45 protein-coding genes (2 of these 45 only partly in view) are annotated in these 57,671 nt (G+C 72.8%); 32 read left to right on the top strand and 13 right to left on the bottom strand.

Annotation, left to right across the window (positions count from 1 at the left end):
* From OG251_RS15705 to OG251_RS15695, 3 genes are all read left to right on the top strand, one after another.
* On the top strand, positions 1-388 hold the end of the coding sequence (locus OG251_RS15705; RefSeq protein ID WP_326677767.1) for an SMI1/KNR4 family protein. The gene continues 590 nt to the left of window position 1, outside the view; only the last 388 of its 978 coding nucleotides appear in the window; its start codon lies off the left edge, out of view; it ends in the stop codon at positions 386-388.
* 5 nt (positions 389-393) lie between these two features.
* The gene (locus OG251_RS15700) at positions 394-2,991 is read left to right on the top strand and encodes an SUKH-4 family immunity protein (protein WP_326677766.1); all 2,598 of its coding nucleotides are present in this window, start codon (positions 394-396) and stop codon (positions 2,989-2,991) included.
* Between the two features lie 194 nt (positions 2,992-3,185).
* Entirely contained in the window at positions 3,186-4,100 is a 915-nt protein-coding gene (locus OG251_RS15695; RefSeq protein ID WP_326677765.1) for a cellulose-binding protein, read from the top strand.
* A gap of 13 nt (positions 4,101-4,113) precedes the next feature.
* Here the strand turns inward: OG251_RS15695 and OG251_RS15690 are convergent, their stop codons facing one another.
* From OG251_RS15690 to OG251_RS15675, 4 genes are all read right to left on the bottom strand, one after another.
* On the bottom strand, positions 4,114-5,208 hold the full coding sequence (locus OG251_RS15690) for a hypothetical protein (RefSeq protein WP_326677764.1): 1,095 nt from the start codon (positions 5,206-5,208) through the stop codon (positions 4,114-4,116).
* A 264-nt stretch (positions 5,209-5,472) separates the two neighbouring features.
* Positions 5,473-5,700, bottom strand: coding sequence for a DUF397 domain-containing protein (locus OG251_RS15685; RefSeq protein WP_326677763.1), 228 nt, complete (start codon positions 5,698-5,700; stop codon positions 5,473-5,475).
* A gap of 113 nt (positions 5,701-5,813) precedes the next feature.
* Positions 5,814-5,954 (bottom strand): DUF397 domain-containing protein, encoded by a 141-nt coding sequence (locus OG251_RS15680; RefSeq protein ID WP_326681278.1) that lies wholly within the window; start codon positions 5,952-5,954, stop codon positions 5,814-5,816.
* Positions 5,917-6,831, bottom strand: a complete 915-nt coding sequence (locus OG251_RS15675) for a helix-turn-helix domain-containing protein (RefSeq protein ID WP_326681277.1) — start codon at positions 6,829-6,831, stop codon at positions 5,917-5,919. The genes OG251_RS15680 and OG251_RS15675 overlap by 38 nt, the downstream gene beginning before the upstream one ends.
* 554 nt (positions 6,832-7,385) lie before the next feature.
* Between OG251_RS15675 and OG251_RS44990 the strand changes: the two genes are divergently transcribed.
* On the top strand, positions 7,386-7,532 hold the full coding sequence (locus tag OG251_RS44990; protein WP_442818337.1) for a hypothetical protein: 147 nt from the start codon (positions 7,386-7,388) through the stop codon (positions 7,530-7,532).
* Positions 7,533-7,651: 119 nt separating this feature from the next.
* Here OG251_RS44990 and OG251_RS15665 read toward each other — a convergent pair whose 3' ends face one another.
* From OG251_RS15665 to OG251_RS15655, 3 genes are all read right to left on the bottom strand, one after another.
* Complete coding sequence (locus tag OG251_RS15665) at positions 7,652-9,274, bottom strand: sodium/solute symporter (protein ID WP_326677762.1); 1,623 nt, start codon at positions 9,272-9,274, stop codon at positions 7,652-7,654.
* Positions 9,271-9,762 (bottom strand): DUF485 domain-containing protein, encoded by a 492-nt coding sequence (locus OG251_RS15660; RefSeq protein ID WP_326677761.1) that lies wholly within the window; start codon positions 9,760-9,762, stop codon positions 9,271-9,273. The genes OG251_RS15665 and OG251_RS15660 overlap by 4 nt, the downstream gene beginning before the upstream one ends.
* A gap of 172 nt (positions 9,763-9,934) precedes the next feature.
* On the bottom strand, positions 9,935-11,401 hold the full coding sequence (locus OG251_RS15655) for an MFS transporter (protein WP_326681276.1): 1,467 nt from the start codon (positions 11,399-11,401) through the stop codon (positions 9,935-9,937).
* A gap of 699 nt (positions 11,402-12,100) precedes the next feature.
* Between OG251_RS15655 and OG251_RS15650 the strand changes: the two genes are divergently transcribed.
* The 13 genes from OG251_RS15650 to OG251_RS15590 all read left to right on the top strand — a co-directional run bounded on the left by OG251_RS15650 (position 12,101) and on the right by OG251_RS15590 (position 32,798).
* Entirely contained in the window at positions 12,101-12,889 is a 789-nt protein-coding gene (locus OG251_RS15650) for an ABC transporter ATP-binding protein (RefSeq protein WP_326677760.1), read from the top strand.
* Positions 12,886-15,468: an ABC transporter permease gene (locus tag OG251_RS15645; protein ID WP_326677759.1), complete on the top strand. Its 2,583-nt coding sequence runs from the start codon at positions 12,886-12,888 to the stop codon at positions 15,466-15,468. Before OG251_RS15650 ends, OG251_RS15645 begins: the two co-directional genes overlap by 4 nt.
* Positions 15,469-15,845: 377 nt before the next feature.
* Positions 15,846-16,094: a hypothetical protein gene (locus tag OG251_RS15640; protein WP_326677758.1), complete on the top strand. Its 249-nt coding sequence runs from the start codon at positions 15,846-15,848 to the stop codon at positions 16,092-16,094.
* 15 nt (positions 16,095-16,109) lie between these two features.
* Positions 16,110-17,909 (top strand): AfsR/SARP family transcriptional regulator, encoded by a 1,800-nt coding sequence (locus OG251_RS15635; RefSeq protein ID WP_326677757.1) that lies wholly within the window; start codon positions 16,110-16,112, stop codon positions 17,907-17,909.
* Positions 17,910-17,913: 4 nt separating this feature from the next.
* Positions 17,914-20,232, top strand: a complete 2,319-nt coding sequence (locus OG251_RS15630) for a TOMM precursor leader peptide-binding protein (RefSeq protein WP_326677756.1) — start codon at positions 17,914-17,916, stop codon at positions 20,230-20,232.
* Complete coding sequence (locus OG251_RS15625; protein ID WP_326677755.1) at positions 20,222-22,333, top strand: TOMM precursor leader peptide-binding protein; 2,112 nt, start codon at positions 20,222-20,224, stop codon at positions 22,331-22,333. The genes OG251_RS15630 and OG251_RS15625 overlap by 11 nt, the downstream gene beginning before the upstream one ends.
* A 14-nt stretch (positions 22,334-22,347) precedes the next feature.
* The gene (locus tag OG251_RS15620) at positions 22,348-23,946 is read left to right on the top strand and encodes a nitroreductase family protein (protein WP_326677754.1); all 1,599 of its coding nucleotides are present in this window, start codon (positions 22,348-22,350) and stop codon (positions 23,944-23,946) included.
* A gap of 16 nt (positions 23,947-23,962) precedes the next feature.
* Positions 23,963-26,743, top strand: a complete 2,781-nt coding sequence (locus OG251_RS15615) for a lantibiotic dehydratase (protein WP_326677753.1) — start codon at positions 23,963-23,965, stop codon at positions 26,741-26,743.
* Positions 26,740-27,828 carry a lantibiotic dehydratase C-terminal domain-containing protein gene (locus OG251_RS15610; RefSeq protein ID WP_326677752.1) on the top strand — a complete coding sequence of 363 codons (1,089 nt, stop codon included), beginning with the start codon at positions 26,740-26,742 and terminating at the stop codon, positions 27,826-27,828. The genes OG251_RS15615 and OG251_RS15610 overlap by 4 nt, the downstream gene beginning before the upstream one ends.
* A complete protein-coding gene (locus OG251_RS15605) occupies positions 27,825-28,961 on the top strand; it encodes a site-2 protease family protein (RefSeq protein ID WP_326677751.1) in 1,137 nt (378 codons plus the stop codon). Before OG251_RS15610 ends, OG251_RS15605 begins: the two co-directional genes overlap by 4 nt.
* Positions 28,962-28,983: 22 nt before the next feature.
* Positions 28,984-29,955 (top strand): ABC transporter ATP-binding protein, encoded by a 972-nt coding sequence (locus OG251_RS15600; protein WP_326677750.1) that lies wholly within the window; start codon positions 28,984-28,986, stop codon positions 29,953-29,955.
* Positions 29,956-30,006: 51 nt separating this feature from the next.
* A complete protein-coding gene (locus OG251_RS15595; RefSeq protein ID WP_073726000.1) occupies positions 30,007-30,762 on the top strand; it encodes an ABC transporter permease in 756 nt (251 codons plus the stop codon).
* Positions 30,759-32,798: a TOMM precursor leader peptide-binding protein gene (locus OG251_RS15590; protein ID WP_326677749.1), complete on the top strand. Its 2,040-nt coding sequence runs from the start codon at positions 30,759-30,761 to the stop codon at positions 32,796-32,798. The genes OG251_RS15595 and OG251_RS15590 overlap by 4 nt, the downstream gene beginning before the upstream one ends.
* 119 nt (positions 32,799-32,917) lie before the next feature.
* Here the strand turns inward: OG251_RS15590 and OG251_RS15585 are convergent, their stop codons facing one another.
* A complete protein-coding gene (locus OG251_RS15585; protein WP_073726004.1) occupies positions 32,918-33,094 on the bottom strand; it encodes a thiazolylpeptide-type bacteriocin in 177 nt (58 codons plus the stop codon).
* 218 nt (positions 33,095-33,312) lie between these two features.
* Here OG251_RS15585 and OG251_RS15580 point away from each other — a divergent pair, with 218 nt between their 5' ends.
* Positions 33,313-34,572, top strand: coding sequence for an amidohydrolase (locus tag OG251_RS15580; protein ID WP_326677748.1), 1,260 nt, complete (start codon positions 33,313-33,315; stop codon positions 34,570-34,572).
* Entirely contained in the window at positions 34,569-34,820 is a 252-nt protein-coding gene (locus tag OG251_RS15575; RefSeq protein ID WP_326677747.1) for a hypothetical protein, read from the top strand. Before OG251_RS15580 ends, OG251_RS15575 begins: the two co-directional genes overlap by 4 nt.
* A 134-nt stretch (positions 34,821-34,954) precedes the next feature.
* On the opposite strand, the gene OG251_RS15570 is transcribed toward OG251_RS15575, so the two are convergent.
* Complete coding sequence (locus tag OG251_RS15570; protein WP_326677746.1) at positions 34,955-35,953, bottom strand: helix-turn-helix transcriptional regulator; 999 nt, start codon at positions 35,951-35,953, stop codon at positions 34,955-34,957.
* A gap of 481 nt (positions 35,954-36,434) precedes the next feature.
* On the opposite strand from OG251_RS15570, the gene mfd reads away from it, so the two are divergent.
* Positions 36,435-39,965, top strand: coding sequence for a transcription-repair coupling factor (gene mfd, locus OG251_RS15565; protein ID WP_326677745.1), 3,531 nt, complete (start codon positions 36,435-36,437; stop codon positions 39,963-39,965).
* Between the two features lie 22 nt (positions 39,966-39,987).
* Positions 39,988-40,530: a GntR family transcriptional regulator gene (locus tag OG251_RS15560; protein WP_326677744.1), complete on the top strand. Its 543-nt coding sequence runs from the start codon at positions 39,988-39,990 to the stop codon at positions 40,528-40,530.
* Positions 40,531-40,637: 107 nt separating this feature from the next.
* Here OG251_RS15560 and OG251_RS15555 read toward each other — a convergent pair whose 3' ends face one another.
* A complete protein-coding gene (locus OG251_RS15555) occupies positions 40,638-41,219 on the bottom strand; it encodes a TetR/AcrR family transcriptional regulator (protein WP_326677743.1) in 582 nt (193 codons plus the stop codon).
* Between the two features lie 145 nt (positions 41,220-41,364).
* On the opposite strand from OG251_RS15555, the gene OG251_RS15550 reads away from it, so the two are divergent.
* The 3 genes from OG251_RS15550 (at position 41,365) to OG251_RS15540 (ending at position 44,064) form a co-directional block, all read left to right on the top strand.
* Positions 41,365-42,231, top strand: coding sequence for an SCO6745 family protein (locus OG251_RS15550; protein WP_326677742.1), 867 nt, complete (start codon positions 41,365-41,367; stop codon positions 42,229-42,231).
* A 229-nt stretch (positions 42,232-42,460) separates the two neighbouring features.
* On the top strand, positions 42,461-43,240 hold the full coding sequence (locus tag OG251_RS15545; protein WP_326677741.1) for an HNH endonuclease family protein: 780 nt from the start codon (positions 42,461-42,463) through the stop codon (positions 43,238-43,240).
* Positions 43,241-43,317: 77 nt separating this feature from the next.
* A complete protein-coding gene (locus OG251_RS15540) occupies positions 43,318-44,064 on the top strand; it encodes an N-acetyltransferase (RefSeq protein WP_326677740.1) in 747 nt (248 codons plus the stop codon).
* 65 nt (positions 44,065-44,129) lie between these two features.
* Here the strand turns inward: OG251_RS15540 and OG251_RS15535 are convergent, their stop codons facing one another.
* Both OG251_RS15535 and OG251_RS15530 read right to left on the bottom strand, forming a co-directional pair.
* Positions 44,130-44,891, bottom strand: a complete 762-nt coding sequence (locus tag OG251_RS15535; protein WP_326677739.1) for a hypothetical protein — start codon at positions 44,889-44,891, stop codon at positions 44,130-44,132.
* A gap of 240 nt (positions 44,892-45,131) precedes the next feature.
* On the bottom strand, positions 45,132-45,542 hold the full coding sequence (locus OG251_RS15530; protein WP_326677738.1) for a hypothetical protein: 411 nt from the start codon (positions 45,540-45,542) through the stop codon (positions 45,132-45,134).
* 208 nt (positions 45,543-45,750) lie between these two features.
* Here OG251_RS15530 and OG251_RS15525 point away from each other — a divergent pair, with 208 nt between their 5' ends.
* The 3 genes from OG251_RS15525 to OG251_RS15515 all read left to right on the top strand — a co-directional run bounded on the left by OG251_RS15525 (position 45,751) and on the right by OG251_RS15515 (position 50,289).
* Complete coding sequence (locus OG251_RS15525; RefSeq protein ID WP_326677737.1) at positions 45,751-48,033, top strand: N-6 DNA methylase; 2,283 nt, start codon at positions 45,751-45,753, stop codon at positions 48,031-48,033.
* Positions 48,034-48,130: 97 nt separating this feature from the next.
* Positions 48,131-48,733, top strand: a complete 603-nt coding sequence (locus OG251_RS15520) for a hypothetical protein (RefSeq protein WP_326677736.1) — start codon at positions 48,131-48,133, stop codon at positions 48,731-48,733.
* Positions 48,730-50,289 carry a serine/threonine-protein kinase gene (locus OG251_RS15515; RefSeq protein WP_326677735.1) on the top strand — a complete coding sequence of 520 codons (1,560 nt, stop codon included), beginning with the start codon at positions 48,730-48,732 and terminating at the stop codon, positions 50,287-50,289. The genes OG251_RS15520 and OG251_RS15515 overlap by 4 nt, the downstream gene beginning before the upstream one ends.
* A gap of 56 nt (positions 50,290-50,345) precedes the next feature.
* Here the strand turns inward: OG251_RS15515 and OG251_RS15510 are convergent, their stop codons facing one another.
* On the bottom strand, positions 50,346-53,105 hold the full coding sequence (locus OG251_RS15510; protein ID WP_326677734.1) for a YfhO family protein: 2,760 nt from the start codon (positions 53,103-53,105) through the stop codon (positions 50,346-50,348).
* Positions 53,106-53,228: 123 nt separating this feature from the next.
* Here OG251_RS15510 and OG251_RS15505 point away from each other — a divergent pair, with 123 nt between their 5' ends.
* The 5 genes from OG251_RS15505 to OG251_RS15485 form a co-directional block, all read left to right on the top strand.
* On the top strand, positions 53,229-54,209 hold the full coding sequence (locus tag OG251_RS15505; RefSeq protein ID WP_326677733.1) for a glycosyltransferase family 2 protein: 981 nt from the start codon (positions 53,229-53,231) through the stop codon (positions 54,207-54,209).
* Between the two features lie 62 nt (positions 54,210-54,271).
* The gene (locus OG251_RS15500; RefSeq protein WP_326681275.1) at positions 54,272-54,655 is read left to right on the top strand and encodes a GtrA family protein; all 384 of its coding nucleotides are present in this window, start codon (positions 54,272-54,274) and stop codon (positions 54,653-54,655) included.
* A gap of 174 nt (positions 54,656-54,829) precedes the next feature.
* Positions 54,830-55,486, top strand: coding sequence for a SurA N-terminal domain-containing protein (locus tag OG251_RS15495; protein WP_326677732.1), 657 nt, complete (start codon positions 54,830-54,832; stop codon positions 55,484-55,486).
* Positions 55,487-55,516: 30 nt separating this feature from the next.
* Positions 55,517-56,491 carry a nucleoside triphosphate pyrophosphohydrolase gene (locus OG251_RS15490; protein WP_326677731.1) on the top strand — a complete coding sequence of 325 codons (975 nt, stop codon included), beginning with the start codon at positions 55,517-55,519 and terminating at the stop codon, positions 56,489-56,491.
* 41 nt (positions 56,492-56,532) lie between these two features.
* Positions 56,533-57,671 carry the 5' portion of a tetratricopeptide repeat protein gene (locus OG251_RS15485; RefSeq protein ID WP_326677730.1) on the top strand. 1,297 nt of this gene lie beyond the right edge of the window, so the window shows 1,139 of its 2,436 coding nt (coding positions 1-1,139); the start codon lies at positions 56,533-56,535; the stop codon falls past the right edge of the window.

The following is a 57,671-nucleotide window of genomic DNA, read 5'->3' as shown; positions in this document are numbered from 1 at the left end:
GCTGGACGCGGAACTCGGTCTGCTGGTGGACCAGCCGTTCTTCACCGTGCGGGAAGAGGCCGCGGTGAACGACCTGCTGTACATCAACAAGTGCCTGCGGGACCACTTCACCAAGGACTACCTGGGCGTCGGCTTCGTCCAGGGCGGCATCCTCGCCGTGAAGGTACGGGGCGACGGCATCGGTTCGGTGTGGTTCTGTCCGTACGACGACGCCAGGGACCAGGACGGCTGGAGCGTGCAGGAGCGTGCCGAACGGCTGCTGCTGCCCTGCGGTACGGACTTCGACGTCTTCCTCCAGCGGCTGGCGGGCAATCCGCCGGAGCTGGAGACCGTGGCGAACCTGATGGTGGACGGTGGCTTCGCGCAGGCCGTCCCGGTGGAGGGGTGAGCGCGATGGTGACCTTCGCTCAGGCACAGGAGCGGGCGGACGAGTGGGTCAACGGCGATGTGGCCGTGTACCAGCACCGGGAGGTGCGGGTCCGTGAGTTCGAGCTGGGCTTCGTGGTGTGGGCCGAGGACCGCGCGGAGGGCCCCGTCTCGGACGGCGGCTGCCAGCGGCTGGTGATCGCCCGCGACAGCGGTGAGGCCACACTGTGGCCCGGACTGCCGGTGGGCGAGGTGATCCGGCGGTACGAGGAGGAGTACGGTGCCCCGTCCGACGCGCCGCCCGCTCCGGCGCCGCCGCAGCGCATCGACCTGAACCAGACGTCGTTCCTGCTGACCCCGCCGGAGTGGCTCCAGGAGGCCGCGGACAAGCTGGGGATCCCGGACCGGCGCGCGGACAGGGACAGCGGCGCGCGTCCGGACGCGGACGCGAGTGCGGGTGCGGGGGCGACGCCGGTTCCGGGGACACCCGTGGCATCCGCCGCCCCGTCCGTTCCCTCTTCTCCTTCCCCCTCCTCTCCTTCCTCCGCGCCCTCTCCCGCTGCCCCCGCCGCTCCCGTCGGGGCTCCGTCCGGGGACTCGGCGGACGACTGGCCGGCCGCCGCCGGCCAGGGCGCTCCCGGCGACTACGAGCCGACGGCATCCGACGGTGTTCCCGCGTCCGCGTCGTCCGCCGCCGTGCCCGTGGGGTCCACCCCCTGGGCCGGTACCGACACCAACGGCGGGTCCGACGAGGGCGCCGTTCCGCTGCCCGCGACGGTGTTCGCGCCGCCGCTCTCCGGGGCCGACGACGAGGGGGCCCCGCCGCCGGTCGTGCCCGCCGACGCGCCCACGGCGCTGATGTCCGGCGGCAGCCATCTGCCGCGTACGAGCGTCGCTCCCGCACTGAACCCGCAGCAGGGCCCCGGTCCCGGCCCCGCCGACATCGCGGACGCGGCCACCAGCAAGGCCGTGGTGCAGCCGCGCGGCACCCGTGGGGGCGGTGCGGGCACTCCGCCGCCGCCCGGCGCCCCGGGAACTCCCGGCATGCGCCCCGGAGCGACGCCGCCGCCCTCGGGTCCGGGTGCGCCCGGTGCCCCGGCGGGCGGCTATCTGCCGACTCAGCTCGTCGCCCAGCAGGGCCCGCCCGGAGCGCCGCAGCCGCCCGGCCCGCCCGGTCCTCCGGGTGCGCCCACGCCCCCCGGCCCTCCCGCGCCACCCGGTCCGCCGGGTGCCACACCACCGCCCGGTGGCGGGATGCACCATGCGGCGACGATGTTCGCGGACCCGAGCAGCCCCGGCGGCCCGGCCGCTCCGCAGCCTCCGGGCCCGCCCGGCGTGCCCGGTGCCGGTGCGCCGCAGCCTCCCGGCCCGCCCGGTCCTCCGGGTGCACCGGGTGCACCGGGTGCGCCGCAGCCTCCCGGTCCTCCGGGTCCGCCCACGCCCCCCGCTCCTCCCGGCGGCGGCGGGGTGCACCATGCCGCGACGATGCTGGCGAGCCCCGGTCCGGTCGGCCCCCAGGCACCCCAGCCGCCCGGCCCGCCCGGCCCGCCCGGGATGCCGCTGGGCGGTGCCCCCGGCCCCGTACCGCCGAATCCCCACGCACCGCCGCCTCCGCCTCCGTCGTACGGCTATCCGCAGCAGCCCACCGGCCAGCCGACCGTCGGGCCCGGCTACCAGGCCGTCCTGCGGTTCCGGGCCCCGGACGGGAGCGAGCAGCAGCTGATCCGCCGCTCGGCGCCCGGCACCCCGCACCCGGAGTGGCAGATGCTGCACGAGCTGCGCGCGATGAACGTGCCGCCGCAGCAGGTGATCGAGCTGCACACCGAGCTGGAGTCCTGTGAGCTGCCGGGCGGATACTGCGCGCGGATGATCCGGGAGACCTGGCCGCAGGTGCGGATCACCAGCGTCGCCCCGTACGGCACCGATCACGCGAGCCGCCAGCAGGGCATGCAGCATCTGCTGACCCACCAGGGCGAGCTGCACCAGGTCGCCGACGGTCCGGCCCGCCCGGCACCGGTACGGGCTCCGCTGCCGCAGCTGCCGCCCGCCCCGGCGATTCCGCCGGAGGGGGTCGCGGAGGAGCTGGTGATGGCCTTCGGCCCGCAGGGCGTGCTCCGCTTCGACCAGCGGGCCGTGTCCCGCCAGGGAGTGCCCGAGATCGTGGCGCGGACCCTGGTGTGGGCGGGGCTGCCCGCCGATTTCGGGCCGTTCTTCTGGGCGCAGCCGGGTCAGCCGGTGGTGCCCACCCTGGCCGAGCTGGCCACGCAGCGCCAGGTGCAGCCGGCGTCCGACGCGGGCTCGTACCTCGTGATGGGGACCGACTTCGGCCGGGCGATCTGTGTGCAGTACGGCACGGCGAACATCGTGGCCGTGCCGGTGGAGGCCGGACCGGACGGCAGGCCGACGGCGCCGCAGTTCGTGAACACCGGGCTGCCGGAGTTCGTGCGCTCGATGGCGCTGCTCGGCCGGATGTGGCGGCTGCGCTTCGGGCTCAACCCGGAGCAGGCGGGCCGCTGGACCGTCGACTTCCAGGCGCAGCTGGTGGCGCTCGACCCGGCGGCGCTCGCGTCGCCGGAGAGCTGGTGGTCCGTGCTGCTGGAGCAGATGTGGGACGGGCTGCTCTGACCCGTACGGGCCTTCTTCGATGACGGCCATGAGGCGCCCGGACCCCTGAGGGGGACGGGCGCCTCACGCGTTTCCGCGCTGTGATGCCGGTCGCTTCCGCGCCGAATGGCGTTGATCGATTCCGACTTCTTTCACCAATTGCCGCATCCTTGACGTATTGATGGGTGTCGGAGAGTCGGAGAGAGGCTTCAAGGATGAGTGCTGCACCGGATTCCGCGTACGGCTTCGTCGGCGTACGGGGACGTGGCTACCGCCCTGAGCAGGTGGACGGCACCGTGGCAGCCCTGTCGGCGGAGCGGGACGCGGCACTGGCCGAGATCTCCCGGCTGTCGGACCTGGCCCAGGAGCTGGCCGCCGAGTCGGCCCGGCTGGGCGAGGCCGTGGCCACGCTCGCCCCGCAGACCTACGCGGAGCTGGGTGAGCGGGCCCAGCAGATCCTGGCGCTCGCCGAGAGCGAGGCCGAGACGATGCGCGACGCCGCGCAGGCGGAGGGCCAGGAGTGGCGGGACGCGGCCCAGGCGGCGGGCCGGGCGGCCGGGGACGCGGCCCGCGAGCACTCCGGGACGGTACGGGCCGCGGCCGAGGCGTACGCGGAGCAGGTGCTCGATGCCGCGCGGAACACCGCCGAGGACACCGTCTCCCGCGCCCGCCAGGAGGCCGCCGAGATCGCGGAGACGGCCGCGACGGCGATGCGCGAGACGCGGCGCCGCACGGCGAGCGTGCTGGCCCACCAGAAGCAGGAACACACCGAGCGCACAAAGGTGTCGGAGGCCGAACTGACAGCGGAGGAAGCCGCGTTGGCAGCCCGGCACGCGGAGCTGACCGCCCAGGCCGAGGCGCTGCTCGCCGACGCCAAGCGGGCGCTCGCGGAGACCGAGGAGGCCGCCCGGCACGGCCAGGAGGACGCGGAGGCGAGGGCGGCCGAGCTGCTCGCGGAGGCCGGGGTGCGCGAGGAGCGCGTGGTCCGGGAGACGGAGCGTGTGCTGCGCGAGCACGACGAGGGCCGCGAGGAGGTGCAGGCGCACATGACGCACGTACGCAACTCGCTCGCGGCGCTCACCGGGCGCGTCGCTCCGTCGGCGGACGACGACCGGGCGACGGAGGACTGAGGGCCGAGCGCGCTCAGGCGGCGCTGGACCTGCGGCCTCTGCCGCGTCGGTGCGCCCGGTCGGCTCTGTCGGTCAGCGCGGCGCGCACGCTCTTGATGGAGTCGCCGACGGCGGGCACGTCGCTCGTGGCCGGGGTGTCGCAGTCGAGGCAGTTGCCGGGACGGGCGGCCCGGAAGGCGCGCTCGCACCCGCCGTCGCAGGTCTGCCAGGGCAGGAGGTCCGGCGGGGCGCCGGTGAGGGGTACGGCGGCTGCGGCGGGCAGGGCGACGGGGGTCTCGCCGAGCCGGTAGGCCAGGATGCGGGCCGGGCGGGCCCGGAGCGGGGAGGGCAGCCCGACGGTGAGCGCCTCGGTGATCTGCTCGGCGCCGATGCCCCGGGCGAGCCAGTCGGCGACGGCGGGGGCGAGGGCGGCCACCTCGCGCCGGGACAGACCCAGCCGGGCATCGACGATGCGCAGTGAGGCCAGGATGGCGACGGCGTGCGGGTCGGCATCAGGAAGCGCGAGCGGGGGAGGGGGAGCAACTGGTCCGTCCGGAGCGGGAGCCGCGCCTCTGCCCGGGTCGGTCCCGGCAGCTGCATCCGCTTCCGGAGCATCCGGGACTCCCGGAGCTTCCGGCGCCGCATCCCGCACCTCCGGCGCATCTCGCAAGGCCACGTCGTCCGGCACCGGTTTCGTCTCCGGCACCGGCACCGGCACCGGCTCGGGCTCCGGCACCGCAGGCTTTCGCGGACGCGGCGGGGCGGCCCGGTCATCCCCTCGCTCGGGCACGTCGTGGAAGTACGTACGGGTGCCGATCAGGCCGCCGGACCCGCGCACACGGCGCCGTTCCAGATATCCGGCGTCCTCCAGCTCCCGCAGTGCGCGGGAGATCAGGATCTCGCCCTCGGTGAAGTGCGCGCACAGCGCTTCGATGCTCACCAGATCGCCGTCCGGCAAGGAGAGGATGTACGCGGCGACACCGACGGTGACGGCGCTTCCGGGGCGTTGTGCAAGGGAGTTGGCCATCACGGTGAAGTGGGCCGTGAGGCGCGTACGTACGTGGATCACGCCGGAAGTCCGAGTTCCGGATCCGGAACGAAGGCGCGCGTTAGACTGCGAATCAGCCATGGGGAAGGTCTCGACTTCCTGATTGGTCAGGCCCTCGTTCGGGATTGCCGTCCCGGCGGGGGCCGTCTTGGTGTGTGAGGTTGTTTCGCTGAACGTAACCGGCCTTTCCCTGTCCAGGCAAACAAGTCACCCTTGTGGGTGACGAGTTGGGAGGGGAGGGAGGGGGGTAGTTCTTTTCACCGGTTCTTTGGGGAGGTCCGTGGCCCACCGGGTGCGGGTGTGCGGGGGCCCGGTGGGTCGGGACTCGCGGCCGGGGTGGGGGTGCTATCGGCCGGGGTCGATGCGGTGTTCCGCTTTCACGCTGCCTATGAACGCGGTCCAGGGCGCAAGCGTGAAGGTCAGTGCCGGTCGGTCGGGGGCTTTGCTGTCACGGACGGGGACGACGCCGGGGTACGCGCACGCCACCTCCACGCAGTTGCCGCCCTCCTGGTTGCTGTAGCTGCTCTTGCGCCAGTCGGCGCCGGTCAGATCGAGGCGGGACGCTCGCTCCACGGTCGTTGGCCTCCATCACGGATCGGAATTACGCGCTTGGGGAGGTCCGTGGCCCACCGGGTACGGGTGTGCGGGGGCCCGGTGGGCCGGGACTCGCGGCCGGGGTGGGGGTGCTATCGGCCGGGGTCGATGCGGTGTTCTGCCTTCACGCTGCCTATGAACGCGGTCCAGGGCGCAAGCGTGAAGGTCAGTGCCGGTCGGTCGGGGGCTTTGCTGTCACGGACGGGGACGACGCCGGGATACGCGCACGCCACCTCCACGCAGTCGCCGCCCTCCTGGTTGCTGTAGCTGCTCTTGCGCCAGTCGGCGCCGGTCAGATCGAGACGGGACGCTCGCTCCACGGTCGTTGGCCTCCCTCACGGATCGGATCATGTCGAGCGACATGAGCGGGGGCAGGGCCACTGCCCGCAGCCGATCGTAGGTGACCGTGAAGCGCCCGACCTCTTCCGGTTCCTCGATCAGCTGACCGTAGTGGGCGCCCTCCGTGTACGCGGCTTCGGTGCCGTCCGGCAGCACGAGAACCGTGAGGGAGCCGCCCATCGCATCGTGCTCGCCCTGGTCGAACGGCAGCACCTGCACGGTGATGTGCGGTTCTTCGGCCAGCTCCAGCAGCCGGGCCAACTGGGTCCGCATGACGGCCTGTCCACCGACGGGGCGCCGGAGAACCGACTCGTCGAGCACGACCCACAGGTCGGGGCGGCCGGGTGCGGCGAGGCGCTCCTGACGCTCCATCCGCGCCCCGAGCCGTTCCTCCAGGTGCTCCTCGTCCCTCAATGAGCGGCCTACGCTCAGCAGCGCTCGCGCGTACGCCCGGGTCTGTAGCAGACCCGGCACCACATGTGCGGCGTACTGCTTGATCGAAACCGCACGCGCCGAGTGCGCCATGAACGCCCGCGACCAATCCGGGAACGCCTCGCGGTGCACATAGGGCCACAGGTCGATCAGCAGGCCGTCCGCCACCAGCGCGGCGTCCAGCGCCCGCGCCAGCTCCAGTGTCGGTCTCGCCCCGGACGAGCGCTCGATCTGGGTGATGCGGGTGCTGACCACATGGGTCATCTCGCCCAGTTCGGCCTGCGTCAGCCCGGCCGCGATGCGGAGTCTGCGCACCTGCGCACCGAAGAGCGCGGCCATGGAGGACTGGGGGTCAATGGGTTTGGCCAAGGCGTCACTTCCGTTCTTACGGCCTGGAAGGTAAGGCTTCGTCACCTTTCGAGCCTAGGTCCATCGGCCGACCCTTGAGTACGGAAAGTCACGGAACCCGCACACAGCGGGACGTGCGGAGGATCGAGTGACCGGGATGGGCCGCATCATGCAGAAGACAGTGACCGCACGGGGCGAGGGGCCGGAGCGGGGAACGGAACATGCCGGGCTTCCGCCCGGCGCGGACGTGGGAGCCCCCGGGCCCGAACAGCACGTGTTGTCCCGGCAGTTCACCTCGTCGCCCCGTGGGGCCCGGCTGGCCCGGCTGGCGGCCGTGCGGGCCGTGGGGGAGTGGGGGTTCTCGCCGGTGTCGGACGCGTCGTGCACCGTCGCCCTCCTCGTCGGGGAACTCGCCGCCAACGCCGCCTCCCACGGCCGGGTGCCCGGCCGCCACTTCCATCTGCGCCTTGCCCTCGACGTGCGGGCGCGCCTGTTCCGTATCGAGGTCTCGGACGCGTGCCCGGTCGGGCCCCCCCGGCGACCCCGTGGCTCCCGCGCCGGAGGAGGAATCGGGCCGTGGACTGTTCCTGGTCGACTTCCTCGCCGTCCGGTGGGGCTCGGTGCCCCGTCACCCGCTCGGGAAGACCGTATGGGCGGAGGCGGCGGCCGGTCCGCTCACCGGCCCCCTGTGAGCGCGCCTCCGGTGGGACCGCGAGGAATCCGCCGTACGCGAGACATCCGCCGTACGGGAGGCGGGGCCCGTACGGCGGATGAGGAGGTGGCGGGTCGGTGGAGGCGGTGGTGGGCCGTCTCACCGGTCCGCTGTCAGCGCGCCCTCCGGTGGGGCGCCCGCGAGGATCAGCGGCTCCACGGCCTCGTACTGCCGGCGCTCCTCGTCGACTCCCCGGCGGCTGAACCTGGTACCGAGCCAGCCCGCCAGGAATCCGGCCGGGACCGAGACGAGGCCGGTCGTGGTGAACGGGAACCAGTTGAAGGCGACGTCCGGGAAGACCGCGTCGGGCGAGCCGGAGACCAGGTTGGTGCCCGTGAAGAGGATCAGCACGCTGACCGTGCCGCCGATGAGCGTGCAGAGCAGGCCGACCCGGGTGAAGCGACGCCAGAACATGCTGTAGATCAGTGCCGGGGCCAGGGCGGAGGCGCCGACGCAGAAGGACAGCGTCACCAGGGACTGGAGGTTCCAGTGTCTGGCGAGGACGGCGAGGGCGATGGTGAGCAGGCCGATGCCGACCGCGGCGGCCTGTGCCGTACTCATCTCGGTGCGCTGCTTCAGCGGTGGCTTGCCCGGCTCGCGCAGTCCATGGGCGAACAGATCGTGGGCGAGGGAGTTCGCGCAGGCCAGGATCATTCCGGCGACCGAGGCGAGCAGCGTCAGGAAGATCGCCGTCGTCATGGTCGTGACGACCAGCGCCCCTGCCGCCCCGCCGCCCGCGACCGCGCCGCTGACCTGGAGGATCGCGCTGTTGCCCTGCGCCCCGGCCGCGGTGATGCCCTCGTAGCCGACGAGGGCCGCCGCGCCGAAGCCACTGAGGGTGAGCAGCAGACAGATCGCGGCGACGATGCAGACCGCCCAGGACAGCGAGCGGCGGACCGCACGGGCGCTGCCGACGCTCGTCATCCGCATGGTGATGTGCGGCAGACACGCGACACCGAGGACCAGGGTCAGTTCGGAGCTGATCATGTCCAGGTCGCTGCCGTGGAACTGCAGCCCCGAGCGGAGGTAGGCCGCCCCGGCTCCGCTGCCCGCCTGGGCGGCCGAGAGCAGGGCGCCCAGGCTCCAGTCGTAACGGTTCATCACGAGTACGGAGACGAGCAGTGCGGCGCCGAGGAGCACCACCGTCTTGACGATCTGGATCAGGGTGGTGCCCTTCATGCCGCCGATCGCCGCGTAGCCGATCATCATGACGCCGAGCGCGACGATGGATCCGGTGCGGAATCCGGAGCTGTCGAAGCCCAGCATGAAGGCGAGCAGATTGCCGCTGCCCGCGAGCTGGACGACCATCAGGGGCACGAGTGCGGCGAGCGTGACCGCGCAGGCCGTGATGCGGACGGCGCGGCCGGGGGCCCGGCGGGTGAGCATGTCGCCGATGGTGAACCGGCCCGCGTTGCGCAGGGGTTCGGCCAGCAGGAACATCAGCAGGAGAAGGGACAGGACGGTGCTCAGGGCGACCACGAGTCCGTCGTGGCCGGTGAGGGCGGTGAGCCCGGTGGCACCGAGGACGGTGGCCGCCGAGAGGTAGTCGCCGGCGATGGCGAGGCCGTTGCGCAGCGGGGAGAGCGTGCGGTAGCCCGTGTAGAAGGCGTCGAGGTCGTCGCGGTCCGGCACGGTCATCACGCAGAGCAGCAGGGCGACCGTGGCCACGGCGATGAACGCCACCAGGGACATGGTCTGCGCGGAGTCTTCGAATCCGGTCATCGTCCCGCCCGGTCGTCGTGTCTACGGGGGCGCCGGTGGGGGCGCGGATGGGCAGAGGTACGGCCGCCGTCGCGCAGGTCGGCCGCGAGCGGGTCCACCGTCCGCTCGGCTGTCCGCTCGTACACGGTGATGGCGAGTACGGCGACCGGGAGCTGGCACAGACCCAGCAGCAGGCCGACGTTGAGACCGCCACCGCCGACGGGGCGGGCCATCAGATCGGGGGCGTAGGCGGAAAGCAGCAGGAACAACGTGAAATAGCCGAGCGCGGTGAAAGTGGCGGCCCGGCGCAGGACGCGGTACGCGCCGCGCAGCCGGAGCAGATCGCCGTGGTGGTCGTGGGCGGGAGCGGAATCGTCCTCGCACGGGGCGGACCACCGGGGCGGGACCAGCGGCGGATACGGCGCCGGAGCGGCCTGCGGAGGCGAACTCTGCCAGGCGAGAAGGTAGTCGGGTTGGTAGGGGGGAGGGTGCGGGTCGTTGTTCGGCATCGGGTACTGCTCCCTTCCTTGCATGGCTGGGGGACCTGGGGGTGTGCAAGGCAGAAGCGGAGGCGCTGGTGCGCCCGGTCGATGCGCGTAGATTACTTATGGGTACGGCGGGTGGGGAGGGGTAACACGGAAATACCCTCCGCGGTACCGGAGTTGTCCTATTCCTGGACGCCTAACGGACGCTTTCCGTCCCCTCTTCGAGGATCGGGAAGCGGCGCGGGGCGAGGACGACGAGCACCAGCAGCGCGAGCCCGGCGGCCACGGCGGCGCCGAGGTAGACATGGTCGACCGCGGCGTCGACCGCCCGGCGCAGATGGTCCGTCGCGGCGGCGGAGAGCGAACCCGGGTCGTCCAGGGCGTGCGAGATCGCGTCCAGGTCGCCCGGCAGCCCGGGGACGGGGGCGTCGGTCAGCCGGGAGGCCAGCACCCCGTTGGCGACGGCACCGAACAGCGCGGCGCCGACGCTCTGGCCGACCTGGCGGCAGAAGAGGACGGACGCCGTGGTCGTACCGCGCTCCGACCAGCCGACGGTCGACTGGACGCCCACGATCAGCGGCAGTTGGAACAGCCCGAGCGCCGCGCCGAGCAGCAGCATGATCAGGGCGGGCTGCCAGGCCGCACCGGGGTAGGGCAGCAGCGGGAAGGCCAGCAGGATCAGCAGGGCGGCGCTCATGCCGATGATCGCGGTGAGCCGGAAGCCGATGCGGTTGTAGACCCGGTTGGACAGCGCCGCCGAGACCGGCCAGCTCAGCGTCATCACGGAGAGCACGAAACCGGCCGCGATCGGGCCGAGGCCCAGGACGGACTGGGCGTACGTCGGGAGGAAGACGGTCGGCGCGACCATCAGCAGCCCCATCGCGCCCAGGGCGAGATTGACCGAGGCGATGGTGCGCCGCCGCCAGACCCAGCCCGGGATGATCGGATCGGCTGCCCTGCGTTCGATGGCGACGGTCAGCGCGGCGAGTACGGCACTGGCCCCGAAAAGGCCCAGCGAGGGGGCGGAGAGCCAGGGCCAGGCGACGCCGCCTTGGACCAGCGCGGTGAGCAGGAGGACGCCCGTCGCGAAGACCGCCAGCGCGCCGGCCCAGTCGATCCGGGGGCGGACGGCGGGGCGCGGACGGGACGGTTCGTGGAGGTGGCGGACGACCAGCCAGAGGGCGATCGCGCCGACCGGCAGATTGATCAGGAAGATCCACCGCCAGTCGGCGTACGCGGCCAGCAGCCCGCCGATCGCCGGTCCCGCGACGGCCGAAGTGGCCCAGACGGTGGACAGCTTGGCCTGGATCTTGGGGCGTTCCTTGAGCGGGTAGAGGTCGGCGGCGATCGTCTGCACCGTGCCCTGGAGCGCACCGCCGCCGAGACCCTGCACGACCCGGAAGGCGATCAGCGCGGCCATGTTCCACGCGGCGGCGCAGAGCACCGAGCCGACCAGGAACAGGATGATCCCGGCGACCAGGACGGGCTTGCGGCCGAAGGTGTCGGAGAGCTTCCCGTACACGGGCAGGGTGACGGTCATGGCCAGCAGATAGCCGGAGAAGAGCCACGAGAAGACGGCGAACCCGCCGAGATCGCCGACGATCTGGGGGACGGCGGTGGAGACGATGGTGCCGTCGATGGCGGACAGCGCCATGCCGAGCATCAGAGCGGCCACCACGGGGCGACGGCCGCGCGGGGTGGTGGGGGAGGGGCCGGTCTCTGTGGTGGCGGTGGCGGGTGCGGCTGGGGTGACCGCTGCGGGTTCCGGGGCCGGGGTTGCGGCGGTGGCTTCCGGGGCTGTGGATACGGCAGTTGCTTCCGTGGGCTTCGTGACGTTCGCGGGCGGGCTGGGGTGCGCGGCTCCGGGTGGCGCGGCTCCGGCGGGCGCGGTTCCGGGTGGCGCGGCTCCGGCTGCGGAGGTCGCCGCGGCCGGCCCGGGTATCGCTTCGATGTCGCCGTCCGCGCCGCCCACAGATTTTCCTTCCCTATGCATGTATTTCCTGGGCCACTGTCTCACCGCGCGCCGCCCGGCGGGAGGGCCACGTAGGGAGGGACCCGGCCGGCCCGGTCCGCGCACGGCCGGTTCGCGACCCCTTACGCCGGTCTCCGCCGAGGGGTGGAGACCCCTAGGGGTTGGTCCTCAGTTCTGTCCAGGGAGCGTTCCTCCCGGCGGAGGACGTGGCGGCCGGTGGCCGTTCCTTAGCCTTTTCCTACGTCGCGAATGCGGCCGGCAACGGGGGCGGGGTGGGGATAACCCCACCGAAAGACTGCGCTGAGCACCAGCGCGCCGGACCCCCTCCTCACCCAAGACTCGGAACGTACACAAACGCGTCCAGTCATTGACCGACATAGGAGACTTACCGTGACAACGGCTGTAACCATTCCCAGGCACGGGGGCACTGGAGGGCGTACGGCCGTCGCTGCGCGAGCGAGGCAGGTCGTCAAGGCGTACGGGTCGGGGGAGACCCGGGTCGTCGCGCTCGACCACGTCGATGTGGACATCGCTCGCGGGCAGTTCACGGCGATCATGGGCCCGTCCGGCTCCGGCAAGTCGACCCTGATGCACTGCCTGGCCGGACTCGACACCGTGACCTCCGGCGAGATCTTCCTCGACGAGACCGAGATCACGAAGCTCAAGGACAAGAAGCTCACCCAGCTCAGACGGGACCGGATCGGCTTCATCTTCCAGGCGTTCAACCTGCTCCCGACGCTCAACGCGATCGAGAACATCACGCTGCCGATGGACATCGCGGGCCGCCGGCCCGACGCCGGGTGGCTCCGGCAGGTCGTGGAGACCGTCGGTCTCTCCGAGCGGCTGAAGCACCGGCCGACCGAGCTGTCCGGCGGTCAGCAGCAGCGCGTCGCGGTGGCCCGCGCCCTGGCCTCGCAGCCGGAGATCATCTTCGGTGACGAGCCCACCGGGAACCTGGACTCGCGGGCCGGTGCCGAGGTGCTGTCCTTCCTGCGCCGGTCGGTCGACGATCTGGGCCAGACCATCGTCATGGTCACCCACGACCCGGTGGCCGCCTCCTATGCGGACCGGGTCCTCTACCTCGCCGACGGCTCCATCGTCGACGAGATGTACAACCCGACGGCGGACCAGGTCCTGGACCGGATGAAGCACTTCGACGCACGCGGGCGGACGTCATGACTGTCTGGAAGACCTCGATGCGCAACTTCCTCGCGCACAAGGGACGGATGGCCCTGTCCGCCGTCGCGGTCATGCTGTCGGTGGCGTTCGTGTGCGGCACGCTCGTCTTCACCGACACGATGAACACCACCTTCGACAAGCTCTTCGCGGCGACCTCGGCCGATGTCACCGTCAGCCCGAAGTCGTCGAAGGGCGGCGACGACATGCCGGAGAACGGGAAGCCCGAGTCGCTGCCCGCCTCCGTCGTCCAGCTGGCCGCGAAGGCCGACGGGGTGGAGAAGGCGGAGGGCGCCGTCACCAGTGCGTCGGTCACCGTCGTCGACAGCCACAACAAGAACATGGGAACGGAGAGCGGCGCCCCGACCCTCGCGGGCAACTGGACGCAGAACGACCTCCGTTCCATGGAGATCACCTCCGGCCACGCCCCGCGCGGCCCCACCGAGGTGATGGTCGACGCCGACACCGCCGAGAAGCACCACCTCAAGCTCGGCGACGAACTGCGCACGATCGCCGTGACCGGCGACCTCACGGCACGGATCAGCGGTATCGCCTCGTTCAAGGTGACCAACCCGGGTGCCGCGATCGTCTACCTCGACACCGCGACCGCCCAGACCAAGCTGCTCGGCACTCCCGGTGCCTTCACCCACATCTCCATCACGGCCGAACCCGGCGTCAGCGACACGCAGTTGAAGAAGAACGTCGCCTCGGCGCTCGGCGACCCGGCCGCGTACAAGCTCCAGACCCAGCAGGAGGCCGCCGACGCCAACAAGGACTCCATGGGGTCCTTCCTCGACGTCATGAAGTACGCGATGCTCGGCTTCGCCGGAATCGCGCTCCTGGTCGGCATCTTCCTGATCGTCAACACCTTCTCCATGCTGGTCGCCCAGCGCACCCGTGAGATCGGCCTGATGCGGGCCATCGGCTCCAGCCGCAAGCAGGTCAACCGGTCCGTGCTGGTGGAGGCGGTCCTCCTCGGCATCGTCGGATCGGTCCTCGGCGTCGGCGCCGGAGTCGGCCTCGCCGTCGGACTGATGAAGGTGATGAGCTCCATCGGCATGGAGCTGTCCACCGACGACCTCACCCTGGCCTGGACGACCCCGGCGATCGGGCTCGTGCTGGGCATCGTCGTCACCGTCCTCGCCGCGTACATCCCGGCCCGCCGGGCGGGCAAGGTCTCCCCGATGGCCGCACTGCGCGACGCCGGAACCCCGGCCGACGCGAAGTCGGGCTGGATCAGGGCCGGTATCGGTCTGGTCCTCACCGGCTCCGGCGGAGCGGCCCTGTGGGCGACGACGCAGGCCGACAAGGCGAGCGACGGATCGCTCCTCCTCGGCCTCGGCGTGGTCCTCACCCTGATCGGCTTCATCGTGATCGGCCCGCTGCTGGCCGGCCTGGTGGTGCGGGTGCTCAGCGTGGCCGTGCTCCGGCTGTTCGGCCCGGTCGGGCGGCTGGCGGAGCGCAACGCGCTGCGCAACCCCCGGCGTACGGGAGCGACCGGCGCGGCCCTGATGATCGGCCTGGCCCTGGTGGCCTGCCTCTCGGTCGTCGGCTCCTCCATGGTGGCCTCGGCCACCGACGAGCTCGACAAGTCGGTCGGCGCGGACTTCATCGTCCAGTCGTCCACCGGCCAGCTGATCGTGCCCCAGGCAGCGAAGGCGCTGGAATCGGCCGCCGGCATCGAGCACATCACCGAATACAAGAGCATCAGCGCGAAGATCACCGCACCCGACGGCGTCACGGAGGACGAGGGAATCGTCGCCGCCGATCCGACGTACAAGGACGATCTGCGCCGCGAGACGGTCTCCGGCGACCTGGCAGCCGCCTACGGCAAGAACGCCATGTCGGTCGGCGACGGCTACGCCGAGCGCCACGGTGTCGAGGTCGGCGACGAGATCACGGTCGCGTTCAAGGCGGGCCGCACGGCGAAGCTGAAGGTCGCCGCGATCACCTCGGACGACACGAGCGTCGACACGGGCGTGATGTACACCAGCATCACGACCGCCGAACGGTACGTCCCCGCCGACCGGATGCCCAAGAACGTGATCATGTTCGCCAAGGCGCAGGACGGCAAGGAGAAGGAGGCGTACACCTCCCTCAAGTCCTCGCTCGCCGCGTACCCGCAGTACAAGGTGCAGAACCAGACCGACTTCAAGCAGGAGCTGAAGGACCAGATCGGCCAGCTGCTGAACATCGTGTACGGCCTGCTGGCCCTGGCGATCATCGTGGCGGTGCTCGGCGTGGTGAACACCCTCGCCCTGTCCGTGGTCGAACGGACCCGGGAGATCGGCCTGATGCGGGCGATCGGTCTCTCCCGCCGCCAGCTGCGCCGGATGATCCGCCTGGAGTCCGTGGTCATCGCCCTCTTCGGTGCCCTGCTCGGGCTCGGCCTGGGCATGGGCTGGGGCACCTCCGCCCAGAAGCTGCTGGCGCTGGAGGGCCTGGGAGTCCTGGAGATCCCGTGGCCGACCATCCTCACCGTCTTCGTCGGCTCGGCGTTCGTCGGACTCTTCGCCGCACTCGTCCCGGCCTTCAGGGCGGGCCGGATGAACGTCCTGAACGCCATTGCCACGGACGGATGATGGCTGAGAGCTGATGGCGGCGGTCGCTCCGGAAGGACGGCCGAAGGTGACCGTCACCGTAGAATGACCGTGTTGGCCCCGGGGCGTTCCTCCAAACGCCCCGGGGCCGTTCGCGTCCGTACGCCATCGCGCCCGGCCCGCATCCGTCCTGCGCGAGGCCGCCGTCCTGTACGAGGCCGCCGTCCTGTACGAGGTTGACCCTGTACGAAGCCGCCCCGCGCGAAGCCGTGCCGCACACAGCCGCCCCTGCACGAAGCTGCCGCGCCCCGTGCAGCAAGCTGTCACCGCCGCCCAGGCCCCGTTCCGCTCCCCGCTGGCATATTCATCCGTGCCGGGACCCCCCGGCAGGACGCCACCGCCGAAGGGGAAACGTGACCATGTCTTCGCTTTCGCAGCAGCCGCGCGGTCCGGTGCGCAGCGCCGTCGCCGTCACCACTCTCGCGCTCGTCTCGCTCGCCCTCTCCGCCGGTGCCGCGTCGGCGGCCCCCGCATCGGCGACCGCCCCGGAACACCTCCCCGAACACACCGCCCGGACGCTCTGTACGCAGGTGGAGGAGTTCCTCGGGCGACTGCCCCTTCCCTCCGGGCCTGTTCGGGTGTGCAAGCTGGTCAACGGCTGGGACTAGGGGCGGGAGGCCGTGATGCGCTTCCAGATCCTCGGGCCGCTGGCCCTCGCGGACGGCCCCGACACCGTCGTACTCCAGCCCTCGAAGCCCACGATCCTGCTCGCCGCCCTCCTGCTGCACGCCAACTCCGTGGTGTCCGCCGAGTACCTGCAACGGGCCGTCTGGGGCGAGGAGCAGCCCGCCACCGCCAAGGCGGCGCTCCAGACCTGTGTCCTGCGGCTGCGCCGGCTGTTCACCAAGCACGGGGTCACCGAGACCTCGATCGAGGCGGTGCCCGGCGGCTACCGGATCACCGCCGCACCGCACTCCCTGGACCTCCTCGGTTTCCGCGACCAGATCCGCCGGTCCGTGGCCCTCTCCGGCGACCCGGAGGCCGAGCTCTACACGCTCAAGGACGCGCTGTCGCTCTGGCAGGGCTCCCTCCTCGCCAACGTGCGCTCCGACGTCCTGCACCGGGACGAGGTGCCCCGGCTCGCGGAGGAGCGGCTGCGGAGTGTGGAGCGGGTCTGCGATCTGCTGCTGGGCCTGGGGCGCTGCGGGGAGGCGCTGGTCGAACTGTGGACCGCTACGCGCGTATATCCGGGGCACGAGCGCTTCCACGAGCAGCTGATCGAGGCGCTCTACCGGACCGGGCGGCAGTCCCAGGCCCTGGCCGAGTACCGCAGGGTCAAGGGCTTCCTCCTGGACGAACTGGGAGTGAACCCGTCGCCCGCCCTCCAGCAGCTGGAAATGGCGATCCTGCGCGGCGAGGACCTGGGCACCGGGGAGCCCGCGCCCCCGCTGCCGCCCGCTCCCGCCGTCCGGGTCATCGAAGGGGAGACCGTCCCCGTCCCGGGCGTCGGCCCGGTGCCCACCGTGCCCAACTTCACCGGGCGCGAGGCCGAGACGGCCGCGATGGTCGCCCGGCTCACCGCCGGTGCCGAGCCCGGCGCGAAGGACCGGCAGCCGCTCACGGTCCTGGTGTCGGGCGCACCCGGCATCGGCAAGTCGGCCCTCGCCCACCGGGTCGCCCACCTCGTGCGGGACGCCTTTCCGGCCGGCCGGCTGCTCGTGCCGATGACCCGGCCGGACGGCGAACCGCGCCGCGTCGCCGAGGTCGCGGCCGAGGTGTCGGCGGCCCTGCGCTCCGGGCGCGCGGGCGAACGCGCCCTGCTCGTCCTCGACGATGTGGTGGACGCCGATCAGGTGCGCCCGCTGCTGCTCCCGGCGGACGGCCCCGACATCGCCGTCGTCGTCACCAGCCGGATGGGTCTGGCCGGGCTCATCGCCACCCACGGCGGCTGGGTGCACCGGCTCTCCGCCTTCACGGAGGCGGAGTCGTACGCCCTGCTGCTGGCCGCACTCGGTGCCGAACGCGTCGAGGCGGAGCCGCAGGCCGCCCACCGGCTGGCCGCGCTGTGCGGGCACTTCCCCGTGGCCCTGCGCATCCTGACGGCCCGGCTGCTGACCCGGCCGGGGCTGGGGCTCGGCCACGCCGTCGACTGGCTGGGCGAGGACCCGCTCGCCCGGCTCACCCTGACCGATTCCCCCGGCCTGTCCGTCACCGGCCTGTTCGACCGGGCGCTGGGCCGGCTCGATCCCCGGCTGTCCGAGGCGTTCCTCCGGGTCGGGGCGGGTCCGCTCGACACCTTCGGGGCCGAGGACGTCGCACCGGGGAGCGGGACGGCGCCGGAGACCGAGGCCGTACTGGAGCAGCTGGCCGACGCCGGACTGCTGGAGGACGGCCCGCCGGGCCCGTACCGCATCCACGCACTGCTCCGCGCGCACATACGAAGAACCGCCCGGATCCGCATCCGCCGCACAGAGAAGGTGTGAACCCATGGCCGAGAGTGCCGAAGCCGTAGCCGACAACGCCGCCGAAACCGCCGCGGCCGCAGGGGCGGCCGGTCGCGCGGCCGCCACGACCGGGGCGTTCGACTCCCTGGCCGGGACCCGGCCGCGCATCCGCCAGGACGTGCTGTTCACCGAGACCCCCGGCGGCGTGCTGTTCCACAACGCCGACGGCGGCTTCCATCTGACCGGCCGCACCGCCTACCGCTTCGCCTCCCTCGTCGTCCCGCACCTGACCGGCCACCACCGGCTCGACGAACTCTGCGCGGGCTTCGGACCGGCCCAGCGGGCGATGGCCGCCGAACTCGTCAAGACCCTGTACGCACGGGGGTTCGCCCGCGACATACCGGTGGCGGACAGCACGGCGGAGCCCCTGCCGGACGCGGTCGCCGAGCGGTTCGCCGCCCAGATCGCCTATGTCGACCACTACGCCGACGGCGCCCCGGAGCGCTTCGCCCGCTTCCGTGCCACCCGGGTCGCGGTCCTCGGCGACGACGAGGTCGCCCGCTGGTGCGCGCTCAGCCTGGTGCGCAACGGGTGCGTCCGGATCGGTACGGCAACGGACTTCGACGACGTCACCGCCGAGGCGGCCGAGGCGGGCGCGTACGTCGAGCGCATCGGCTCGGGCGCGGACGCCGGGATCAACGCCTCGGGAGCGGGCACCGGGATCACGGCGCCGGGCACGGACGCCGGCTGGGCGGCGCTCGGCGGTTACGACGTCGTCGTGGTGACCGGCGCCGGGGCCGGGGCGCGTACCCAACGGCTGCTCGCCGCCGGGGTGCCCGAGGGCCGGACCCTGATCCCCGCCTGGTCGTTCGGCCGCCGCCTCGTCGTCGGACCGCTCGCCACCGCCACCTCCACCGGCTGCTGGTCCTGTGCCGTCCTGCGGCTCGGCGGCAACGTGGCCCCCGGGCCCGCCGCCGAACTCTGGGGCGAGGCCGCGGGCGCCGTCACCTCCTCGGCGGACACGCTGTCCGGCCCGGTCGCCGCGATGGTCGGCAACCTCCTCGGGTACGAGATCTTCCGCATCGCCACCGGCGCCCTGCCCGCGGAGACGGCCGGTCAGGTCCTCGTCCAGGACCTGGAGTCGCTCGATGTGATGGCCGAACCGGTCCAGCCCCACCCCCGGTGCCGCCGCTGCGCCGCCCTCGACGCCCGTGAACCCGCCGCCGCGCTGCCGGAGGACCTGGCGCTCCCCGTCACCCCGACCGTGGAGACCGCCCGCGACGCGGAGGCGCTGGTCGAGGACCTGAACCGGATCAGCACCGCCCTGGTACGCCCGTTCACCGGGATCTTCGGCCGGTACGACGACGAGGGGCTGACCCAGACCCCGCTGAAGATCAGCCGGGTCGAGGTGGCGCTCGGGGCCGGGGTGCGGCGCCGGATCGCCGCGTTCGACGTGCACCATCTGGCGGGCGCGCGGATGCGGGCGCTGTACGCGGCGGCGGAGGTGTACGTCGAGCACGTGGTGCCGGTGGCCGCCGAGGACACCGGGGCCGCGGTCGCCGGGGTCGACTCGGCGGTTCCCGTGCTCGCCCCGGACGCGCTGACCACCGGGGGCGGCACCGGGGCCCGCCCGCGGTCCTGGGTCACCGCCACGTCCCTGATCCGCAAGGAGCCGGTCCGGGTGCCCGCCGCCGCCGTGCGCACCTTCGGGGCCCACAACCGGGACCGGCCGCACCTGGCGACCTCGGCCGGCTCGGGCGCGGGAGGCAGCGCACGGGAGGCGGCGGGGCGCGGCCTGATGTCGGCGCTCGCCCACGACGCGCTGCTGCGGGCGGTCCGGGGCACCACCCGGGTGAGCCCCGTGGCCGTCGACGGCGCCGACCCGGAGCTGGTGTTCCTGCTGAAGTCCGCGGCCAACCTGGATGTCGCGGTGGAGCTCCTCGACCTCGGTGAGGGGGCCCGCACCTCGGCCCAGGTGGTGCTGGCCCGCGAGGCGAACACCGGCGCCACGGGCGGGCGGTGGGCGGTCGGCTCCGGTCTGTCGCGGCGTGCGGCGGCCTGCTCCGCCCTGCGGGATCTGCTCGGTCAGGTGCAGCTGGCCGCCGAGGACCCGGGTGCGGAGGTGGACCTGGGTGATCCGCTGCTCGGTGACTTCGCCGCCGGGACGGTCGCGGTGACCGGGGAATCCGTCACGGCGGACGCGGCGGCGACCACGTTCGACGCGGTGCTCGACCGGCTGCGGGAGGCCGGGCGCGACGCCCTGTACATACCGACGACCCCGGCGGACCTCCCGGCGGGCGGCATCAGCACCGCCCGGGTGCTCCTCACCGTGGACGGCGAGGTCGGCCCCGATGCCCGTTGAGACCGCCGACGCGGCCGCCACGGACGCGCGTGCGCCCGGCGCCGTACTCGCCGATTCCACCCGGCGCCTCGCGGGACTCCTCGCGGAACGGCTGGCCCGGCACACCGCCGAGCCGCCGCCGCTGGACGTGGCGCCCCTGGGCGTGCGCGACGCCTTCGCGGACCTCGCGCCGACGGACGAACCGCCGACGGCCGGCGCACCGGCGGACACCGGGCGCGCGGTGCCCGTCCGCGCCGTTCCCGTCCGCTACTACGGGCAGCACGCCGTCGTCGGCCCCTTTCCCGCCGCACCCCCGGCCACGGAGGGGGCGGAGGGCGGCGGCGCAACGGTCCAACAGCCCTGTGCGCGCTGCCTGGACCGGCGCTGGCAGGGGGTCCGCTCCGTCGCCCTGCGCGAGGCGCTGGAGCTCGGCTCCGGCACCCGGGCGGCCGGGGAGTCCCCCTATGTCACCCCGTTCGGGGCCGAGGCCCTCGCGGGTGTCATCGCCGCCCGGCTGAGCGGCAGCGGACCCCGGACCGGCGCCTTCCCCTACGTCCATCTCGTCGACCTCCAGACCCTGGCGGTCCGCGGCTATCCGCTCGTCCCCGATCCGGAGTGCCCGGTCTGCGGCCGGCCGGAGCCGGACACCGCCGAGGCCGCCGCACTCACCCTGCGGCCCGCCCCCAAGCGGAAGCCCGGCAGTTTCCGGGTCCGGGACATCGCCGACTACGAGCTGCCCGTCGAGCCGTACGCCAACCCGGTCTGCGGCTCGCTGGGCCCCTCCGTCGTCCAGGACGTCTCCTCCACGTCCACCTCCGCCACCATCGGCCGGTTCTCGATGCGCTCGGGCGAGTACCTCCGCGAGACGTTCTGGGGCGGCCACGCCGACACCTTCGCCGAGAGCGTGCGCATCGGGGTCCTCGAAGGGCTTGAGCGGTACGCGGGCATGCGCTCGCGGGCCAAGCGCGCCCAGGTGCGGGCCTCCCTGCTCGCCCTGCGCGGGCGCGGTGAGCACGCGCTCGACCCACGGGTCTGCGGGCTGTACTCGGACGCCTTCCACCGGGCCAATCCCCGGGTCACCCCGTTCACCCCGGACCGCGAGATCCCCTGGGTGCGCGGCTACTCCCTGCGCGACCACCGCACGGTCCTGGTCCCGGAAGTGCTCACGTACTACCACGCACCCGGTCTGGAGAACCGCTTCGTGCAGGAGAGCTCCAACGGCTGCGCGTCCGGCGGCTGTCCGGAGGAGGCCGTCTACTTCGGGCTGATGGAGGTCGTGGAGCGCGACGCGTTCCTGCTGGCCTGGTACGGGCGGGCCGCCCTGCCCGAGATCGACCCGCGCACCAGCCGCCGCCCGGCCACCCGGCAGATGGTGGACCGGCTGGAGATGTACGGCTACGAGGCCCGCTTCTTCGACACCCGGATCTCCTTTCCCGTTCCTGTGGTCACGGGAGTCGCCGTGCGCCCGGACGGCGGTCGGGGCCGCATGTGCTTCGGCGCGGGGGCCGGGCTCGATCCGGAAGCCGCCCTGGCCGGTGCGCTCTGCGAGATCGCGACCGACGCGGTGAACCTCCAGGGACGTACCGAACGCGACGAGACACGGCTGCGCGCCATGGCGTACGACTTCGACAAGGTCGAGGCGCTGCACGACCACCCGCTGGCCTACGGCATCCCGGAGATGGGCGACCACGCCCACTTCCTGCTGGGCGAACCGGGCGCGCCGCGTCCGCCCAAGCGGTCCTTCACCGAGCTGTACGGCGACGGGGGAGGGGGCGGGGACACGGTCGGCGACCCGCACGGCGACCGGAGCGGGGGCGCCGGGCGGCACCCGGCGATCCCCGTCTCCGACGACCTGCGGGAGGACCTGGACCGGTGTGTGGAGGCCGTCACCGGGGCGGGGTTCGATGTGATCGTCGTCGACCAGACCATGCCGGAACAGCGCGCCCTGGGCCTGACCACCGTCTCCGTCATCGTGCCGGGGCTGCTGCCCATCGACTTCGGCTGGAGCAGACAGCGGGCACTCGGCATGCCCCGGCTGCGCACCGCGCTGCGCGAGGCGGGACTGCGCGAGGGCGACCTCACCGACGCCGACCTCAACCCCGCACCCCACCCCTTCCCGTGACCAAGGAGCTCGCCATGGGGTACGCCCATGAATACGCGGCCGCGATCATGCAGCGCGGCCGGGTCCCGATGGACCCCGCCGATTTCGTACCGAACTGGTCGGACGGACCGCGCAAGGCCAAGTTCTACCCGGGTACCGACAGCCTGCCGCTGCCCGGCACGGACTACCCGGCCCACGCGACGCTGGACCGCGGACTGGCCCAGGAGGGGCTCCTGGAAGGGGAGTTCGACCTGCCGGCACTCTCCGGGATGCTCCGCGACTCCTACGGGCTCACCGGCCGCCGCCTCGGTGTCCAGGCCAACACCGACCTGAGCGCCCTGCCCCACTACCCGCTCGCCAACTGGTCCCGCGGCTCCGCGTCCGGCGGCGGCCTGTACCCCGTGAGCGTCTACTGGGTCTCGGGTCCCGGCGGCCCCGTACCGCCCGGAGCGCACTACTACTCCACCCGGCACCACACGATGCAGCGGCTGCTCACCGGCGATGTGTCCGGTGAGGTGCGCGCCGCGCTGGGGGACGGGGCACCGGGTCCCGCCACCGACCAGTACCTGGTACTCGGCGTCAAGTACTGGCAGAACTCCTTCAAGTACAACAACTTCTCCTTCCACGCCGTCTCCATGGACGTCGGCGCCTGTGTGCAGACCTGGCGGATGTGGGCCGGTGCGCGGGGCCTCGGTGTCGAGCCCGCGCTCTGGTTCGACGAGGAACGCCTCGCCGCGCTGCTCGGGGTGAGCACGAAGGAGGAGGGCATCTTCGCCGTCGTCCCGCTGAAGTGGACGGGTGCGGCGGGTACCTCGGGCGTTGCGGCAGCTTCCGGCGCGTCTTCCGGTCCCCTCTACCCGGTGCGGCGCAAGGACGTCGAGCGCTCCCGTACCGTCCTCGGCTTCGACGCGCTGGAGCGGATGCAGGCGGCCACCTCCGCCCGTGCCACCGCCCGGCCCGCCCCCGGCGCGCTGGCCCCCGCCGCCGCGCCTCCCGCCGACCCGGCGCTCCCCGAAGTGGCCCTGGCCCCCGCGCTGCCGCTGGACACCGACGTACGCACCGCCCTGCGCCGCCGCCGCAGCAGCTTCGGCCGCTTCGACGCACAACGCCCGGTGAGTGCGGCTCAGTTGGCGACCTGTCTCGCGGCGGCCGTCACCGGGTCCCGGATCGGCGGGGACACGGGCGGCACCCGGCTGGCGAAGCTGTACGCGTTCGTCAGCCATGTCGAGGGACTGGAGCCCGGCAGTTACGCCTACGACCCCGAGGCGCACAGTCTGCGGCTGGTCAAGGAGGGCCGGCCGGGGGAGTTCCTCCAGAAGAACTACTTCCTCTCCAACTACAACCTGGAGCAGGCGGGCGCCGTCCTGGTGCCCACGGTCCGTACGACCGCCGTCCTGGACGCGGTCGGCGACCGGGGATACCGCCTGGTCAACGCCACCATCGGCGCCGTCGCGCAGAGCGTGTACACCGCCGCGTCCGCCGTGGACCTCGGCTGCGGTGTGGCGCTCGGCTTCGACAACATCTCCTACATCGAGGAACTGGGCCTGGCGGCGACGGGCGAAGCGCCGCTGCTGATCATGATGATCGGCCATGAACGGCCCGCCCCCGCCGACTTCCGCTACGAGATCGCCTGAGCCGGGGGTACGGACGATGCCTCACGATTCCACGAACCCCGCCGTGATCCGGCCCGCGTTCATGCTGCGCGTCGCCGGGCTTCCGGTCGAGAGCGTGCGGGGCCTGCGCTGCCCCGAAAGCCGCCGCTGGGCCGACGACATCCTCGACGGGACCGAGCGGCTGGGCCTCGCCGCGGGGACGGTCGGCGATCAGCTGCACGAGCTGATCGGCGGCAGCGACGACGAGCCGCTGCGCCGGACGCTGCTGAAGCTGCGCCGGGACGTCTTCAACAACCGGCTGCCGCAGGCCGAGGCGGCCGACCGCGCACTCGCCCTGGTCCGCTCCCTCGACCCGGCCGCCGGTGACACGCTGGCCGCCTGGCTGGAGGCCCGGCGCGGGCTCGACGAGCGCCGGAACGCGGGCGCCGCCCTGCTCGCCGCCGAGACGGGCCGCAGCCGCACCGAGCTGCGCCGGCTGGCGGGGGAGGACCGGCTGCGCAAGGCGCTGCTGCTGGCCTCGCCCACCCTGGACGCCCAGACCGACGCCTTCGTCCACCGTACGGCGGACGGCCCGCCCGACAAGAAGCAGCGCAAGATCGAGCGTTCGCTCCTCTCCTACCTCTACCGGACGGTCTGCAAGACCAGCCCGTTCTCCACGTTCACCGGCGTCGCCCTCGGCTCGCTGGGCGGTGACGGCGGGCTGCGGGTCCGGGTCGGCGCGGACTGGCACGGCCGGGTGCGGCTCAATGTCGTCGCCCTCGGACGGCTCGCCGACGCCGTGATCGCCGACCCGGTGCGCCGGGCCGATCTGCCGGTCGCCCTCGCCTCCGGCTGGGGCCGTGACGACGACCGGGTGCGCTATGTGCGCCGCTGGGTCACGGCGGGCGACGACGACACCGCCGTCACGTTCGACGCGGTGAAGGACCGGCTGTTCTTCCTGCGGCGCAGCGGCACCCTGGAGCGTCTGCTCGGCCTGTTCGAGGAGCGCGGGACCCTGCGCTACGGGGAGCTGTCCGGCTGGCTCGCGAAGGACCGGGACGCCACCGAGGAGGAGTGCGCGCAGTACCTCCAGGCGCTCCTGGACCTCGGCATGGTCCAGGTGCCGTGTCTGCGGACCGAGGTGCACGACACCGACCCGCTGCGCGCGTTCCAGGGTTCGCTGCGGGGCCTCGGGCGGCCCTGGGCGGACCGGCTCGCGGACCGGCTGAACGGGCCCGCCTCCCGCGTCGAGCGGTTCGCGGACGCCTCCCCGGACGAACGCCGGGCGCTGCTGGCGGAGTTGCGGGACGAGCTGCGCGGCGTCCAGGAGGAGGAACTGGGCGCCGTACGCGCCAAGGTCCCGCAGACCCTGCTGTACGAGGACGTGGCGGCGGGGCGGGGCGTGGAGCTGGACCCGGCGGCCTGGCAGGAGCTGGCGGCCCGGCCGCTGGGCGCGGTGGAGCGGATCCTGCCCGCGTTCGATCTGACGCTGCCGCAGCGGATCACCTTCAAGGGCTTCTTCCTGGCCCGGTACGGGCAGGGCGGCCGCTGCGACGACCTGCTGAAGCTGGTGCACGACTTCCACGAGGACTTCTTCGACCAGTACATGTCGTTCACCGCCGGGCACACCACGTTCGACGCCGAGGGCACCTACGTACCGGAGGTGAACTGGCTCGGTCAGCCCCAGCTCAAGGCCCTGGACGCGGCCCGGCAGACGTTCGTGGAGCGGATGCGGGCCCTGTGGGAGACGACGGGGCCCGGCTGCGCCGAAGTGAGCGTCGACGAGGACTTCCTGGCCGCCGTGGCGGACCGGCTGGGCCCGATCGCGCCGGGCTTCGCGCCGATGAGCCACCACCTCCAGCTCGTGGACCGGCCCGAGGACCCGTTGGTCGTCCTCAACCGTTCCTACGGCGGGGTGTCCTTCCCGTTCAGCCGGTTCACCCACCTCTTCGACGGCGTTCGGGACGGTGAGGGACCCGGCGGAACACCCGGCGAAACACCCGGCGACGGCAGTCTCCACGAAGGTCTGCACGGCGGTCTCGACGGGCAGTTGCTGGCCGGCGCGGACGACATCGTGCCCGAGGGGGCCGTCCTCGCCGAGATCACCGGCGGCCCCGTCACCAGCAACCTCAATCTGCACGGGCGCCTCACCCGGTACGAGATCGTCTGCCCGGGGGAGAGGGGCACCCTGCCCGAGGAGTTCCGGATCGACCTCGAAGACCTCCACCTCGTCCACGACCCGGACGAGGACCGGCTGGTCCTGCGCTCCACCCGGCTCGGACGCGAGGTGATCCCCGTCTACCTCGGCTATCTCGTACCACTGGCCCTGCCCGAACTGCCCCGCACCCTGCTGCTGCTCTCCCCGACCTCGATGGCCCCGGTCAACGTGTGGGGAGGCGTCCCCGAGGGGGCACCGTCCGGCGGGGTGACCGGGCGCCCGAGGGTGCGCCACGGCAGTGTCGTACTGAGCCGGCGCAGCTGGAGCGCGCCCGCCGCCGTGCTGCCGCTGCGGAAGCCGGGGACGGCCGAGGACGGCTGGTTCCTCGGCTGGCACGGCTTCCGGCGTGCGCACGGCCTGCCCGACCGGGTCTTCGTGACCGTGTCGGACACCGGGGCACGGGGTGCGACCGGGGCCAAGCCCCAGTACCTCGACTTCGACAGCCCGCTGTCCCTGTCGGCGTTCGAGGCGCTGCTCAAGTCCCCCGAGGCGCGTGCGGTGTTCCGGGAGATGCTGCCCGACGAGGACGCCCTGCACGCCGTCTCCGCCCGTGGCCGCCATGTCGCCGAACTGGCCGTGGAGACGGCCGTACCCGTCCGAAGGAGGACCCAGACCCCATGAACGTCCCCACCGCCGCGACGCCCGCGACCCCGTCCCCGCAGACCGCCGACACGTCCCCCGGCCCCTGGCAGGCCATGCACATCTTCTACGCGGCCAACCCGCGCCCCCTGCTCCTGCACTGCGTCCGCCCGCTGATCGACGAACTGGAGGCGGACGGCCTCCTCGCGGGGTACTTCTTCATCAACTACTGGCTGGAGGGGCCGCACGTACGCCTGCGGCTCAGGCCCTCCTCACCAGCCGCCGGCGCGGAGGTGACGCGCCGCGCCGAACAGGCCGTGGACGCCTTCCTGGCCGAGCGGCCCGCGCTGTACGAGGTGGACTCCGGCTTCCTCAACGACTTCTACAACACGCTCTTCGAGATCGAGTTCCCCGGCAGCGAGCGCGGCCACTACATGGACGACCAGGGCCGGATGAACCTGCGCCCCAACAACTCGCGCCATGCGCAGCCGTACGAGCCGGAGTACGGGAAGTACGGCGGTCCGGCCGGGATCGAGCTGGCCGAATGGCACTTCCGGCACTCCAGCGACCTGGTCATCGACGCCTTCCGCTCCAAGAACCTCCACCTGCGCACCGTGCTGCTGGGCACGTCCGCCCAGCTGATGATGGTGATGTCGGCGACCTTCCTCCCGGACCGCGCGGAACTGGCGGACTACCTGGACAGCTACTACGAGTTCTGGCACCGGGCCTTCCCCGGAACCGGCTTCATCGGCACCGAGGAGTACGACCGCAACTACGCGGCGATGGCCGCCGGGCTCACCGCGCGCTTCGAGCGGATCATGGACGCCACCGCCGGGGCCGTCCGGGAGGAGGACCGCGGCCCGGCGGCCCTGCCCGGTTTCCTGGGCGGCTGGGCCGAGCACTGCGCCGAACTGCGCGACCGGGCCCGGAAGCTGACCGCCGACGGCGACCTGGTCTTCCGGTCCTGGGACGGTGAGCGCGACGAGCTGGTCACCGATCCGGCCGCCTCGCTGCCGCTGCTCCTGTCCCCGTACATGCATATGACCAACAACCGTCTCCACGTCACCATCAGGGACGAGGCCTACCTCAGCCATGTGCTGGGCCGCGCCCTGCGGGAGACCGGGTGAACGCCCCCGGGGCCCTGGCCGACTACCGCCCCGCGCTCCGGCCCCGGGTGCTGCTCAGCGACGCGCTGCTGTACGGCTCCGCGACCGTGCACCTGATCAAGGACACGGACAACGGCACCTCCTTCAAGGTCGGCGTCAAGGAGCACTTCCTGATCGCCCGGATGGACGGGGAGCGCAGCCTGAAGGAGATCGGGGAGGAGTACGCGGCGGAGTACGGGCGCAGGCTGGCGGACGCCAACTGGCAGCAGATCCTGCGGATGCTGGGCACCCGCGGTCTGCTCGCCGGATCGCCCGCGCCCGCGCCGGCTTCGGCCGAAGGTGCCACGTCCGGCCCCGCTCCTGCGTCCGGTGCGCAGCCCGCACGGGGAATTCTGCGCGGGAGCGTCCGGCTGGTCGCCGACGCGGACGCCACCACCGCCCGCCTGCACCGGGCGGTCGGCTTCCTTCTCGCTCCGGGCCTGCTGATACCGCTGCTGGCCCTCGTCGTGGCCATGGAGGTGGTCCTCGCCCGGCGGATCGGTGAACTGCTCATCGCCGTACGGGAGCTGTTCACCAACCCGGTGCTGCTGACCGGAGCCGCCACCCTGCTCTGGCTGAGCACGGCCCTGCACGAGCTGGCGCACGGGGTCGTCGCCCGGCACTACGGGGGCCGCGTCGCCGAGATCGGGCTGCGCTGGCGGCTGCCCGTCGTCATCATGTACTGCACGGTGGACAACTATCTCTACCTGGGCAGCCGTTGGCGGAGGATCGGCACGGCGGTCGCGGGCGCGGTGATGAACCTGGTCTTCCTGCTGCCCTTCTGTGCCCTGTGGCTGTTCGCCCCGCTCGACGACGCCACGCACGACGCGCTGGCCGGCCTGCTGCTGCTCGGCAGCGTCCAGGCGTTCGCGATGCTCGTGCCCTTCCCGCCGCTGGACGGCTACAAGATCGCGAGCCAGCTGGCCGGAGCGACCGGGCTCGCCGCCTCGGCCGGTACGTATCTGCGGCTCGTCACCCGCCGTGACCCGGCGGCGGCCGACTACCCGCGCCGGGCCCGGATCGCCTACACCGCCTACGGGCTCGGCTCGCTGCTCGTCCTCGCCGCGCTCGTCGCGGCGGTCGCGGCGGCCGCCCACCACCTGCTGACGGCCTGACGCATTCCCCAAGGAGAGTTCCATGAGCGCCACCGCCCCCCGCCCCCCGAAGGATTTCCCCGACGCCCCGGCCGCCCCCGCTCCCGACGCCCCGGTCACCCCGGCCGTCGCCCTGGACGGCGTACACAAGAGGTACGGCGACACCCGGGCCGTCGACGGGGTGTCCTTCACCGTGGCACGCGGGGAGTTCTTCGGTCTGCTCGGCCCCAACGGCGCGGGCAAGACGACACTCGTCGAGATCATGGAGGGCCAGCGCAGGGCCGACGCCGGAACGGTGACCGTCCTCGGCACGAGCCCCTGGCCGCGCAATGTCGCCCTGCTGCCCCGGCTCGGTGTGCAGACCCAGGCATCGGCGTTCTTCGTCCGGCTGACGGCCCGCGAGCACCTGTGCACCATGGCGGCCCTGTACCGCTGCGACGCGGCGGCGGCCGAACGGGCACTCGCCTCCGTCGGGCTCACCGAACAGGGCGACACCCGGGTGGACGACCTCTCCGGCGGCCAGCGCCAACGGCTCGCCATCGCCTCCGCCCTGGTCCACGGCCCCGAACTGATCTTCCTGGACGAGCCGACCGCCGCCCTCGACCCGCAGGCCCGCCGCGCCCTGTGGCAGGTGCTCCGCGACCTCAAGGGCGCGGGCCGCACCATCGTCTACACCACCCACCACCTCGATGAGGCGGAGGCGCTCTGCGACCGCGTCGCGATCATGGTCGACGGGAAGGTCGCCGCCCTCGACAGCCCCGCCAGCCTGATCGCGGCGGGCAGTCCCACCACCCGCCTGCTGGTCCCGGCGGGCCGGCTCACACTCGCCGCGGCGCGGGCCATCCCCGGCGTCGACCGGGCGGAGGAGGAGGCCGACTCGATCGTGCTGGAGACCCTCGAATCGGGCCGGGTGCTGGCCGCCGTCGACGCGATCGCCGGACTCCAGGGCGTACAGACGCGCACCGCGAGCCTCGAAGACGTCTACCTGGCCCTGACCGGTGCCCCGCAGCCGTAGAGCCGCCCCGGCCGCCCCTCCCACCTCCCAGAGCGATACGGAGCACCCCCGATGAGCGCATACGCCGCGCTGAGCCAGGCCGGATACCGGGCCTGCACGCGTGACCGGACGACCCTCTTCTTCACCTTCGCCTTCCCGCTGATCTTCCTGGTGGTCTTCGGGCTGATCTTCCACGGCCAGACGGTCGAGGAGAGCGGCAAGCCCTACATCAACTACATCGCCCCCGGCGTGCTGTCCTGGGGCGTCGGCAACGCCGCCGTCTTCGGCGTCGGCTTCACCCTCATGCAGTGGCGCCGCGACGACATCCTGCGGCTCATCCGGATGACCCCCACCCCGGTCTCCTCGGTGCTCGCCTCCCGTTACGTCCTGGCGCTCGGTATCGGAGCCGTACAGGCCGTGCTGTTCGTCGCCGTGGCCCTGCTCCCCTCGTTCGGTCTCGAACTGGACGGCCGCTGGCCGCTCGCGCTGCCGGTTCTGGTGCTCGGCATCACCGCGTTCCTCGCGATGGGCGTCATCGTCGGCAGCTACGCCAGGACACCGGAGGCGGTCGCCGCCGTCGCCAACTGCCTGATGATCCCGATGGCCTTCCTGTCCGGCTCGTTCTTCCCGCTGGACGCCATGCCGGGCTGGATGCAGAGCCTCTCCAGGGTCCTGCCGCTGCGCTACCTCAACGACGGGATCTCCGGCGCCGTCACCGGCCGCGGCTCCCTCGCCGACATCGGCGTCGCCTGCGCGGTGCTCGCCGGATTCGCGCTCGTCCTCGGCGCGGTCGCGCTGAAGACCTTCCGCTGGAGCGACAAGTCATGACGACCACGACGGTGGCCGCTGCGGCCACCCCGCTCGACGCGGCACGCACCCGCCTCCAGTCCGAACTGGCCGCGCGCCACGCCGCGTTGCCCGCACCGCTGTCCGGCCCGCCCGCGCTTCCCGCCCCGCGCGTCGTCCCGCTCGGCGCCGCCGACACCCTCGGCTTCGGTCACCCGGACCCGTACGCCGCCACCCGCCCCGCGGCGAACGTCCAGCTCACCGCCCGCGCCGTGCTGATCGGCCCCTGGGGCGGCGGGCCCGGCGCCACCGCCTGCGGCCAGTGCCTCGCCATGCGCTGGCAGCGGCTGCGCAGCCGCTCCGAGCGCGAGGCGCTCGAACTCGGCCACGAGCCGCACGGCGCCACCCACTGGCCGGTGCTCACCGGCTACGCGGTGGACGCCGTCTGGGCCACGTACCGCGCCGTCCTGACCACCGACCGCGCCCCGCGCGGTGCCGTTCCGCCCGGCGACCGCACCACCGCCCACCTCGCCGCTCCGCACGCCGACCGTGCCGTCACCGAAGCCACCGCGGCGGACCGCGCACTGCCCCAGGTCACCCGGATCGACCTCGGCACCCTCGCGACGGCCACCTTCCCGCTGCTGCCCGAACCGCTCTGCCCCGCCTGTGTGCACGAGGTGCCCGACACCGAGGCCGCCGCCCGGATGGAACTGGCCCCCGCCCCCAAGCCCGACCCGGACGGCTACCGGCTGCGCTCCCTCGACTCCTACCCGCTGCCGACCGCCGCCCTCGCCAACCCGGTCTGCGGCGCGCTCGGCTCCGACACCTGGATCAACCCGGCGTCCACCACCACCGCACCGGTCGCCGGAACCCACTTCGTCCGCGGTTACGCCGGACTCAACGACGTCACCTGGAGCGGCCAGGCCAACCGGTACGCGACCAGCCGCACCCTCGCCTACCTGGAGGGCCTGGAGCGGTACGCGGGCACCCACCGCAGACGCGGCACCTCACCCGTCGTCGACTCCTACACCAACCTCGCGGACCGGGCGCTGAACCCGGCGGACTGCGGTTTCTACGCCCCCGAGACCTACGCACGGGACCATCTGGTCAGCCCGTTCGACCCGGACCGGGCGATCCCCTGGGTCTGGGGCCACTCGCTGCGGGACGACCGCCCCGTCCTCGTGCCCTCCCGGCTCGCGCACTACAGCGCCGGGGTCGAGGCCGACAACTTCGTCTTCGAGTGCTCCAACGGCTGTGCCACCGGCGGAAGTCTGGAGGAGGCCATCCTCTTCGGGCTCCTGGAACTCGTCGAGCGGGACGCCTTCCTGCTGGCCTGGTACGGGCGCGCCCGGCTGGCGGAGATCGACCTCGGCTCCTGCCGCTCCCCGGCCGTCCGCTCCATGCTCGACCGCGCCGCGCTGCACGGCTACGACGTGCACGCCTTCGATACGCGGATGGATCTGGCGGTACCGGTCGTCACCGCGCTCGCGGTGCGCCGGGACGGCGGAACCGGCACCCTCTCGTTCAGCGCGGCGGCCGGCTTCGACCCGGAGGGCACCGTCGAGGCGGCCCTGTCCGAAGTCCTCACCTACATCCCGCACCTGCCCTACCAGGTGGCCGAGCGCCTGCCCGAACTGGAGCTGATGGCGCGGGACTTCACCAAGGTGCTGCATCTCAAGGACCACGCCCAGCTCTACGGTCTGCCCTCGATGACCGGGCACGCCCGCGAGTATCTGGAGCCCACCGCCGTCGCCCCGCTGGACGAGACGTTCGCCGACTGGCAGGAGCTGCGGCCCCGCACGGGTGACCTGCTGGACGACCTGCGGCTGCTGCGCGACCGGCTGACCGCGGCGGGGTACGACGTGATCGCCGTCGACCAGACCACGCCCGAGCAGCACCGGATGGGCCTGCACACGGTCTCCACCACCGTCCCCGGGCTGCTGCCGCTGGACTTCGGCTGGACCAGGCAGCGGGCGTTGCGCATGCCCCGGCTGCGTACCGCGCTGCGGGCGGCGGGCCGCCGCCCCGACGACCTGCCGGAGGAAGAGATCAAGGCCGTCCCGCACCCGTTCCCGTGACGGCACCCGTTCCCGTTTCCGCGCCTGTTCCCGGTCCCGCTTCCGCACGACCGGCAGCCCCCTCCGCCGACGGAGGGGGCTGCCGGAACGGCATCGCAGGCGCCGGTCCCGGTGTGGGATCAGGCGCAGCAGGAGGTGGTGCTGGTGGTGCTGGAACAGGTGGACGTCGACGAGGACGACGTCGAACCGGCGAGGACGACCTCGACCGCGTCCGAGTAGTCCGAGATCTCGAAGGTCTCCGACTCCAGCTCCAGGATCTCGTCGGCGAGGGTCGCGAGCTCAGTCTTCGGGGCCATGGTGTTCTCCCTGGGGTCACGGGGACCGGCCGGCCGATCCGGCACTGTTCCCCTGCGGTGGGTCCATTGCAGGGGCAGCCGCTGTCAGATCGGCCCGGCTTTCGCTGTCACCCCGCTGGCATCCGGTGACAGCGGAACGCCGAGGTGCTGAAGGACGGTCGGCGCAGGCTCGTACGGCGCGTACCGCTCGCACGTCCGAAGGAGAGAGGACCGACTCCATGTCCACACCCCTGCCGGTGCGGCGCCCGGTGCAGCACGCGGTGCTGCGCTCCGCGGTCGAGCTCTACCTCGACCTGCACGCCCACCCCGAACTCTCCGGAGCCGAGCACCGCACGGCCGGCCGCCTCGCGGACCGGCTGACGGAACACGGCTGCACGGTCACCCGTTCCGTGGGCGGCGGCCACGGTCTCGTCGGCGTCCTGCGCAACGGGCCGGGGCCCACTGTGATGCTCCGCACCGAGCTCGACGCGCTGCCCGTGACCGAGCGCACCGGCCTGGCGTACGCGAGCACCGTCCCCGGGGTCATGCACGCCTGCGGCCACGATCTGCACATGGCGGCGGTGGCCGGTGCGGTGGCCGAACTCGCCGCCGCCCGGACCGCCTGGCGCGGCACGGTCCTCGTGGTGGGCCAGCCCGCCGAGGAGACCCTGACCGGGGCGCGGGCCATGCTGGACGACGGCCTGTACGAGCGTTTCGGCACCCCGGACGCGGTCCTCGCCCAGCACGCCGCACCGCTCCCGGCGGGCACGCTGGGCCACCCGGCCCCCGGCCCCGCCCCCCTGATGGCGGGAAGCGTCAGCGTCGATGTCACCGTGCACGGCCGGGGCGGTCACGCGGCCACCCCGCACCTCGCCGTCGACCCGGTCCTGACGGCCGCCGCGATCGTGCTGCGGCTCCAGTCCGTCGTCGCCCGGGAGACCTCCCCGGCCGAACAGGCCGTGCTGACCGTCGGCTCGATGCGGGCGGGGGAGCGGGGCAACATCATCCCGGACACGGCCGAACTGTCGCTGTGCATGCGGGCGTTCTCCGGCCCCGTGCTCGACCGGATGACGGCCGCCGCCGAACGCATCGTCCGGGCCGAGTGCGTGGCGTCGGGCTGTCCCCGGGAACCGGACGTCACGGTGACCGCGCGCTCGCCCGTGCTCGTCCCCGATCCGGTGCTGACGGCCACCGTGCGCGGGACCCACGAGAGCCTGCTGGGACCGGACCGGGTCCTGGACTTCGGGACCACCACCGCCACGGAGGACTTCCCCTGGTTCGCGGAAGGGGGCGTGCCGGCCGCGTACTGGATGCTCGGTGTGACCGGGGCCCGGCAGTGGCGCACGGCCCGCGCCGGGGGCGAACCCGTCCCGCCCAACCACGCGCCCGGGTTCGCCCCCGATGTCCGCACGGCCCTGCCCGCCGGGATCGGGGCGATGGTGTCGGCGGCCCGGCAGGTGCTGGGAGCCGGGCCGGGCGGCGGCGGGGAGGCGCGGTGACGCGGCCCGGCTGGACCGATGTGGCCGTCGTGCGCCGCGACCGTACCGCCCCGACCGGGGAGACCACCGTCGTACGGCTGCTGGGCATGCTCCCGGCGCACTGGACCTGCTCGCCCGGGGCGGTCGGCCAGGACCGGGTGGTGCTGCGGGTTGAGCTGGGCGGGGGGACGGACGAGGCCGCGGTGCGGCTGGCGTTCTCCCGGGTCCTGTCCGACGCGGCGCTGCACGGCTGGAGCCGGGAAGCCTGACCTCGGTGCCGGTGCCGGTGCCGGTGCCGGTGCTGGGCGCTGGGTCCTGCCGGGGTCGACCGGGCTCGGCTCGGGCGGGAGAGGTTCCCCGGCGCCGCGCCCCGCCGCGCCCCCTCTTCCCCTTCCTCCCCTCCTCAGATCCAGCCGCGCTCCCGTGCCCGCAGGGCGGCCTGGGCCCGGCTCGTCGCGCCGAGTGTCTGCATCAGGTCGGCGACATGCCGCCGGTAGGTCCGTACCGACACGCCCAGCTCACGCGCGCCCGACTCGTCCTTGCCCGCCGTGCACATCGACACCAGCACCCGCTGCTCGATGCCGGAGAGCCCGGTGCCCGCCGCGGTGTCGTGGGTGGAGCCCGCCGGTGCGAGCTCCTCGGCCGCGTCCCAGATCTTCTCGAACAGGGCGATGATGTTGGAGACGAGACCGCTGCGGTGGGCGAGCAGGGCGCCCCGTGCGGTGTTGCGCGGGTCCAGCGGGACGAGCGCGGCTCTGCGGTCGTAGACGAGGAGCCGTTCCGCGGTCTCCGACGTCACCCGGATCGCCGCCCCGTGCGCGGCCAGCTCCCGCAGATACGCGGCCGTGGGCGGATCGTCGAGCGCGGTCCTGGCGACGACGTTGCGGATCCGGACCCCGCGGCGCAGACAGCGCAGGTCCAGTGGCCGGGAGCGGGCGATGTTCTCGGGCGACAGCTTGGTGTACGGCTCCACGGAGAGGATCTCGTCCCGGGCGAAGAAGGCGAGATCGTCGATCCGGTTACGTATCTGCGCGAGCCCCTCCAGTTGCTCGATGCCCTGCGGCGGGGGCGTCCGGGCCCCCTGCTCCGCGCGTAGACCGTCGATGACGTGCCGGGACCGGGTGACGCGCTGGAGTTCCTGGTGCAGGGCGTGCAGCCGTAAGTCGACCAGCCGGGTCAGCGCGACCTCGGGGTCGGTCGGGAAGATCCGCAGGTCGGCGCCGTCCGGATGGAGCAGCCCCAGCTCCTGGAGCCGGTCGATGCAGGCGCGGGCCACCTCGGGCCCGGAGTGCAGCAGCAGATGAAGATCGTCGGTGGCGGTGCCGGGATTGCGCAGGAAGTGCCGGTAGATCTCTTCCTCGGCCTCGGAAACCCCGAATACGGACATCTCGTTCTCGCCCACGTACGCCCCCGCTACCTGGTGCTGTGTGGCCGCGCGCCGCCGGGGATCGCCCTGCGGTGCTGGTCGACGACTGCTTCCCGTTGCCCTACTGCTACGCGTCCTGCCGGCCGTGCCGCGCTGTCCGTGGTGCTGCCCGGACAGCTGTTTGTGCAATGGTCGGGCAAAGACTAGACGGTGGGATCACTCCTGTGAGGATCCCGGACACAACTGTGTGCGGATGGGAGACGAACGGTGTGCGACCGGCGATGAGCGGCACGGATGGCGCGACGGGCGGCTTCCGGCCGGTGGCGGCGCCCCGGCGTTTCGCCGGGCACGCGGCTGTCACCGTCGGGTCGTAGTCTGGAACCCCCGGCCCGCTGGGGGGCGTGGCCCGGATCGGCTGATCCGGCGGGCGCCCCAGGACGCGTGTCGGGCCCTTCGCGTTGCCCCTGGCAGCAGCCGGCTGTCAGCGAACCCTCATTACCCCGGACGGAAGCCCTTCATGAGCCTGCACGGTCTGCTGGATGTCGTCGTACGTGACCCGGCTCTCGCCGAAGCGGTGAAGGCCGCCGCGGACGGCCACCGTATGCATGTCGACCTGGTGGGGCCGCCCGCCTCCCGCCCCTTCGCCGTGGCGGCCCTGGCCCGGCAGACCGGCCGGACCGTGCTGGCCGTCACCGCGACCGGCCGCGAGGCCGAGGACCTGGCGGCCGCGCTGCGCACCCTGCTGCCGCCGGACACCGTCGCGGAGTTCCCGTCCTGGGAGACCCTGCCCCACGAGCGGCTCTCGCCGCGCTCGGACACCGTGGGCCGCCGCCTCGCCGTGCTGCGCCGCCTCGCCCACCCGCGGGCGGACGACCCGGAGACGGGGCCCGTCAGCGTGGTCGTCGCCCCGGTCCGTTCCGTACTGCAACCGCAGGTCAAGGGGCTCGGCGACCTGGAGCCGGTGTCACTGACCAGCGGGCAGAACGCCGATCTGGGCGAGATCGTCGAGGCCCTCGCGGCAGCCGCGTACTCCCGGGTCGAACTGGTCGAGAAGCGTGGTGAGTTCGCCGTACGAGGGGGAATTCTGGACGTTTTCCCGCCGACCGAGGAGCACCCCCTCCGGGTGGAGTTCTGGGGCGACGACGTCGAGGAGATCCGTTACTTCAAGATCGCCGACCAGCGTTCGCTGGAGGTCGCCGAACACGGCCTGTGGGCGGCGCCCTGCCGGGAGCTGCTGCTCACCGACGAGGTGCGGGAGCGGGCCGCGGTCCTCGCCGAGGCCCACCCCGAGCTGGGCGAACTGCTGGGGAAGATCGCCGAGGGGATCGCCGTCGAGGGCATGGAGTCCCTCGCCCCGGTGCTGGTGGACGACATGGAGCTGCTGCTCGACGTCCTGCCGAAGGACTCCATGGCGCTGGTCTGCGACCCGGAGCGGGTCCGTACCCGGGCCGCCGACCTGGTCGCCACCAGCCAGGAGTTCCTCCAGGCGTCGTGGGCGGCGACGGCGGGCGGCGGCGAGGCCCCGATCGACGTGGGCGCGGCCTCGCTGTGGGGCATCGCGGACGTCCGGGACCGGGCCCGCGAGCTCTCGATGATGTGGTGGTCCCTCTCCCCGTTCGCGGCCGACGACGAGCTGGACGAGGACACCCTCAAGCTCGGGATGCACGCCCCGGAGTCGTACCGCGGCGACACCGCGCGGGCGCTGGCCGACACCAAGGGCTGGCTGGCCGACGGCTGGAGGACGGTGTACGTCACCGAGGGCCAGGGCCTCGCCAGCCGTACCGTCGAGGTGCTGGGCGGCGAGGGCATCCCGGCCCGTCTGGACCCGGACCTGGCGGAGATCTCTCCCTCGGTCGTCCATGTCTCCTGCGGGGCCATCGACCACGGCTTCGTGGACCCGGCGCTCCGGCTCGCCGTGCTGACCGAGACGGACCTGACCGGCCAGCGCACCGCCACCAAGGACCTGGGCCGGATGCCGGCCCGCCGCAGGAAGACCATCGACCCGCTGACGCTGGAGGCGGGCGACTACATCGTCCACGAGCAGCACGGCGTCGGCCGGTACGTGGAGATGGTGCAGCGCACCGTCCAGGGCGCCACCCGCGAATACCTCCTGGTCGAGTACGCCCCCGCCAAGCGCGGGCAGCCGGGGGACCGCCTCTACATCCCGACGGACCAGCTGGAGCAGGTCACCAAGTACGTCGGCGGCGAGGCGCCCACCCTGCACCGGCTCGGCGGCGCCGACTGGACCAAGACCAAGCAGCGCGCCAAGAAGGCGGTGAAGGAGATCGCCGCCGACCTGATCAAGCTGTACTCGGCCCGGATGGCGGCCCCCGGCCACGCGTTCGGCGCGGACACCCCCTGGCAGCGCGAGCTGGAGGACGCCTTCCCGTACGCGGAGACGCCCGACCAGCTGTCCACGATCGCCGAGGTCAAGGAGGACATGGAGAAGACGGTTCCGATGGACCGTCTGATCTGCGGCGACGTGGGTTACGGCAAGACGGAGATCGCGGTCCGGGCGGCCTTCAAGGCGGTCCAGGACGGCAAGCAGGTGGCCGTCCTCGTGCCCACCACGCTCCTCGTCCAGCAGCACTACGGCACCTTCACCGAGCGCTACTCCCAGTTCCCGGTCAATGTACGGGCGTTGAGCCGGTTCCAGTCGGAGACCGAGTCGAGGGCGACCCTGGAGGGGCTGAAGGACGGAGCCGTCGACCTCGTCATCGGGACGCACCGGCTGTTCTCCGCCGACACGAAGTTCAAGGACCTCGGGCTGGTCATCGTCGACGAGGAGCAGCGCTTCGGCGTCGAGCACAAGGAGCAGCTGAAGAAGCTCCGCGCCAACGTCGACGTGCTGACGATGTCCGCGACCCCCATCCCCCGTACGCTCGAAATGGCCGTGACGGGCATCCGCGAGATGTCCACGATCACCACCCCGCCGGAGGAGCGGCACCCGGTGCTGACCTTCGTCGGCCCGTACGAGGAGAAGCAGATCGGCGCCGCCATCCGGCGCGAACTGCTGCGCGAGGGCCAGGTCTTCTACATCCACAACCGCGTCGAGTCCATCGACCGGGCGGCCGCCAGGCTCCGCGAGATCGTTCCCGAGGCCCGGATCGCCACGGCGCACGGCCAGATGTCGGAACAGGCCCTGGAGCAGGTGGTGGTGGACTTCTGGGAGAAGAAGTTCGACGTCCTGGTCTCCACGACGATCGTCGAGTCGGGCATCGACATCTCCAACGCCAACACCCTGATCGTGGAGCGCGGCGACAACTTCGGCCTCTCCCAGCTCCACCAGCTGCGCGGCCGGGTGGGCCGGGGCCGCGACCGCGGCTACGCCTACTTCCTGTACCCCCCGGAGAAGCCCCTCACCGAAACGGCCCACGAGCGACTCGCCACGATCGCCCAGCACACCGAGATGGGCGCGGGCATGTACGTGGCGATGAAGGACCTCGAAATCCGCGGCGCGGGCAACCTCCTGGGCGGCGAACAGTCCGGCCACATCGCGGGCGTCGGCTTCGACCTGTACGTCCGCATGGTCGGCGAGGCGGTCGCCGACTACCGGGCCCAGATGGAGGGCGGCGAGCAGGAGGAGCCGCCGCTGGAGGTCAAGATCGAGCTCCCGGTCGACGCCCACGTCCCGCACGACTACGCCCCCGGCGAGCGGCTGCGCCTCCAGGCGTACCGCGCCATCGCCTCCGCCAACACGGAGGAAGACATCAGGGCGGTCCGCGAGGAACTCACCGACCGCTACGGCAAGCTCCCCGAACCGGTCGAGAACCTCCTCCTGGTCGCCGGCCTGCGCATGCTGGCCCGCGCCTGCGGAGTCGGCGAGATCGTCCTCCAGGGCTCGAACATCCGCTTCGCCCCGGTGGAACTGCGCGAGTCGCAGGAGCTGCGCCTGAAGCGGCTCCACCCGAAGACGGTCATCAAACCGGCCGCCCACCAGATCCTGGTCCCCCGCCCCACGGCGGGCAGGATCGGCGGCAAGCCGGTGGTGGGCCGCGAACTGCTCTCGTGGACCGGGGAGTTCCTGACGACGATCCTGGGGTCGTAGGGCCGGCCGCGGGGGAGGGAACATGGGTGACAGTGGGCGAGTGAGCACCTCGGCGCGGTATCTGGACCCGTCCGGCGCAGGCGGTGGTGACGCCTGGGGTGCCGAGGCGGCGGCCGCGGGGCGCCGTGGCAGCCAGCGCGTTGTCGAGGCGGGGGAGGTGGTCGCACCGGAGCCCGTGGCGGATCTCTTCGGGATCGCTCACGGGCAACGCGTCATCGCGCGCCGCCGGGTCATGTACCTCGACGGCGAGCCCTGTGAGTTGACGGATACGTACTACCCCTTGGAGATCGCCAGGGGGACGGGTCTGGCCGGGGTGAGCAGGATCCGGGGCGGTGCCGTCCGTCTCCTCGCCGAGCTGGGGCACGTCGGCGTGCGGGCCCGGGAGGACGTGACCGCCCGTATGCCGACCGGGAGCGAGCGGGCCGGCCTCGCGCTGGAAGCGGGGCAGCCCGTGCTGGAGCTGACGCGACTCACCCTGGACGACGGCGACCGGGCGATTCAGGTCGATGTGATGGTCATGGTGCCGCGACGCGGGCAGTTGCGCTACGAGATCGGGATCGGATGACTGCGCCCGGAACGGAGGCGGATGCCGTCGCCCCCGTCCGCCGCGCCGGCGGACGGGGGCGACGGTCGCCGAGCCCGTTCGTATCCGGGTGAGGGTGCTCGGGGCGGCTATTCGTCCACGGTCGACGCGGGAACGAACAGCAGCTCCGTCAGGGCGCGGAAGACCTCCTCCGGGTGCTGGTTGCCCGTCGGGCCGGTCAGGTTGCCGCTGAGCAGCAACGTCGCGAAGCCGTGGGCCAGGGACCAGGCGGCCACGCCCGCGAGCCGGGGGTCCTCGCCCCGGCCCGACGAGGGGAGCCCGGCGATGCCTTCGGTCAGTGCCTCGGTGGCGCGGGCCTTTGCCGCGAGCAGGTCCGGGGCGTCGGTGCGGTAGAGGTCCGGCTGGAACATCACCTGGAAGTGCGCGGGGTGCTCCGTCGCGAACCGCACGTACCGCACACCCCGCTCCTGGAGGTCCGGCGCGGCGGCCAGGGCGTCCGCGAACAGGCCGTACCCCTCCGTGGCGATCGCGGTGAGCAGGCCGGTGCGGTCCTTGAAGTGGTGGGCCGGGGCGGCGTGCGAGACGCCCGCCCGGCGGGCCAGGTCGCGCAGGCTCAGGGCGGCGGGGCCGTCGGTGGCGATGACGTCCAGGGCTGCGGTCAGGATGGCGCGCCGCAGGTCGCCGTGGTGATAGGTGCGTTCGCTGCTCATGCCAGCACCGTACGCGGAATCTAGGCATTGACAAGTTCATCGGCGAGGCGCACTCTGGGGGTGTCGCTTGATCTAGTCACTGACTAGATGCGGGACTGGATGCCTGGCCGGTGGCCGGGTGCCGAGAACTACGGAAGGTGCGGACATGTCCGAGGACCTGGGACCCGTACGTCAGATGTGGCATCTGCTGGAACCGTTGCACGCCGTCCTCTACTACGCGCCGGAGGCCTTCGAGGAGGCCGCCGCCCTCGGATACGGCACCGAGGACCGCTGGCCGAGCTACTTCGCCTGGCGTGCGGCACCGCTCGGGGCGGCCGGTGCGGACAGGGTCACCGAAACCTTCTACAGCTACAGCCCGGACATGGTGCGCGACTTCGTACCCGCCGTCTGGTCCGTCGCGGAGCCCGGTGCGGTGCTCGCGGCCCGGCTGCGGGCGGTCGACCGTGCGTACCGGACGCTGTTCGGGGATCGGCTCGACGGGCCGGAGTTCGCGGCGGCGGCCGAGTCGGCCCGGCGGGCCGCGCTGTCCGCCGAGGTGGACGGGCGCCCGCTGGCGGCGGCCAACGCGGCCCTGCCCTGGCCGGACGCCCCGCATCTCGCGCTCTGGCACGCCGCGACGATCCTGCGCGAGCACCGGGGTGACGGGCACCTCCGGGCGCTGGTGGAGGCGGGTCTCGACCCGGTCGAGTGCCTGGTGTCCTTCGCCGCCGTGGGCGCGGCGAGCCCGGAGACGTTCGAGAGCCGGGGATGGAGTGCGGGGGAGTGGACGGCGGCCCGTCAGCGGCTCGAAGCCCGCGGTCTGTTGGAGCCGGACGGGACGGCCACCGAGGCCGGCCGGGCGCTGCGGGCGCGAGTCGAGCGGCGTACCGACGAACTGGCCGCCGAGCCCTGGAGGGCCCTCGGTGGGGAGGTGCGGGTCCGTCTCGTCGCGCTGCTGGAGCCGCTGTGGGTGACGACGCTCGGCAGCGGGCTGCTCCCGGCCGAGAACACCCTGGGCATCGGCAAGGTGTGAGCGGGCGGGGAGAGGGGCGCGGCAGGGAGAGGGGGGCGGCAGGGAGATGCGAGCGGCCGGGGAGATGCGAGCACGCTGGGGATGTGAGCGCGCGGGGAAGGTGTGAGCGCACGGGGGAGATGTGATTCGGGACGCATCCTGACCGAACCGTCGTCATGAGTGCGCGTCGGCGGGGAAGAGGTCCATAGGATTCCCGGGTTCGGCTTTCTCCCCGTCAGGATGGCTACGCGTGATATCTCCCCGTACATACCGAGTGGTGTTGCCCGTACTGAGCGCGGTGGCCGTGCTGGCCCTGGCCGGGTGCGACCCCGACGACCTTGCGGCCGATGGCGGTTCGGGCGGCGGTTCGGGTGGGAGCGGGCAGTCGGCGGGCGGCTTCGGGGCCAGCCCGCTCGACAACCCCGACGGTACGAAGCCGGGTCTTGCACCCCTCACCACCGACGCGGACCGGGCGGCCGCCCGCAAGGTCATCGAGCAGGTGGCCACCAAGGGGCGCGGCCCCAGGACCGGGTACGAGCGCGACAAGTTCGGCTATGCGTGGAAGGACTCGGTCGACGGCATTCCGCTCTCCCGCAACGGCTGCGACACCCGCAACGACCTGCTCGCCCGCGACGGCAAGGACATAGAGCACCGCTCGGGCTCCGACTGCGTGGTCATCTCCATGACCCTCAAGGACCCGTACACCGGGTCGACCATCGCCTGGCGCAAGCAGCAGGCCACCAAGGTGCAGATAGACCATGTGATGCCGCTGTCCTACGACTGGCAGATGGGCGCCGCCCGCTGGGACGAGGCGAAGAGGCAGCGGATCGCCAACGATCCGCTCAACCTCATCCCGGTGGACGGCCCCGCCAACAACGCCAAGCGCGACTCGGGCCCCGCCTCCTGGCTGCCGCCGTACAAGCCGGTCCGCTGTTCGTACGCGGTGCGGTTCGCGCAGGTCTCGCTGAAGTACGAACTGCCGGTCACCACCGCAGACAAACAGGCCATGCTCACCCAGTGCGGCGGCTGACGACAGCCGGTCCCGGGACTGCCGGGGCGCCGAAAACGGGTGGTTGTGCCGCAGGTGTACCGCTTACTGTCGGCGATATGGAGTTGATCATCACCACCCTCGCCGCGCGCCCCGAGCTCGCCGGCCCCATGAACGCGATGCCCGACACCTGGCCCGAGTTCGTCCTGGAGGACCTGGTCGGCTGGGCGAACTTCCCGCGCATCGCGGTCGAGTTCCCGGAGTACGTGCTCGTGGCCACCGACCCCGACGGTGCCGTGGTCGCCCGTGCGTACAGCGTTCCGTTCGAACTGGGCGGCCCCGGGCGCGGTGAACTGCCCGCCGGCGGTTGGGACCAGGTGCTGCTGTGGGCGTTCTCCGACCTGCGGCGCGGGCGCGTGCCCGACACCGTGAGTGCCATTGAGATCACCGTGGCCACGGGGCACCAGGGGCAGGGGATCTCGGGCCGGATGGTGGCGGCGCTGCGGGACAACGCCCGGCGGCTCGGCTTCGGGGAGGTCGTCGCCCCGGTCCGTCCGAGCGCCAAGCACCTGTCCGCTTCGGTCCCGATGGAGGACTACGCGCGCCGGACCAGGGAAGAGGACGGGCTGCCGTACGACCCCTGGCTGCGGGTTCATGCGCGGGCGGGCGGGGTCGTCGAAGCGGTGGCGCCGGTGTCGATGACGGTGAGCGGTTCGCTCGCGCAGTGGCGGGCGTGGACCGGGCTGCCGTTCGATACGGACGGTCCGGTGGAGGTGCCGGGGGCGCTCGTACCGGTGCACTGTTCGCTCGCGCACGGGTACGCGGTCTACGTCGAGCCGAACGTGTGGGTACGGCACAAGGTCTGAGGAAAGGGGCTTCGGCGGCGGGTGGGTACTCCCCGCTGCCGAAGCCCTTCCCCCGTACGGGGCGGTCAGCCGGCCGGCCGGTCCAGGTCGACGATGTCCTTGGCGGCGGGCTTCTTCGCCACGACCGGCTCGTCGAACGCGGAGAGGTTCATCGTCATCGGCTCCTCGCCACCCTTTGACGTGACCCGGAGCAGGTACGGGGCGCCCTCGGCGGCCACCAGGACCGTGTAGGTCTCCTTGCCGTCCTTCTCGGTGAGCCGCAGCGCGGGCTTGCCCGCGACCGTGGCCTCGCCGGCCTTGCGGGCGGCCGTGTCGTTCGCCTCGAAGCCCTTCAGGATTCCGTCGAGGTCGCAGAACTCGATGCTGTCCTTGGTGTCCGCGTCGGTCGCCTTCGACTCCATCCAGCGGCCCGCGAGCAGTTTCACCGCGGCGTCGACATCGGCCTTGGGCTCCCCCTTCGACTGCTCGCGCAGCATCGCCTCGTCGAACTTCGTGTAGACGGTGTCACCGGTCTTGATGATCTCCATGGTTCCCGCGGGGCCGATGGACATGGTCCCGATGCACTCGCCGGTGCGGCTCGTGGCGAAGTCGGCCTTGACCGGGCCGTCGGTCGACCGGATGTCGACGGATATCCGCAGGGACTTCGCCTTCTTCGTGGTCGACAGCGCCTTGTTGGTGACCTCGGGACCCGACAGGTCCGCGAACGGACCGGTGGCCTTCGGAGCGGCCGGATCGGCCGAATCGGCCGCCCCCGTGCCGCAGGCGGCGAGGCTGAGCACGGACAGGGCGCAGAGGGTGTTGACGGCGGTGCGGGCGAGAAGACGCATGGGAAATGACTCCGGGAGATGAGGTGGGCGGAGCGAAGGGTGAAGGGGCTCGCGGGGCGGGTGAGGTGGATGGGGCGAGCGAAGCGGGCGAGGCGGGCGAGGCGGGCGAGGCGGACGAGGCGGGCGAGGCGGACGGAGCGAGCGAGCTGAACGGAGCGCGTGGCGGGGGAGCCGGTCGCCTCGGCGCGGTGGACCGGGCGCCGGTCGGGGCGTCTGCGCGGGTGCCTGTGCGGGCGCCGGTCAGGCCACTGCTGTCGGCGCCGCCACGCGCCCCGGGCTCCCGGCCGCACTGAGCACCGGGGGCGTCGCCGTGCCGTCGGGCGGAGTGCCGCCGCCCCCGGCCCTGACCGCGAGCACCGCGCCGACGAGCGAGAGTGTCAGCGCGACCACGCCCAGCAGGGCTCCGAAACTGGTCATGCCGGGGTCGGCGCCCTCGCCCCGGGCGATGCGGCGGCGGCCCGCCAGACCGAGGAGGAGGGCGAGCAGGCCCAGGCCCCCCGCGAGCCAGAAGAGGGGCCGGATCAGCCCCAGGAGGCTGCCGGTGATGCCGAGGACGAACGCCGTCGTGCCGAACCCGCGGCGCCCCGGACGCTCGCCCGGCGCATGGGCGGGGGCGTACACCTGCTGCGGTGGGCGCGGGTACTCGGACATGGCTGTGCCCTTCGGTCGGTGAACACGGGAAACGGTGAACGGACGCGCCCCGTCCGGCAGGTACGGGAACGGGTCACATCACAACAGAGCTTGTGAACCGAGTCAACACGGTTCACGCTGAATGGGTCGGGTCACGCTGTGAATCGGTGGCGGGTGGTCAGGTCGGTATGCTCGCCGACACAGCGCGGACGGATCAGGGAGACAGTCAGTGCCGGAGAACTCGACAGAGGTGACCGCGGCCGGGATCGCGCGGCTCGCAGGAGTGGGGCGGGCCGCCGTCAGCAACTGGCGCCGCCGTCACGCCGACTTCCCCAAGCCGGTCGGCGGCACCGAGACCAGCCCGTCCTTCGCCCTGCCCCAGGTGGAACAGTGGCTGCGCGACCAGGGAAAACTCGCCGAGGTGCCCCTTCGGGAGCGGGTCTGGCAGCAGGTGACCGGACATCCCGCAGGTGCGGTCGCCGCCCTGGTCCACGCCGGCTGCGGCCTGCTGCTCGTCCGGGACCGCCCCACCGCCTGGCTGGAACTCGCCGCCGTCTCGGACGCGCGCATGGCCGGTGTGCTGCCGCACGCGCTGGACGACGTCCTCACCGCCCGCTTCGGACCGGATGCCGGATCGCCGCCCGGTACCGGATCGCCGCCCGGTACCGGATCACCGTCCCGATCGGGTGAACCGTCCGCCCCCGGTCAACCGTCCGCCCCCGGTCAACCGTCTGCCCCCGGTGAACCGTCCGCCGCCGGTGAACCGTCCGCCCCCGGGGTACGGGTTGTTCACACCCCGGACGCCGCCGAACTGCTGCCGTCCGTCCCGCTCCTGCGCTCCGTCGCCGCGCTCGCCGCCGAAACCGGCACCCGGCAGGCATTCGAGTTCCTCTTCGGCCGTCAGCTCGACGCCAACCCGCGCCAGTACACCCTCACTCCGCCCGATCTCGCCGAGCTGATGGCAGCCCTGGCCGAACCGGCGAAGGACACGGACCGGTCCGCCGGAAAGCAGTCCGCCCGCACCTTCCTCGACCCCGCCGCCGGAACAGGCGCCCTGCTCCGAGCGGCCGACAGGCCCACGGCCCTGTACGCACAGGAGGCCGACCCCGACCTCGCCGCGCTCACCGCACTCCGGCTCGCACTCCACCGCGAGGGGGCCGGACCCGATGCGACGACCCTCGCCGTGCGCACCGGCGACACCCTGCGCGCCGACGCCTTCCCGCAGCTCGCCGTCGACGCCGTGCTCTGCCACCCGCCCTTCAACGAGCGCAACTGGGGTCATGACGAGCTGGCCTACGACCCGCGCTGGGAGTACGGCTTCCCCGCCCGCACCGAGTCCGAACTCGCCTGGGTCCAGCACGCCCTCGCCCGCCTCAGGGACGGCGGTACCGCCGTCCTGCTGATGCCCCCGGCCGCCGCGTCCCGCCGCTCCGGCCGCCGGATCCGCGCCGACCTCCTGCGCCGGGGAGCGCTCCGCGCGGTCGTCGCGCTCCCCGCCGGGGCCGCGCCCCCGTACGGCATCCCGCTCCACCTCTGGATCCTGCGCAAGCCGGGCAGCGGTCGGCGCCCCGCCCCCGAACTGCTCCTCATCGACACCGCCGAGCCCGCCGAACCGGCCTCCGGGCACGGCCCCGGCTCCCCGGTGGGCGGCGGACGCGACCGGATCGACTGGCCCGCGGTGCGCGGCGCCGTGCTCGACGCCTGGCAGCGCCACACCGGCAGCGCGGTCCCCCCGGCAGGCGTACCCGGCGTCAGCCGTGCCGTCCCCGTGATCGAACTCCTCGACGACGACGTGGATCTCGCCCCCGCCCGGCATCTGCCGCGGCCCGTCGCCGGTGGCGGGGCTGCCGCGCTGATCGGCGTACGGGAGCGGCTGGCCGACACCCTGCGGCTGACCGCCCGCCTCACCCCGCCGCCCGCCGACCTCTCCGACCCGGCGCACTGGCCGCTGACCACCGTCGGTGAACTCGCCCGCGCCGGGGCCCTGCACCTGCGCACCGGAGGCTCCGGCGGCGGCACGGGACCCGTCCTCACGGAGCACGACGTGCTGGCGGGAGCGGCACCCGGCGGCACGCCCGCCGCCGGGACCGCGTACCCCGAAGGCGCCGACGACACCGTGCTCCTCGAACCGGGCGACGTCGTCGTACCCGTCCTCGGCGGCGGGTCCGTCACCCGCGTCGTCGACGAGGCCACCGCGGGTGCCGCGCTCGGCCGCAACCTCCAGCTGCTGCGCCCCGATCCGGCCGCGATCGACCCCTGGTTCCTCGCCGGATTCCTGCGCGGCACCGCCAACAACCGGCAGGCCAGCAGCTATGCGTCCACGGCCACCCGGCTCGACGCCCGCCGCCTCCAGCTGCCCCGGCTGCCGCTCGCCGAACAGCGGAGGTACGGGGAGCAGTTCCGTACGCTCGCCGAGTTCGAGGACGCGCTGCGGGCGGCGGGGCGGCTCGGGGGGCTGCTCGTACAGGGGATGTACGACGGGCTGACGGACGGCACGGTCGCTCCGAAGTGAGGTGAACCACAGAGCCCGCGCACAACCCGGGGCCGTCCGTCCGTGTCGGTGTATACGCTCACAGCACACGTCCGACATACGCCTCCGGGAGCAGCACATGCACGGCTACGGCTATCCGCCGGAGCAGCCACCGAAGCGCCGCCCGTCCTCGGCGACGCTGACCGCGGTGCGCGTGGTTCTTGTGGCGATGACCGTACTGAGCCTCGGGTTCCTGGCCTGGGGGGCGATGCTGAGGCTGGCGATCGTCACCCGCAGGGCACGTGACTGGGCCCTGCTGGCGCTCGTGTTCGCGCTCAACACCGGGCTCTTCGCGTTCATGCTGGCGATGCCGGAGGACCCCGACAGAACCACGGACGCGGAGGCGTTCATCGGAGTGACCTGGATGTTCGGCGTCATGGTCGGTGCGGTCGCCTATTACCTGTACGCGGAGATACGCCACTACGGCCCGGACGGACCGTACGGCGCTCACCCGCACCCGCCCCGGTATCAGCCGCACTTCCCACCCCAGCTCCAGCCCCAACTCCGGGCCCAGCAACCGCACCCGTACGGCGGATACGCCCCGACGCAGCACCCGGCCCCGGCTCCCGCCGTACCGCCGCCCGCCGTCCCCCCGCCCGCCGTACCCCAGCGCCTCGACCAGGTCCGTGCCGAGCTGGACGAGCTGAGCGACTACCTCCGCAAGGAGGGCGAGGGCCGGTGAGCGGACGGGTCATCGCCGGGCGGTACGAACTGGCCACCGTCCTCGGCCAGGGCGGCATGGGCCAGGTGTGGACGGCGTACGACCAGCGCCTGGACCGCCGGGTCGCGGTGAAGCTCCTGCGCCCCGACCGGGTCGCCGGACCCCCCGGCGGCGACGCCGCCGACGAGCTGCGCCGCCGGTTCGTCCGCGAGTGCCGGGTCACCGCCCAGGTCGACCACCCCGGTCTGGTCACCGTCCACGACGCGGGCAGCGACGACGACGACCTCTACCTCGTCATGCAGTACGTCGAAGGCGCCGACCTGGCCGACCATCTCGCCGAGCACGACCCCTACCCCTGGCCCTGGGCCGTCGCGGTCGCCGCCCAGCTCTGCGCCGTACTGTCCGCGGTGCACGCCGTGCCGATCGTCCACCGCGACCTCAAGCCCCGCAATGTGATGGTCAGGCCCGAGGGCACCGTCACCGTGCTCGACCTGGGTGTCGCCTCCGTCCTGGACACGGACACCACCCGTCTCACCCACACCGGTTCACCGATCGGCTCCCCGGCCTACATGGCCCCGGAACAGGCGATGGGCGGCGCCGTCGGCCCGTACACCGATCTGTACGCCCTCGGGGTGCTCCTGCACGAACTCCTCAGCGGGGACGTGCCGTTCGCGGGTTCCACCGCACTCGGCGTCCTGCACCGCCATCTCTACGAGCCGCCGCTCCCGGTACGCCACCTCAGGGCCGAGGTCCCCGAGCAGCTCGAAGCGCTCGTCCTGCGGCTGCTCGCCAAGGACCCGCAGGCCCGGCCGGCCTCCGCCCAGGAGGTGTACGAGTCGCTCGCCCCGCTGCTGCCCGCCCGCGGCGCCCCGGCGGGACCGCTCGATCCGACCCGCCCCTTCCTCCGGCCGCACGCCCCGTGGCCGGACCGGGCGGCGACCCCGGCGGCCTCTCCCGTACCGCAGCCGCCCGGCCCCGCGGCACCCGCGCCCGGACCGGCGGCCCGGCCCGATGTGGCGGGGGCCGTCGACGAGGTGAAGCGGCTGCTCGGTGAGGGCCGGATCACGCAGGCGGTGGACATCCTCGGCGGCATCCTCCCGGCCGCCGCCGCCGAACACGGCGAGCACTCACCCGTCGTCCGGATCCTGCGCAAGCAGTACGCGGCGACGCTGATGGACGACGGGCAGTACCGCCGCGCCTTGCCCGTGCTGCGCCGCCTCGCCGAGGACCGCACGGCGGAGGCGGGACCGGCCGACGGGCAGACACTCCAGTACCGCTACGACGCGGCCCAGTGCCTGGAGCAGCTGGGCGAGACGGCAGCCGCGCTCCACGAGTACCGCAGCGTCCTCCCGTACTACGAGAACGGGTACGGCACGGTCGGCACCGACCCCGGCCGCGCCTTCGACATCCGCCACCGCATCGGACACCTGCTGCTCGCGGTCGGCGACCACACGGCGGGGCGGGCCCAGATACAGGCCCTGCTGTACGACGCCGAGCGCGTGTACGGGCCGCACCACCCGCTGCCCGTCGAGCTGCGCCGCCGGCTGACGCACCAGCAGGACGTACGCGGCGGCTGAGCCGGACCGGCGGGGTGCGTGTCCGGATCGGACCGGCGTGGACCGGATCGGGTGGGTCAGGCCGGATGGCCCGGTCGGACCGGTTCGCTCCGCCGGACCGGATCGGCGGGGCGGGCCCAGGGGCGGCGGGGCCGGGCCGTGCGGCGGCCGGTCAGCCGACCGGCGGCCGCCGTCGCCAGCAGGACGAGCAGCGCGGCCGTCCCGACGGCCGCCCCCGCACGCAGCCCCGGCGGGCGGAACGTACAGCTGACCGAGGTGGCACCGGCGGGTACGGGCACGGCGACCAGCCCCAGATACGCGCCGGCGGGCCGTCCGCCACAGCTCCACCCGGCGATGCGCGGCGCGGCCAGGACGGCGGTTCCGGAGGTGCCGGGCGGCAGTTCGGCCCGCACCCCGTCGCCGGTGACGTGGACGGAGGTCGCCCCGGTGCGCGTCAGCGCGGTCACGGCCGAGGCCAGACGGGCCGTGTCGAGACAGCCGATGGCGGCGTGCGGAACGGTTCCGTCGCGCTCGGGCTCCAACGTGACCTGCACGGACGCGCCTCCGGATGCTCCTCGTGACACGCCCGCGGGCGTGCCCAGACGTTCCATCGCCGCGCTCCTCAAGGGCAACTGCCCCTGGAGCCGCACCCCTTCGGCCTCCCGCACCCCTTCGGTCTGCCGCACTCGTTCCGTTTCCCGTGCGCCGCCCCTGTCCCCGCTGTCCCGCGCAGCCGCCAGCCGGGCCCGCCCGAACAGATCCGGCGCCCACAGATACACCTCACGGCCGGCCGGACAGGCGGCGGTCAGGGTGTAGGCGGCCCCGCCCTCCACCCGGTAGGACGAAGCCCCCCGGCCCGAAGCTCCCCGGCCCGGTCCTCCCCGGCCCGGTGCTCCTGCCTTCGGGGCCTCGGTCTTCGACGTCCCCGCCTCCGGGGCCGGGGCCCCCGCCGCGTCCCGCAACGTCGTCGGCGGCACCGTGTAGACGGAGGTGCCGAGCAGCTTCTCCTGATTCCGGAACGGCGAGCGCCCGTACACCGGCGGCGCCCCGGCCCCCGGTCCGCGTACGGTCACCAGCGGCGGCACCTGCGCCCGGGCCACCGTCGGGGGCCGGTCGTCCCGCGCGTTCCACGGCTGGTGCGGATCGGGGGGCGTACGCAGGCGCGCCCCGACCGAGAAGATGGCGTCGGTGACCGGATTGTCGAGGCTCTGGACGGCGCGCCCGCGTGAGGTCCAGCCACCGCCCAGGGCCCGCACGGTGCGGGTCAGGACATCCGGCGTATGGCTGCTGTAGTACGCGCCGCCCTGGCCGCCGACCACCAGCGGATCGTTGGCGGTGGTCGGCTCGCGGCCCGGATCGGTGCGGTAGCGCGGCCAGCCGTCGGCCCGGTCCACCGCCTCGGCCTGGGCGCTCTGCCGTGCGCCCCAGGGCGCGTAGTCGTCGAGCCGCGCGAGGCGTTGCCGGTCGGCGTACGCGGTCGTGGCGGCGGCCTGTCCGGCCTGGGCCGCGACCAGCAGAAGCACGGCCGGAACGGCGTACCACCCGCGTCCGCGCCCCGGCCCGTTCCGCCCGGCTCCCCGCCGTACCAGCGCGAGCGCGGCCCCCGCCGCCAGCAGACCGGCGGCGAACAGCGGATACGTCCACCGGGTGACGAGACCGCTGGAGGCCGCCCCGGCGCCGACCGCCACCAGGACCGCACCCCCGCCGAGCAGGGCGCGCCACCCCGGCCAGTCGTACGACACGGAGATCCAGGCGGCGATCACGAGGATTCCGGCCAGCACGAACGTCTGCCGGTACGGGCTTCCGTTGGGGGTCGCGAACGCGTGCCAGAGCAGATGGGTCGGCCCCCACTGCAAGGACAGGGCCACGGCAGCCACCAGCCCCGCCCAGGCCCACCGCTCGCGGCGCGGCACGGGCTTCTGGAAGGCGAGCGCGCAGGCCAGCAGCAGGGTTCCGGTGCCCAGGAAGAGCGCGGGGGTGAAGAATCCGTACGTGGCCGGAAGCAGCCGGGCCAGGACATCGGGCCAGGCGGCGGGGGCGAACGGCCGGGTCCAGCCGGGGTAGGCGTGTTTCGTGCCGAGGTAGACGGGAAGCAGCACGGGCGCGGCGAGCCCGATCCCGAGCGCCACCGTCCCGGCGGCCCGCAGCAGCCCCCGGCCCGCCGCCCCCCGGTCGGCCGACTCGGTCACCAGCCGCACCACCAGCACCAGTGCCGCCCCGAGCGTCGCCATATAGGCCGTATAGAAGTTGGCGATCCACAGCACCGCCACGACCAGCGGCGCCGCCACCCGGTGCCGCCCCGTCCGCGCCCACTCCCCGGCCAGGCACAGCAGCGGCAGGGCGACGAGACCGTCCAGCCACATCGGGTTGTACGTGGCCTCCAGGACCGACCAGCCGCACAGCGCGTACGAGGCGCCGAGCACCCCGGCCGCCCACCGGTGCCCGCCGCGCAGCGTCAGCAGCAGGAAGGCCATCGCCGCGGCGGCGGATGCCATCTTCAGTACGGTCACCGCATAGACGGCCAGGTCGATGCGGTCGCGCGGGAAGACCCCGACGAGCAGGGCGAACGGGCTCGTCAGATACGTGCCGAGGTCCGGCGGGAAGCTCGTCCCGAACCCCGACTGCCAGTTGAGCAGCACCCCGCCGTCGGCCTGCCCGTGCAGCAGGTCCCACAGCCGGGTGTGGAACGGCACGAACTGATTGCCCAGGTCATTGACGCTGCGGGTGTGCGGTCCGAAAGGGAAACCGCGGGCCGCGGCGTCGCCCGCGCACACGGTGGCGACAGTGACCAGCGCGGCAAGAGCGCAGGCCACGGCAGGGGGGCGGGAGTTCGGCATACGAAGAAATATGTCAGCGTCGAACGGGTAACCCCGCGCCGAATTGGGCCAGTTCACTGAAGTGACGCCCATTGGTCATACGGAGCATTGGGTTCCGACACCTGGGCGCGGTGATGTGCTGGGGTGCTGATCTCGATAGTGGTGCCGTGTTTCAACGAGGAGGAAATCCTCGAACGCTTCCACGCGCGTGTCACGGATGAAATTGCGCGCTTAGGCCATGAATTCCAGCTCGTCTATGTCGACGACGGAAGCCGGGACGGAACGCTGCCGATCCTGGAGACGCTCGCCGCGGTGGACCCCCGGGCCCGCTATCTCTCCTTCAGCCGCAACTTCGGCAAGGAGGCGGCCATGCTCGCCGGCCTCCAGCACGCCGAGGGCGATGCCGTCGTCATCATGGACGCCGACCTCCAGCACCCGCCGGAGCTGATCGGCCGCATGCTGGAGGAGCACGCGCTCGGCAACGACCAGGTGATCGCCCGCCGCACCCGCAAGGGCGACCGCGTCACCCGGACGGTCGGGGCGCGCGCCTATTACTGGCTGATCAACCGCCTCGTGGATGTGGAGCTCGTCGACGGCGTCGGCGATTTCCGGCTGCTGTCCAGACGCACCGTCGACGCCATTCTCGAACTCACCGAGTACAACCGCTTCTCCAAGGGCCTGTTCGCGTGGGTCGGATTCCGCACGACGACGTTCAGTTACGAGAACGCCGTGCGGGAACAGGGCCGCTCCGCCTGGACCTTCGGAAAGCTCCTCAACTACGGTCTCGACGGTCTGCTCTCCTTCAACAACAAACCCCTGCGCGCCGCCCTCTACCTCGGCCTGCTGCTGCTCTCCCTCGCCCTCGCCTATGCCACCTGGATCGTCGGGGTCGCCCTGGTGAGAGGGGTCGACACCCCCGGATATGTCACGCTCCTCGTCGTGGTCACCGCGCTCGCCGGAGTGCAGATGGTGATGGTGGGGGTCGTCGGTGAATACGTGGGGCGCATCTACTACGAGGTGAAGCGCCGCCCGCACTTCCTGGTGAAGGCGTCCAACATCTCCGCGTCACAGGGACCTCGCCCGCCACAGGAGCCGCACCCGGCCCGGGGACTCGTACGCCGGTGAATGACGCCCCGCCGTCGATTCCGGTGAACGACGCCCCGCCGTCGAGGCCGGTCATCGGGCAGCTGGCCAGATTCGCCCTGGTCGGCGTCGTGAACACCGGCACCTACTACGCCTGCTACCTGGCCCTGCTGACCTGGCTGCCGTACATCGCCGCGCACGTTCTCGCCTTCGCGCTCTCGATGACCGGGTCCTTCTTCCTTAACTCCCACTTCACGTACCGCACCCGCCCCACCTGGCGGAAGTTCCTGCTCTTCCCGCTCACCAACGCCGCCAACTTCCTCATCACGACCGGCGGCGTGTACGTCCTGGTCGACCTGGCCGGACTCAGCAGCCGTTACGCCCCGCTGATCGCCGCCGCGGCCGCCATCCCGATCACCTTCCTGGTCTCCCGCACGATCATGCTGCGGCCGGATCCGGTGGACCCGGCGGTCGAGCGGGTGCCCTGAACGAACCCGTACGGAACACGTCACCGACGCCCGTACCGACTCCTCGCCCGCCCCACATCCCCAACTCCTCCCGAATCGTTGGTCGAATCGGTGGCCCGAACCACGTCCACTGCCTAACATCGATCACCGCAAGGCTTTGTGCACTGATGCACAAACTCTCCCCGGGAGGCTCCTTTGCACCGCCGCCGTCGCACCGCGCTCGCCGTCTCCGCCGCACTGCTCGTCGCGGCGCCGCTCCTCTCCGCCTGCGGTAGCCAGGCCCATCCGGGCGCCGCGGCCGTTGTCGGCGGGGAACGGATCGAGGTGTCGGCGGTCCAGGCCCAGGCCGCGGACGTCCGCAGCGCCCAGGAGAGTTCGCCGCAGGCGGCCCAGCTGGTCGACAAGTCCGGCCAGCTGGGCCGGGCCAAGCTGCACGGCCTGATCTTCGGCCGGATCCTGGACCGCGCGGCCGAGGACGCCGGGGTGACCGTCACCCGCAAGGAGATCCAGGAGACGCGGCTGGCGGCCGCCGCGGAGTCCGGCGGCGAGGCACAGCTGAAGGCGATGAGGCTCCAGCAGCGCTGGGTCGCCCCGGACCAGATCGAGGGCGACATGCGCCGTGAGGCCCAGCTGATGAAGCTGGGCGCGGCGCTCGGCGTCGAGCTCGGGACCCCCGCCGGGCAGCAGCTGGTGGGCGAGGCGCTCACCAGGGCGTCGACGGCGCTGGACATCGACGTCAACCCGCGCTTCGGCACCTGGGACGACCAGAAGCTTCAGCTCGGCGAATTCAAGGCACCCTGGATCACCCAGATCACCGAGTTCGATCCGAAGGACGCCCAGGCGGGCGCCTGAGCCGTCCGGGGGCCGGGGTAGGTTCGAGGGGTGAACGCTGAAGCCCCCGGCGACCCCGGCCGCATCGTCCTGCTCACCGCCAGCCACCGGGTGGCACCCGGGCTGCTGTCCTGGCCCGCCTGGCAGACGCTGCACGCCGCCGACCGTGTGCTCTGCGCCGACCCGGCCCACCCGCAGCTGCCGTATCTGCGCGAGGCGGGCGTCACCGTCGAGCACGCCGACCCGACGGCCGGGGAGCTGGTCGACGACTGCGCGGGCGGCCGGAGCGTGGTGGTGCTGGTGGGCGGCGAGGGCAACCGGCCGCTCACCGACGGACTGGCCCGCCTCGGCGGTTCGGGCCGGGTGGCGATGCCGGACCTGGAGCTGCTGCCCGGTTCGTACGACCTGCCGGGCGCCCGGCTCCTGGACCTGGTCCAGGTCATGGACCGGATCAGGCGCGAGTGCCCCTGGACCTCGCAGAAGACGCACCGGGGCCTGGCCAAGTACGCCATCGAGGAGGCGTACGAACTGGTCGAGGCGATCGAGGACGGCGACCGCGACGAGCTGCGCGAGGAGCTGGGGGACGTCCTGCTCCAGGTCGTCTTCCACGCGCGGATCGCCGAGGAGGACCCCGAGGAGCCGTTCGCCATCGACGATGTCGCGGCCGGTCTCGTGGAGAAACTGATCCACCGCCATCCGCACGTCTTCGGTGACGAGACCGCGGAGACCCCCGAAGATGTCCGCGCTCACTGGTTGCGTACCAAAGCGATCGAGAAGCAGCGCGACTCGGTCACCGACGGCGTCCCGCTCGGCCAGCCCGGTCTGGCCCTGGCGGCCAAACTCGGCAGCCGCACCCGTACCGCGGGGCTCGAAGTCGCTCTGCCCGCCGGCGACTCCATCGGCTACGAGCTGCTGGCCCTCGCCGTGCGGGCCGAACGCGACGGCATCGACCCGGAGGCCGCCCTGCGCGCCGCCGCCCGCACGTACCGCGACGCGATCCTGGCGGCGGAGGGCAACACCCGTTAGTACGGTGGTGCCAGGGCCGTTCGAGGTGTGGGGGACAGGGCGTGGACGACGCGGAACTGAAGCTGCTGGCCGACGAGTTGATCCGGGTGATGGCGGGCGGGGACTGGGAGCGGTTCCAGCTGGCCGCTCGCGCGCCGGGGAGATTCCTGGCCGGCTTCGCGGCCCAGCTCGGCGAGATCAGGGACGTCGTGCTGCTGGACGACGACCCGGACTCGGCCACGACGGCCTGGTCCATGGTGTTCGGAGAAGTCGAGGACCTGGACAGCAGGCACCCCGCCGCCCTGGCCGCGCTGACCAGGATTCTGCGCGACTTCGCGGCGGCCCCGGACGACGCGGCGCCGGTCCGTGAGGACGTCGTACGGCGCTTCGCGCCGGGGGACACGCTCCACGGCTCGGTGATCCGGACCGGCACGATCCGGAACCTTCAGTTCACGGTCGATGACGCACCGTCCGACCACCCCCGCTCCGACTTCCGGGACGGCACGTTCACCGGCCCCGTCCAGGGCAACGGCATACAGAACAACAACTACTACGGAGCCGGCCCGCACCACGCACTGCCCGCGGTCGCCGACTGGCCGCAGCTCGACCGGGCCGACCCGGTCGCGCTCGGCGTGCGACGTACCCGCAAGCTCCCCGACGAGCCGGTCCTCCCCGCCTACACGGAACGGGACTGCGACGCGGGACTGGGCGCCCTGGTCCGGAACGCCGCCCGGTCCGGCGGGCTGGTGCTGGTCACCGGGGAACCGCTCTCGGGAAAGACCAGGACGGCCTGGGCGGCGCTGTTCAACCACCTCTCCGGCGGGACGAGGATCTTCGCGCCCTCACCCGGCACGGACCTGCGCGCCCTGCCCGCCGTGCTGCGCCGCCGGGGCGCCGAGAACACCGTCGTCTGGCTCGACGACCTGGAGGGCCACCTCGGCGAGAAGGGCCTCACCGCGGCGGTCCTGGCCGACCTCGTGCGGGAGACCACGCCGGTGATCGCCACGATGGGCGACGAGGCCTACGACGTCCACCGCTTCGGCGCCGCCCCGAGCGCCCGGGTGCTGATCGGTGTGGAACCGGTCGAGCTGAGCTGCGAGTGGAGCCCGGCCGAACTGGCGAGGCTCGACGGGAACCTCTCCGACCACCGGCTGTCGGGCGCCCGCCACGGGCGCGGCGACCGCGGCGTCACCGAGTACCT

The organism is Streptomyces sp. NBC_01237 (assembly GCF_035917275.1).
Taxonomy (GTDB): domain Bacteria; phylum Actinomycetota; class Actinomycetes; order Streptomycetales; family Streptomycetaceae; genus Streptomyces.
Note: the sequence above shows the minus strand (reverse complement) of the source record. Positions and strands in the feature narration are given on the sequence as shown.

Coding starts and splice junctions, on each gene's coding strand:
- OG251_RS15700 (WP_326677766.1), top strand. CDS start 394: ATGGTGACCTTCGCTCAGGCACAGGAGCGGGCGGACGAGTGGGTCAAC.
- OG251_RS15695 (WP_326677765.1), top strand. CDS start 3,186: ATGAGTGCTGCACCGGATTCCGCGTACGGCTTCGTCGGCGTACGGGGA.
- OG251_RS15690 (WP_326677764.1), bottom strand. CDS start 5,208: ATGGCTGATTCGCAGTCTAACGCGCGCCTTCGTTCCGGATCCGGAACT.
- OG251_RS15675 (WP_326681277.1), bottom strand. CDS start 6,831: ATGGCCGCGCTCTTCGGTGCGCAGGTGCGCAGACTCCGCATCGCGGCC.
- OG251_RS15665 (WP_326677762.1), bottom strand. CDS start 9,274: ATGACCGGATTCGAAGACTCCGCGCAGACCATGTCCCTGGTGGCGTTC.
- OG251_RS15660 (WP_326677761.1), bottom strand. CDS start 9,762: ATGCCGAACAACGACCCGCACCCTCCCCCCTACCAACCCGACTACCTT.
- OG251_RS15655 (WP_326681276.1), bottom strand. CDS start 11,401: ATGCTCGGCATGGCGCTGTCCGCCATCGACGGCACCATCGTCTCCACC.
- OG251_RS15645 (WP_326677759.1), top strand. CDS start 12,886: ATGACTGTCTGGAAGACCTCGATGCGCAACTTCCTCGCGCACAAGGGA.
- OG251_RS15640 (WP_326677758.1), top strand. CDS start 15,846: ATGTCTTCGCTTTCGCAGCAGCCGCGCGGTCCGGTGCGCAGCGCCGTC.
- OG251_RS15635 (WP_326677757.1), top strand. CDS start 16,110: ATGCGCTTCCAGATCCTCGGGCCGCTGGCCCTCGCGGACGGCCCCGAC.
- OG251_RS15630 (WP_326677756.1), top strand. CDS start 17,914: ATGGCCGAGAGTGCCGAAGCCGTAGCCGACAACGCCGCCGAAACCGCC.
- OG251_RS15625 (WP_326677755.1), top strand. CDS start 20,222: ATGCCCGTTGAGACCGCCGACGCGGCCGCCACGGACGCGCGTGCGCCC.
- OG251_RS15620 (WP_326677754.1), top strand. CDS start 22,348: ATGGGGTACGCCCATGAATACGCGGCCGCGATCATGCAGCGCGGCCGG.
- OG251_RS15615 (WP_326677753.1), top strand. CDS start 23,963: ATGCCTCACGATTCCACGAACCCCGCCGTGATCCGGCCCGCGTTCATG.
- OG251_RS15610 (WP_326677752.1), top strand. CDS start 26,740: ATGAACGTCCCCACCGCCGCGACGCCCGCGACCCCGTCCCCGCAGACC.
- OG251_RS15600 (WP_326677750.1), top strand. CDS start 28,984: ATGAGCGCCACCGCCCCCCGCCCCCCGAAGGATTTCCCCGACGCCCCG.
- OG251_RS15595 (WP_073726000.1), top strand. CDS start 30,007: ATGAGCGCATACGCCGCGCTGAGCCAGGCCGGATACCGGGCCTGCACG.
- OG251_RS15590 (WP_326677749.1), top strand. CDS start 30,759: ATGACGACCACGACGGTGGCCGCTGCGGCCACCCCGCTCGACGCGGCA.
- OG251_RS15585 (WP_073726004.1), bottom strand. CDS start 33,094: ATGGCCCCGAAGACTGAGCTCGCGACCCTCGCCGACGAGATCCTGGAG.
- OG251_RS15580 (WP_326677748.1), top strand. CDS start 33,313: ATGTCCACACCCCTGCCGGTGCGGCGCCCGGTGCAGCACGCGGTGCTG.
- mfd (WP_326677745.1), top strand. CDS start 36,435: ATGAGCCTGCACGGTCTGCTGGATGTCGTCGTACGTGACCCGGCTCTC.
- OG251_RS15560 (WP_326677744.1), top strand. CDS start 39,988: ATGGGTGACAGTGGGCGAGTGAGCACCTCGGCGCGGTATCTGGACCCG.
- OG251_RS15555 (WP_326677743.1), bottom strand. CDS start 41,219: ATGAGCAGCGAACGCACCTATCACCACGGCGACCTGCGGCGCGCCATC.
- OG251_RS15550 (WP_326677742.1), top strand. CDS start 41,365: ATGTCCGAGGACCTGGGACCCGTACGTCAGATGTGGCATCTGCTGGAA.
- OG251_RS15540 (WP_326677740.1), top strand. CDS start 43,318: ATGGAGTTGATCATCACCACCCTCGCCGCGCGCCCCGAGCTCGCCGGC.
- OG251_RS15535 (WP_326677739.1), bottom strand. CDS start 44,891: ATGCGTCTTCTCGCCCGCACCGCCGTCAACACCCTCTGCGCCCTGTCC.
- OG251_RS15530 (WP_326677738.1), bottom strand. CDS start 45,542: ATGTCCGAGTACCCGCGCCCACCGCAGCAGGTGTACGCCCCCGCCCAT.
- OG251_RS15520 (WP_326677736.1), top strand. CDS start 48,131: ATGCACGGCTACGGCTATCCGCCGGAGCAGCCACCGAAGCGCCGCCCG.
- OG251_RS15510 (WP_326677734.1), bottom strand. CDS start 53,105: ATGCCGAACTCCCGCCCCCCTGCCGTGGCCTGCGCTCTTGCCGCGCTG.